We start from the raw sequence: 56,313 nt of genomic DNA, 5'->3' as shown, positions 1-56,313 counted from the left end.
CGCGATCACGAGCGTCATCCCGAGCGACACGATCACGAGCGGCGCCGCGCGATTCAGGATGTCGATCGGCGCGCCGAACAGGTGGCCGTCGAGCAGCACGATCGACAGGAAGCCCGGACGATGCGCGACGTCCAGCGCGAACAGCAGCGCGAGCGTCAGCACCGGCCACGCGAGCGGATGACGAAACAGCGTGCGCAAGCGCGTCATGACTGACCTCCCGCGATCAACCGGTAAACCTGCTCCTCGGACGCATCGGCGCCCGTCAATTCCGCGACCTTGCGCCGGTCGCGCAGCACCGCGATCCGGTGGCTCACGCGCACGACCTCGCCGATCTCCGACGAGATGAACAGGATCGCCAGCCCCTGCGCGCACAACGCCAGCACGCGCTCCATGATGTCGAACTTCGCGGCGACGTCGATGCCGCGCGTCGGCTCGTCGAGAATCAGCAGCTTCGGGTCCGTCGCGAGCCAGCGCGCGAGCAGCACCTTCTGCTGGTTGCCGCCCGACAGCAGCCCGATCGGCTGCTCCGCGTCGCGCGCCTTGATGCCGAGCCGCGCGATATACGTGTCGGCGATCTCGCGCTGGCGCGCCCGCCCGATCAGCCGCCACCAGCCGCGCCGCGCCTGCAGCGCGAGCACGATGTTCTCGCGGATCGACAGCGCGGCGACGATGCCCTCCTTCTTGCGGTCTTCCGGGCAGTACGCGATGCCGTTGCGCACCGCGTCGTGCGGCGACGCGAGCCGCTTGCGCGCGCCGTCGATCTCGATCGCGCCGGTATCCGGGCGCGCCGCGGCGAACGCCAGTTGCGCGGTTTCGGTGCGGCCCGAGCCGAGCAGCCCGGCCAGCCCGACGATCTCGCCGGGGCGCACGTCGAGATCGAGCGCGCTCATCATCCCGCGCCGGCCGACCTGCCGCATCGACAGGAACGGCGCGGCGGCCGCGGCGTCACGCTCGACCGCCGCCGCGCCCGCCTGCAGCGTATCGGACATGCGTTCGCGGCCGGTCATCTTCGCGACCAGCACGTCGACCGGCAGGTCGCGCGCGAGGTATTCGCCTTCGCGCTCGCCGTTGCGCATCACGGTGATCCGGTCGGACACCGCATAGGTCTGCTCGAGAAAATGCGTGACGAACAGGATCGCGATGCCGGACGCCTTCAGCCGCCGCAGCACGTCGAACAGCCGCGCGACCTCGCCGTCGTCGAGGCTCGAGGTCGGCTCGTCGAGAATCAGCACGCGTGCGTCGACCGACACCGCGCGCGCGATCGCGACCATCTGCTGCACGGCGATCGGATACGCGTCGAGCGAGCGCGTGACGTCGAGCGACAGGTCGAGTTCGGCGAGCGCCGCCCGCGCACGCGCGTGAATCGTGTTCCAGTCGATCGCGCCGCGCCGCATCGGCTGCCGGCCCGCGAAGATGTTCTCCGCGACCGACAGGTTCGCGCACAGGTTGACTTCCTGGTAGAGCGTCTGGATCCCGGCCGCCTCCGCCTCGCGCGGCGCGGCGAAATTCACCGGCGCGCCGCCGACGCGAATCTCGCCCGCATCGTGCGCATGCACGCCGGTGAGCACGTTGATCAGCGTCGACTTGCCCGCGCCGTTCTGGCCCATCAACGCGTGGATCTCACCCGGAAACAGCCGGAAATCGACGCGCTGCAGCGCGCTGACACCCGGAAACGACTTGTCGATGCCGATCATCTCGACCACCGGCGGACTCTGCATGCAGCCTCCCTCGAAGCGTCGCCGGACGGCGGCCGCCAGGCCGCCGCCCGTGCGGACAGGTCAGTACTTCCGGGTCGGCAGCACCTGCGCCGCGACGTTCATCGGGAACACCGTCTCGTTGGTCACGATGCGCTTGGGCACCGGCTTGCCGGCGACGACGTCCTTCACCGCGCTCATCAGTTGCGGGCCGAGCAGCGGGCTGCATTCGACGTCGACGTTGATCTTGCCCGCGACCATCGCCTGGAAGCCGCCCTTCGTCGCATCGAACGACACGACGCTCACGTCCTTGCCGGGCTTGATGCCAGCCTCTTCCATCGCCTGGATCGCGCCGAGCGCCATGTCGTCGTTGTGCGCGTAGACGACGTTGATCTGCTTGCCGTAGGTCTTCGCGAACGCTTCCATCACCTGCTTGCCGCCGGCGAGCGTGAAGTCGCCGCTCTGCGAGGCGATCACCTTGAATTTCGGATTGTTCTTGATCACTTCGAGCAGGCCCGCGCGGCGATCGTTGGCCGGCGCGGAGCCGACCGTGCCCTGCAGCTCGACGATATTGATCGGGCCTGCGTCGTTCTTGTAGCGCTCTTCCAGCCAGTGCCCCGCGCGCCGTCCTTCCTCGAGGAAGTCGGAGCCGATCATCGTCACGTACAGCGACGGGTCCTTCACGTCGACGCCGCGGTCGGTCAGGATCACGGGGATATGCGCGGCCTTCGCCTCGGTCAGCACGGGCTCCCAGCCCGATTCGACGACCGGCGAGAACGCGATCACGTCGACCTTCTGCGCGATGAACGAGCGGATCGCGCGAATCTGGTTCTCCTGCTTCTGCTGTGCGTCGGAAAACTTCAGGTTGATGCCGGCGTCCTTCGCCGCACTCTTCACCGACACGGTGTTCGCGGTGCGCCATGCGCTTTCAGCGCCGACTTGCGAGAACCCGAGCGTGATCGGCTTTTGCTGCGCGTGCGCGCCGCCTGCCAGCACCGTCGCCGCGGCGACGATCGCGCCTGCCGCCAGCTTCCTGATGAATGTCATGGTCCGTCTCCGATGATGTCGTTGTGTGCCGCGGCGCTGTTGTGTTTCTGCGTGGCGCTGGCGCGGATCGGGCTGCGCCGGCCGGCGTGTCCGGCCGGCGCGGTATACATGCCCCGCATCAGTCTAGGAACAAGTCCGATAACCTTCCAATGAAATGTTGGATTGGGCTGATATCGGAATCGGCATACGTATAAACACCTAACCGCGCTGGCCGCCCCGCGCGGGGCGGCGCACGGTTCTTGCTCCTTCGCCATGGCTGTTCGCACCCCATGCCGGACGCCCGCCCTTCACGCGAACCCAAGGAGACAAGCATGATCGCTGCACGTGAACGCGGGTCGCCGCGCACCGCCGCCGTCGCCGTCGCCGTCGCCGGCCGGCGCCCCGCGGCATGAAGCAGCACGCTTCTGGCACGGTCGCCGCACTGCGCCATGTCGACGACCGCCACCCCGGCTACACGCGCCGCCGGCTGCGCAACGGCTTCGCGTACTACGCGCAGGACGGCACGCGCATTCGCGATGCCGCGGAAATCGCCCGCATCGACGCGCTCGCGATCCCGCCCGCCTATACCGACGTGTGGATCTGCGCGGATCCGCTCGGCCATCTGCAGGCGACGGGCCGCGACGCGCGCGGGCGCAAGCAGTATCGCTATCACCCGCAGTGGCGCGCGACCCGCGATGCGAACAAGTACGCGCGGATGGCCGCGTTCGCGCGGGCGCTGCCGCGCATCCGCGCGCGCGTCACGCGCGATCTGGCGTTGCCGGGCATGCCGCGCGACAAGGTCGTCGCGACGATCGTCCGCTTGCTCGACACGACGCTCGCGCGGATCGGCAACGCGGAATACGCGCGCGAAAACGGCTCGTACGGGCTGACGACGCTGCGCAAGCGCCATTTGAAGATCCAGCCCGGCCGGGTGCGCCTGCGCTTCGCCGGCAAGAGCGGGATCGAACACGACGTGACGGTCGACGACGCGCGGGTCGCGCGGATCGTGCGGCGCTGCGCGGAGCTGCCCGGTCACGAGCTGTTCCAGTATGTGGACGACGACGGCGTACGCCATCCGGTCGGGTCGTCCGACGTGAACGACTACCTGCGCGAGGCCGGCGGCGCCGATTTCACCGCGAAGGATTACCGGACGTGGGCCGGCAGCGTGCACGCGCTGGGATTGTTGCGGCGCACGCCGCATCGCGGCGTCACGCATGCGCGCAAGCAGATCGTCGAGACCGTGCGCGCGGTGGCCGACCTGCTGCGCAACACGCCGGCCGTCTGCCGGCGCTGCTACATTCATCCGGCCGTGCTCGACGCGTTCGAGTCCGGCGCGCTCGCCACGCTCGCGGTCCGGCGTACGCCGCGCGGCCTGCGCGCGGACGAAGCGGCGTTCGTCGCGTTGCTGGTTTCCGCCAGCACGCGCGCGGCGAGATGAGCGTGCACATCGGGCCGAGGCCCGACCACGCACGACCGGCGCGGCTGCCCGCGTGTCGTTTACCACCGGGTTCCGGGCGCATGACCGATAGCCGCTCGCGCGCGTTTCTCTAAACTGGTTCGCACAACACGCCTGCCCGGTGTCGTCCGCTGCGCGCGTCACGCCACCGGCATCGAGGCATCCCCGAGATATCCGCCTTCGCTGCCCGTCGGCCCGCACGGCCCCGCTGCGCGCCTGCCGGTTGCCAAGGCAATTCCAGGAGCGTTCATTGAGTTCATCGCAAGCGCACCCCGCGAAAGCCCGGTCTTCGCGCAAGGCCCTCAAGCTGGATGACGTCACGATCGTCGACCCGGCCGTCCTCAAGCGCGCGGTTGGCGCGATGGCGTTCGGCAATGCGATGGAATGGTTCGACTTCGGCGTCTACAGCTATATCGCCGTCACGCTCGGCAAGGTGTTCTTCCCGTCCAGCAGCCCGTCCGCGCAGTTGCTCGCCACCTTCGGCACGTTCGCGGCCGCGTTCCTCGTGCGCCCGCTCGGCGGCATGGTGTTCGGCCCGCTCGGCGACCGCATCGGCCGCCAGCGCGTGCTCGCCGCCACGATGATCATGATGGCCGTCGGCACCTTCGCGATCGGCCTCATCCCGAGCTATGCGTCGATCGGCATCATGGCCCCGATCCTGCTGCTCGTCGCCCGCCTCGTGCAGGGCTTCTCGACCGGCGGCGAATACGGCGGCGCCGCCACCTTCATCGCCGAGTTCTCCACCGACAGGCGCCGCGGCTTCATGGGCAGCTTCCTCGAGTTCGGCACGCTGATCGGCTATACGCTCGGCGCGGCCACGGTCGCGCTGTTGACGGCCACGCTGTCGCAGGAAGCGCTGCTGTCGTGGGGCTGGCGCGTGCCGTTCTTCATCGCCGGCCCGCTCGGCCTCGTCGGCCTCTACGTGCGGCTCAAGCTCGAGGAAACGCCGGCATTCAAAAAGGAAGCCGAAGCACGCGAAGCGGACGAGCGCGCGCGGCCGAAGCAGCGCTTCGCGACGCTGCTGGTCGAACAGTGGAAGCCGCTGCTGCAATGCGTCGGCCTCGTGCTGATCTTCAACGTGACCGACTACATGGCGCTGTCGTATCTGCCGAGCTACCTGTCGGCGACGCTGCACGTGCGCGAATCGCTCGGGCTCTTCATGGTGCTGCTCGTGATGGTGCTGATGATGCCGATGACGCTGTACGCCGGGCATCTGTCGGACAAGATCGGCCGCAAGCCGGTGATGATGGCCGGCTGCGTGGGCCTGCTCGCGCTGTCGGTGCCGGCGCTGATGCTGATCCGCACCGGCGCCATGCTGCCGATTTTCGGCGGGATGCTGATCTACGGCATCCTGCTGTCGACGTTCACCGGCGTGATGCCGTCGGCGCTGCCCGCGCTGTTCCCGACGCGGATCCGCTACGGCGCGCTCGCGATCGGCTTCAACGTGTCGGTGTCGCTGTTCGGCGGCACGACGCCGCTCGTCACCGCATGGCTCGTCGATCGCACCGGCGACCTGATGATGCCCGCGTACTACCTGATGGGCGCGTCGTTCATCGGCATCGTGTCGGTGCTCGCGCTGCGCGAGACCGCGCGCCAGCCGCTGCCCGGTTCCGGGCCGTGCGTCGCGAGCCGCGCGGAAGCGTTGAGCCTCGTGCGCGGCGGGGCCGACGAAGCGCGTGTGCGCGATCGCAAGTTCACGCCGGTCAGCGAGCGCGCGTGACGCGGATCGATGCGACGCCGCGCGGCCTGCGCGGGCGTCGCCGTTCGCGCGATCGTCAGTTCGCCTGCAGTTGCTGCGCGTCGAACCAGTCGAGCAGCGCGCGCGTGACGAACGCGGGATTTTCCAGGTTCGAGATATGGCCGGCGTCGGGCACCAGCGTGTGCGCACAGCCGATCACGTTCGCCATCTTCACGGTTTCCGACGGCGGGCGCGCCATGTCGCCCGCGCCGCACATCAGCAGCGTGCGCGCGGCATCGAGTTCGGCGAGTGCCGCGAGCGTATCGGGCCGGCCGAAAATCAGCCGGCCGAGCGGCGCGATCGATTGCCGCAGCCGGTCGGCGGGCAGGTTCGCGAGCGCTTGGCGAAACGCGGCCGGCACCGGGCCCTCCAGATTGACGTCCGGCCGGAAGAACAGCGGCACGATCGCGTCGAGCAACGGCGGCGCGATGCGGCCCGCGGCCTCGATCGCATCGAGCATCGCGAAATAGCGGGTGCGCGTCGCATCGGGCTCGGCTTCGAGCGACGCGTCCATGATCACGAGCGAGCGCACGCGCCGCGGCTCGCGCAATGCGAGCCGCGCGCCCCACATGCCGCCGACGCTGAGCCCGACGACCGCGCACTGTTCGATGTCCAGCGCGTCCAGCAGCGCGCTCGCGTGCGCGGCGAGGTCGTCGAGCGTGTGCGTGCCTTGCGGCAGCGCGCCCGATTCGCCGTGCCCCCACAGGTCCGGCACGATCACGCGATACCGGCTCGACAGCGCATCGATCTGCGGCGCCCACATCGTGGCGTCCCACAGATAGCTGTGCCCGAGCAGCACCGGAAACCCGGTGCCATGATCGTGGTAATGCAGGGTACTGCCTTGAATGCGCTGTGCGGGCATGCTGCCTCCGGAGTGTCAGGGCTCGGCGGCAGCCCGGAAACGGGCGCCGCGATGGCGGCGTTCTGTGACGAACGCGAAGCGGCGCATCATCGCACAATTTGCAGCGGCTGCGCATGACGCCGCGCACCGCGCATTCGCCGTGCCGCGCTATCCGACGCGATACATCGGCAGCACGTTGCTGCCGGCCGTGTCGTGCTCCGACACGAGCGGATGGCATGCTTGCTCGAGCAGCCAGTTGGTCAGCACCGCGATATCGAATTCGTTGCACGCATCGGGGTTCTGCACGAGCACATAGCTGCCCGATGCAACGGTGCAATGCGGGAACAGCTCGACGAGCCGCCCCTGCTTCAACAGCCCGTCGACCAGCGGCCGCCTTCCGATCGCGATGCCGTGCCCGTCGACCGCCGCCTGGATCAGTTGATCGTACTGGCTGAAGTGCAGCGCGCCGGCCGGCCGCAGCCGCGGCACGCCGAGTTCCTTCAGCAATTGGCTCCACCCGTGCCACGGCCATTCGCCGCGCGGGTCGTCGAGATGCAGCAGCACGTGCTTGTCGAGGTCGGCCGGCTTCATCGACGCGGCGTCGCCCGCCGCCGTCATCAGGCTCGGGCTGCATACGGCCACGACACGCTCGCGAAACAGCACGTCCGTATCGTCGGTCGACGTATACGGGCCGGCATAGCGCACGGCCAGATGCAAACGTTTGCGCTTGAGATCTTCGATTTCGCTCGTGGCCGACACGCGCACGTCGATGTCCGGATAGCTTGCGCGGAACGAACCGAGGCGCGGAATCAGCCACAGCGCGGCGAACGAGACGGTGGTCGACAACGAGATGGCGCGCTGGCCGACACTCGACGACAGCTTGCCGACCACGGATTCGAGATCGGACAACGCGAACGAGATCGCGTCGTACAACTCGCGCCCCTTGTCGGTCAACGTCAGCGAACGAATGTGCCGATGAAAGAGCTCGATCCGGAGCTGCTCCTCGAGCGCCTTGACCTGGCGGCTCACGGCCGACTGCGTGACGTTCAGTTCCTGCCCCGCACGCGTGAAGCTCAAATGGCGCGCCGCGCATTCGAAGCCTCTCAGGAAATCCAGCGAAGGCAAACTTCTCAATCTCTTTGCCAATCTCACATTAGCCATACCGCCGCCTCAAAGTTGCACCCACCGACAGGCAAGTTGCCGCTCGTCTCCCTGAATCGTCTCTCCTATTTGGATTCTGAAACGATTTTATAGTGAAAGCACGGATGCATTCCATTCTTATTTTCAATCGTGACACTTGTATTTATCTATCGAATTTCGTTACATCGATATTTTCTTACACAAATATTATCGGGTAGTGATTTTGTAAATCGATATACAAGTGAATGGAAGGCTCGAAAACAGTGGACAAATTCTCGCCAAAACAGGTATTTATCGGCTAAATCAGCCGCTGTCTCGGGGATTGCTTCGTACCGGGAAAGCCGGCATCCGACGCATACAATTCAATTTCAATCAGCCGACTATTCATTATGTTTTCCGGATTGCGAAAAAACAAACCGCCCGCAACAGGCAAGCAAATGCCTTTTAAATCCGGAATTCAACGTTTATTGAACAATACTAAACACACGACATTCAAGCTTGCCATGCGAGTTCAAGAAACTGATGAGCCGATTATTTCCGGAAATGAATAACCCGCCGGCCGGCAATGCCGATCGGCGTACATCGGGTTCGCCTGTCGGCCGGAATCCGGTGGCCGCCGCGCCGCGCGAGGGCCCATTCACTATGCGTTGCCCGGCACCTCATTCGTCCGCGCGGTCACTTCGCGGCGATAGCGGTTCAGCTCCTGCGCGGTCGCGAACGTGCGTTCGAACAGAATCGACAGGTTGTGCAGGATCCGCTCGACCACCTTCTTCTCCCACTCGCCGTCGAAGCGGATCTGCTCGTCGAGCCAGCGCTCGAGCCATTCCGGATCCGGCAGGCGCGATTGCACGGTGTCGCGCGGGAACAGCGCCTGGTTCACGTGCAGGTTGGTCGGGTGCAGCGGCTTCTCGGTGCGGCGCGCCGACGCCATCAGCACGCCGATCTTCGCGAAGGCCGCACGTGCGACGTCGCCGCTGTTGTTCAGCGCCTTCTTCATGTAGCGCAGGTACGCGCCGCCATGACGCGCCTCGTCGCGCGAAATCGTTTCGTAGATCTGCTTGATGACGGGCTCGGTGTGCCAGTCGGCCGCGCAGCGGTACCAGTGGTTCAAACGGATCTCGCCGCAGAAGTGCAGCATCAGCGTCTCGAGCGGCGGCGCCGGATCGAACTGGAAACGCACCGCGTGCAGTTCCTCCTCGGTCGGCACCAGTTCCGGCTTGAAGCGGCGCAGGTATTCCATCAGCACGAGCGAATGCTTCTGCTCCTCGAAGAACCACACGCTCATGAACGCGGAAAAGTCGCTGTCGTGCTGGTTGTCGCGCAGGAACATTTCCGTCGCGGGCAGCGCCGACCATTCGGTGATCGCGTTCATCTTGATCGTCTTCGCCTGCTCGTCGGTGAGCAGCGAAGCGTCGAACCTGTCCCACTGAATGTCCTTCTCCATGTCCCAGCGGACAGCTTCGAGCGACCTGAAAAGTTCCGGATAGAGCATCGTCGTCACCGTCGTCGCCATGCAATCCGCACCGGCGCTCATGCCGACTGCGTCGACGCCGGCGCGGCGGCTTCCGCATCGGGCTCGCGATCGTCCCGATCGTCGTCCACCGAACGCGGCGCGAGCCGGCCGCACAGCAGCGCATGGTAGAACTGCCGATACGAGCGGTGGTAATACCGGATGCGCGGCGCGATCGCGCCATGCAGGTCGTGCAACCGCTCGATCGGCAGGTTCGGCATCATGTGATGCTCGACGTGATAGTTGTTGCCGTTCGTGAACCACGTCATGAACGCGTTGCTCTCGATCGTCCGCGTGTTGCGGAACGGGTCGGTGCTCGTCAGGTCGCAGCGGTAGTGCTCGGGCATCTCGACCAGCGCGTGCACGGGCGCCGCGACGAACACGAGCGGGACGACCCACACCCAGACGACGAACCACGTGTGCAGCACGAACGACAGCGCCGCGAGCAGCGCGATCGCGGCCGCCATCAGCAGGTAGTCGCGGCGGATCGCGCGCGACACGAGCGCGTTGTCGCCGAAGCGCGCACCCGGCACGACGAGCTTCACGACGTTCCTCGCGAACTGGATATAGTGCGCGGCCATCGACAGCCGCCACATCCACAGCCCGACATTGACGACGGGGCTCGCGCCGTACTGGTCGCCGTAGTCGAAGAACTCCTTGTTCTCCGGCGTGCCGAGCAGCCGGTGGTGGCGCAGGTGGCTGTCCTGGTATGCGTGGAACGACACGAGCATCGGCATGCCGAGCAGCACGCCGAACACCATGTTCAGGCGCTTGCTGCGGAACCCCTGGTAATGCAGCGCCTGGTGCTGCAGCTCGACGCCGTGCGCATACATCGCACCGATCAGCAGGATGCCGACCGCCTTCAGGATCACGAACGCCGACAGCGCGAACATCATCCCGTGCGCGACGAGCGCAACGTATACAACCAGCTTCAGCGAGAAGACCACGCCGCTCGGGCGGCTCTTCATGTCTGTAACCGGTTTCGGCCGGGCGACAAGCGATGAGGTGACGGACAAGACGCTCTCCTTGGGCCGGGCTGCCCGGCACGATGACGCGGCGACGCTGGCGCGCTGCCGGGTTGCCATTCTTCTGTGAGTCGATGTTTCGGACAAACGAATTTTCCGAACGCATTGCATGACGCCCGCGCATGAGCGCACCACATCGTGAACTAGACGACCGGTCGAATGAGACCGACCAGTCACCTCGTGGATGCGTACCGCTCATGCATAGCCTGCATAGATTCCGTTTGTCGCCGCCGATCGATCCGGCAAGAATCCTCCTCACTCGACGAACGGCGCCGCCGGCACCGTGGCGCGAGCGGCCGTGTTCCTCAAGGGGAGAACCCTCGTGACGAAGTACGCATCCACCATTCATCGCCTGATCGAATCGCTCGAGGACGTCGCGGGCGCCATGCATCGCATGACGTTCGTCGACGATGCGGGCCGCGAAGCGGGCATCACGTACCGGCACTTCGCGCAAGAGGTGTTTCGCCAGGCCGGCGCGCTGCACGAGCTCGGCGTGCGCGAGAACGATCTGGTGATGCTCGCGCTGCCCGCGTCGGTCGAGCATGCGGCCGCGATGATGGCCTGCGTGATGACGGGTGCACTGCCCTGCACCGTGCCGGTTCCCGTGCGGCGGCCGACGGCCGCGCGGCAGGTGGCGGACGTCGCGTGCGAGCTGTACCGGCCGCGCCTCGTCATCGCCGCGGATGCACAGGCCGCGGCGTGGCGAGACGACGCGTTTCCGGCGGCCGCCACGCGCGTCGTCGATCTCGCGACGCTGTCGAGCGCCGCGAATGCCGGCGCGCGCGCGCCAATCAGCGCGAAGAGCGGCCACGATCCGCATCATGTCCAGCTCACGTCGGGTTCGACGTCGCATCCGAAAGCCGCGGTGCTGAGCCACGAGAACGTGATCGCGAACGTGCTCGGCATCGGCGGGTCGGTGCGCTTCGATATCGCGGCCGGCGACGGCACCGCGTCGTGGCTGCCGCTCTATCACGACATGGGGCTGCTCACGCTGCTGTCCAATCTGCATTACCGTGCGCCGCTGCTGATGATGCAGCCGAACAGCTTCATCCGGAATCCGCTCGGCTGGCTGAAGCGCATCGCATCGGCACGCGCGACGACGACGTCCGTGCCGACATTCGCGCTGCGCTACTGCGTGCGCCGCTTCAATGCCGCCGCGATGGACGGCGTCGATCTGTCCGCGTGCCGCAACATCTTCATCGGCGGCGAACGCGTGGACGACGCGACGCTGCGCGATTTCGCCGCGACGTTCGCGCCGTACGGGCTGGCGGCGTCGGCGCTGCAGCCGTGCTACGGGATGGCCGAATCGACGCTCGCGGTATCGATGCATCGTGCATGGCACGAAGGCGCGGTCGAGGGCGCACCGTACGTGATCGCCGACACGCTCGACCGGCGCGCGCTGATCGAGCGCCGCGACGCGCAGCCGGCCGCCGCGAAGGACGGGCGCGAGACGGAGACCGAAACGGTGCTCGCGATGGGCACGCCGATCGACGGGATGGCGTTCTGCATCCTCGACGACGGCGACCATGCGCTGGGCAACCGCGCGGTCGGCGAAGTCGCGATCCGCGGCACGTCGGTGATGCTCGGCTACCTGGCCCCCGACGACGGCACGATCGCCGCGCCGCTGACGGCCGACGGCTGGTTCCGCACCGGCGACATCGGCTACGTCGCGGACGGCCAGCTGCATATCCTCGGCCGCAAGAAGGAAGTCATCATCATTCGCGGCAGCAACTATTTCCCGCACGAGATCGAGGAAGCGCTCGCGTCGCACAGCGCGCTGCGCAAGAGCACGTGCATCGCGTTCGGCCTGCCCGACCCCGAAACCGGCACCGAGCGGCTGGTCGTCGCGATCGAGGCACGGCCCGTCGACGCGACGCCGCAAACGCGCACCGAGTGCCAGCAGTTGCTCGCGTCGCGCATCGGCTTCGCCGCGCAGGATCTGTGCTTCGTCGAACCCGGCTCGCTGCCGCGCACGACGAGCGGCAAGCTGCAGCGCCTGAAATGCCGCGATCTCTATGCGAACGGCGCGTTGCCCGTGATCGCCGCATCGGCCGCCGTCGCCGAAGCCGGCCAGGGAGCGTTCGCATGACGCCCGCGTCGCTATCGCCGGTGCTCGAACTGCGCGACGTCACGCGCGTGTACGAGGGCGCGGACCACGTCGTCGCGGTGCGCGGCGCGACGATCTCGATCGCTCCGCGCGACGTCGTCGCGCTCGTCGGCCCGTCGGGCAGCGGCAAGAGCACGCTGCTGAACCTCGCAGGCTTTCTCGACGTGCCGAGCAGCGGCGAACGCTGGCTCGAAGGCCGCCGGATCGACGACGCGCCGGACACGCTCGAACGGATTCGCCGCGAACGCATCGGCTTCGTGTTCCAGCAATTCAACCTGATTCCGGTGATGTCGGCGCTCGAGAACGTCGAGCTCGGCTGCTTCGCGTGGGGCACGCCGCGCACGCGGCGCGAACGCGCGCGCGCGATGCTCGACGCGGTGGGGCTCGCCGCGCGCGAACGGCATCGCCCCGGCGAGCTGTCCGGCGGCGAGCAGCAGCGCGTCGCGCTGGCCCGCGCGCTCGCCAAGGAGCCGGCGATCGTGATCGCGGACGAGCCGACCGCGAGCCTCGACAGCGCCAACGCGCGGGCGGTCGCCGAATTGATCCTCGACACCAACCGCACGCTGGGCACCGCTTTTCTGATTGCGTCGCACGACGATCGTCTGTGTGCGCACCTGCCGCGCCGCATCGAGATGCGCGACGGCGTACCGGGAGTGAATCGTGAACTGGTCGACGTTTGCGTGGCGTAACCTCTGGCGCAACAAGCGCCGCACCGTGCTGACGATGGCGATGATCGGCGTCGCCGCGTTCGCGTCGAGCCTCGCGCTCGGCTACGTGATCGCGACCTTCGACGCGGTGCGCGAAGGGTCGATCGACAGCGGCGTCGGCCATGTGCAGGTGCTGCACCACGGCTATCTCGACCTGATCGGCGAGCGGCCGCTGCAGTACGGGCTGACCGCCGACGAGCAGGCCGCCGCCACGCAGGCGATTGCAAAGCTGCGCGGCGTCGCGACGACCGCACGCGGCATCGACTTCGACGGCCTCGTGTCGAACGGCGACCTCAGCTACGGCTTCGTCGGCGAAGGCATCGAGCCGAACCGCGAGCCGCCCGGCTTCTTCGACTATCACACGGTGCTGTCGGGCCGCTACCTGTCGCCGACGAATGCCGGCACCGAAGTCGTCGTCGGCGCGGAACTCGCGCGCAAGCTCGGCGTGCACGTCGGCTCGGTCGTGCAGTTGATGGCGTCGACCGCGCACGGCGGCATCAACGCGACCGACGCGCAGATCGTCGGCGTGATGAGCACCGGCAACAAGGACGTCGACGAGCGGATCGTCGACGTGACGTTCACGGCCGCGCAGGCGCTGCTGCGCACCGACCGCGCGTCGCGCATCGCGGTGTTCCTCGACGACACCGCCGGCACGCCGGCCGCCGCCGCGACGCTGCGCGCCGCGCTGCCGACGCTCGACGTGAAGACCTGGGACCAGCTCGTGTCGCTCTATCACCAGGTCGTCGCGCTGTACAAGAACCAGTTCTCGGTGTTCGGCGCGATCCTGTGCGTGACGATCCTGCTGTCGATGAGCAACTGGATCTTGATGAGCATCGTCGAACGCCGCCGCGAGATCTCGACGCTTCGCGCGCTCGGCGTGCCGGCCGCGACGGTGCGCGGCGTGCTGATCCAGGAAACCGCGCTGCTCGGCCTGCTCGGCGCGGCCGCCGGCATCGCGCTCGCGCTGCTGACGATGGTCGCGCTCAATCACGCGCGGATCCACCTGCCCGCGCCGCCCGGCCGCGTGAAGCCGATCCTGCTCGAATTCACGGTGTCGCCCGCCGCCGTGGCCGCCGTCGAAGCCGCGTTCGTCGTGCTCGGCGTGGCCGCGGCGCTGCTCGCGACGCTCGGTCTCGCGAAACGCAACATCCTAGAAGGACTCGCCCCATGAATCGCATTCGCCTGACGTTCGCCGCGCTCGTCGCGTGCGCGCCGCTCGCCGCGCAGGCGGCCGACACGCCGACGGCCCAGACCATGCTCGCCCGTGCCGACGCGTACCGCAGCACGGCCGCCGATACGCAGACCAACATCGAGATCACCAACGAGGTCGGCGGACAGTCCGGCGACGCGACGCGCTATCTCGTCTACACGCGCGGCAACGGCGACACGCTCGCGCTGACGCGCAGCGGCGAGAACGACGGCCAGAAGTACCTCGCGACGACGCGCGGGCACTGGTTCTACGTGCCGAACACGCGCAGCGCGGTGCGCATCAACGGGATGCAGCGGCTGCAGGGCGAAGTCGTGATCAGCGACATCACGCGCACGCACTGGGCGGACAGCTATCGCGCGACGGCCGCCCCCGGCACGACCACGATCGCCGGCAAGCCGGCCACCGAGCTCGACCTGAGCGCGACCGATCCCGACAACGTCTATCCGACGATCAAGCTGTGGGTCACGCCCGACACCGACGTGCCGGTGCGCGCGCAGTTCTTCCTCGCGAGCGGCCTGCTGTTTCGCAGCGCCGATTTCTCCGCGCCGGTCGACGCGAACGGCCGCAAGGTGATCCGCAAGATCACCTATCGCAACGAGGTCGAGAAGCAGCGCGCGAGCGTCGTCGACATCCTCGACGGTCAGCCGCGCAAGATCCCGTCGGGCTGGTTCAACCCCGACACGCTCGCCGATGGCCAGTGAGTACGACGCCGATGCCGACGCTCATCGTGACCGCCTCCGCTCATCACACGATCGCGCCCGCCGCGGCTGGCCCGGTGTCGCGCTCGCGATCCCGCTCGCGCTCGGCTGCGCGCTCGCGCATGGAGAATCGCTGATGGACCAGCTCGGCACGCTCAACGGCATCGGCTACGCACGCTCCGTCGACAGCATGGACGGCCGCGCATTGCTCGGCCGCCTGATCGGCGACTCGCCGCGCAACCAGCAGGAAGCCGGGCTGCTCGCGCGCATCGACGGCGAGAACCTGTTCGCGAATGCGCGCGTCGTCGCGAGCAACCATTCGCTCGGCGCGCAGGCAAGCCGCTTCAACGAAGCCGGCGTGCGCTACGCGTTCGACAACGGCATCACGCTCACGGCCGGCAAGCGGATCGACGCGCTCGACACGTCGCAGGCGTTCTTCCCGCTCGGCTTCTTCCAGAAACGGGCCGCGACGGCCGACATCTACGATCGCTACGGCGACGTCGAGGGCACGCCGCTCGTCGAAGCGAAATGGGCCGGCGAGCAGACCACGCTGCAGTTCATCGCCGGGGAGAACCGCACGCTGCGCAACGACGTCGACAACCGCGACGTCGAAGGCGCGACGCAGCTCCTACGCGGCGCCTACAACTGGTCGGGCGGCTCGGCCGCGCTGCTCGCGGGCCATCACGCGGGCCGTGGCGGCGCGGGCGCGACGCTGTCGTTCGACGTCGCGCGCTCGAACACCGTCTATGCGAGCGCGTGGCTCGAACGCGGCACGACGCGGCCGCTGCCGGCCTTCATCGCGAACGGTACGCCGCTCGATTCGGCGGCCGCGTACGACGCCGTCGATCGCCGCAACGACCGCCAGTACATGTGGCGCAGCGCGGTCGGCATGCAGAGCGCGCTGCCCGGCAACCTGTCGCTGATCGTCGAGTGGTCGCACGACGAAGCGCGTTACGACGCAAGCCAGTGGCGCCGGATGGTCGGCGCGGCGCAGGCGAACAACGCGCTGCTGCCCGTCGCGCCCGGCGCCGCGCTGGCCGGCCTCGGCGGCACGGCCAACTTCGTGAGCGTCGACGGCAACCTGCGCGACTACCTGTTCGCGCGGCTCGGCAAGAAGATCGGCCGCGTCGAGTATTCGCTGCGCGGCGTCTATTCGCCGCAGGACAAGGGCCTGCTCGCGATCGCGCAGATCGTCGCCGACGTGAACAAGCGCGTGAGCGTCGATGTCGCCGTGTCGCACGCGTTTTCCGACAGCAATTCCGAGTACCGGATGGTCGGTCTCGGCACCCGCATCGACGCCGCCGTGCGCGTGCGTTTCTGACTGGAACCCTGCCATGTCCACGCTTTCCGTTCCCGCTTCGACCGCCACGCCGCTCGCGCCGCCGCTACTGTTGCGCGTGGCCGACCAGGCCGCGTATCCGGTGCTGCGCCACCTCGACGCGATCGGCACGCCGCCGCACGCGGCGGCCCGGCTCGTCGAAGCCGCCGCCGTGCGGCTGCTCGACAGCGAGATGGTGATCGCGCTGCGCACCGCCGCACCGGACGTGCTGCCGGATGCGTCCGCGTCGACACCGCTGCGGCACGACGAGGCGCCGCTCACCGAAGCGCTGCTCGAACAGATCGGCCGCGAAGGATTTCATCACCTGTTCAAGCCGTTCATGCGCGCGTTCATCCGCATCATGTTCGGGCTGTTCTTCTCCGACGACCAGAACCGCCGCGCATGCGAGTGCATCGACGCCGGCCATCACTTCGCGTTCCTGATGAGCGACGGCGGCGGCCCGACGCTCGCCGCCTGGCGCACGGTCGTGCGCAGCGACGACAACGGGCTCGCGCTGACCGTCGACAAGGTGTGGGGCATCGAGGCGCACCGCGACTGCATGGCCGTCGTCGCGGCACGCGTGCCGGGCGTGATGTTCCCGGCCGCCTATCTCGTGTGGCCCGACGAGTATCGAAAACTGAAACGCACGACCTGCGGCGCGCCGTTCCTCGCGGGCAACCTGCAGCTTGCGAACGTTGGCGGCCAGGTGCGCGTCGCCGCCGAGGATCGCCTGCGCATCGGCGGCCCGACCGTGTTCAACAAATACCTGACCGTCGTGCGGCCGTACTTCGTTCGCGCGCTGATGGCGCACGTCGGCTGGCTCGAACGGACGGGCCGCATCGAGCTCGACGCCGACGCGCGCGCCGTGCACCGCTTCATCGCGGACGCCGCGCGCGCCCAGACCGACGACGCGCATTACAGCTTCGGCAAGGTGCAGCGCGTGCTCGCGATCAAGCTGCTGTCGAACGAGTTCCTGTCCGCGCTCGTGCGCGACGGCAAGGTGCAGCTGTTCGACGACCAGCGCGACCTGCTGGCGTTTTCGAAGATGGAAGGCAGTTCGTACCGTTGTTATCACGAGCTTCGCAAGAGCCTGCGCTGCGAAGCCGGCAGTTGACCCACGCGACAGGCCGATCGATCCCGATCAAACCCACTCAACTCCAGGAGCTCCTCTCATGACGACCCAGAACGTTCCGGCCGACGCGCTCGACATCCTGTCCCGCGAAGTCGCGAAGATCCTCAACGTCGAAACCGTCGACACGGACGCCGGCATCGGCGAACTCGGCATCGATTCGCTGAACATCGTCGAGCTGATCGTGTTCTGCGAACAGCTTTACGGTTCGATCGATCCGGAAGCGCTGAACATCACGCAGTACACGACGCTGCAGCAGCTCGACGCGCAATTGCGCAGCCAGCAGCACGCGGCCTGACACGGCGATGCTCGCGCCCCTCGCCCCCATGGCGGCCGCCGCCGTCCAGCCGGCCCCGGCCACTGCGCTGACCGTGCAGGCGCTCGCGTACCGGCGCGTCGCGCCGTCGCGCGACGGCGTGGCCGCGCCGCTCGACGACACGGCCCGCGCGATCGGCACGCTCGCGTGCGCCGAACGCGAGCGGCTGTGCGGCGCGGTCGGCGCGGACGACTACGTGGTCAGCTCGACGATCCTGTCGATGCTGCTGATGAACGATTCGCCGCAGCATCGCGTGTTCGCGCAGGCGCTGGCCGGCGCGAACGACTACACGCCCGACTGGATGACCTGCTCGTACGAATGCGCGGGCTGGGGCTACGTGCTGCGCCGCACGCTCGCGACCGCGGCCGAGACGGGGCCGCGCACGCTGCTGCTGCAGATCGTCGACATCGACGTGCACGGCTATACGTACTGGCACGGCAATCCCGCGTGGGGACGCTCGGGCTTCGGCATCTGCACGCTGCTCGTCGACGTCGGCCGCGAACCGGCGGCGTCGGTGATCGCCGACGCCGCCCCGCCGGCCAGCGCGGTCGTGCGGCTCGGCCGCGACATCCGCACGTTCTGCGCGGCGCGCCCCGGGCTGCACGCGGCGCTGCCGTTCTTCCCGGCCACGTCGCGCCGCGCGCTGCTCGCGTCGGTCGGCAAGACGCCGCTGCTGCCGGACGGCCACGGCGTGTTCGGGCATGCGTTCGGCAGCGACCCGTGGCTGTCGGTGCTGCTCGCTAACCGCGACGGCGACACGCCGCGCCGCGCGGCCGTCTGCTCGCTCGCGCTGAACGGCTATTACGCGATCGCGGACGTCGCGTTCGCGCCGGACGCGACGTTCTCTCTCGACGGCGAGGCATGACATGGTGCGTCCCGTTCATTTCACCTACCGGATCGAGCGCGACGCGCGGCAGCCGGTCGCGGTCGCGGCCAGCGCGTACCGGATGCCGCTCGGCACGCCGGCCGACTATGCGCGCGCCGCGCTCGCGGAAGCGGCCGGCGACGCGTACGATGCGGGCAATGCGTACGACGCGGCCGGCGGCGAGCGCCGCGTGCTGCTCGACCACGTGCAGTATTTCGGATTCCTCGCGGAAATCACCGCGCGGATCCGCGACGCCGTGCATCCGGACGCCCGCGTGTTCATCGAAGTGTGCGCGCCGTATTTCGGCGCGCTGCCGGCCGAACTGCTCGCGCCGCACGTGCTGCTCGGCGTGCACCTGTACGACGAAGCGTTGCGCGACGCCGCGCGCGGCGCACCGGTCGTGTGGATCGGCGATCGCATTCTGCGCGATGCGGAATTCGCCGGCGACAACCGCGTGTGCTGCGCGATCTGGCCCGCGCGGCTCGCCGACGCGTTCGACGCGCAACTGCGCGGCGCGTGGCCGTCGTTCGCGATCCGGCTCGAACCGCATCCGGGCGCGTCGCGCGCCGCCGCCCCGCTCACCGATTCCGCCCATCATTCCGGCGCCGCCGCGCGGCCGGGGAGACCCTGACATGAATGACACGCTTACCGTGATGCAGGACACGGCCGATATCCGCTGGTCGATGCCCGTCGACGCGCTGATGTCGAACGACTACGCGCTGCGCGAAGAGGCGCTGAACCGGCTGTACGAGAAGGCGAAGGCCGCGCAGTGGGACGTCGCGACCGACGTCGACTGGCGCCACGACCTCGATCCGGCCAACCCGCTCGGCATGCCCGACCCGACGCTCCTGATCTACGGCACCGAGCTGTGGGGCAAGCTCGCCGACGCCGACAAGCGCGAGGTGCGCCATCACGCGCAGGGCTGGCTGCTGTCGCAGATCCTGCACGGCGAGCAGGCCGCGCTGATCTGCGCGTCGAAGCTCGCGTCGGCCGAGAGCGGCCTGAGCGCGCGGCTGTGCGCGGCCGCGCAGATGATGGACGAAGCACGCCACGTCGAGGCGTACGCGAAGCTCGTCAACGAGAAGCTCGACGTCAGCTACCCGATGAGCCGCTCGCTGAAGGGGCTGCTGCACGACACGATCACGAGCAGCGCGCTCGACATGACGAACCTCGGGATGCAGGTGCTCGTCGAAGGCATCGCGCTGTCGATCTTCCAGAGCGTCGTCGCGTACAGCACCGACCCGTTCATCAAGGACTTGTTCCTGCGGATCCAGCGCGACGAAGCGCGCCACTTCGCGGTCGGCCGGATCACGCTGTGCCGCGTGTACGCGGAAATGAGTTCGCACGAACTGCGCGAACGCGAGGAGTTCATCTGCGAAGGCGCGGCCGTGCTGTACGAACACCTGTGCGCGGACGACATCTGGGAACCGATGGGGCTGTCCAAGCGCGAATGCAGCGCGATGGTGCGCGAATCGCCGGTGTCGAGCTCGATCCGCCGCTCGATCTTCCGGCGCCTCGTGCCGACGATCCGCGAAATGGGCCTGCTCACGCCGACCGTGCAGGCGACCTTCGAAAAGCTCGACGTCCTCGACTACGCGGCGATGCCGCTCAACTGACATGACGATGCCCTCTTCCCACGCATCCCGCGACGCCGGCTTCTGGATCGGCATCGACGCGGTGGCCTACGAGCTGCCGGGCCCGCCCGTCGACATCGAGGCCTGGGCCGCCGAGCGCGACTATCCGGCCCAGCGGGCGGCCGCGATCGCGCAGTCGGGCAGCCGCTATTTCCACATGGCGCTCGACACGAGCGAGACCGATCTCGCGATCGCGGCGGTCGGCCGGCTGCTCGACACCGCGCGCGTGCATCCGTCCGACGTCGGCGCGATCGTGCACGTGCATACGCAGCAATTCAGCGTGCCGCCGGCGCCGCGCAGCCTGCCGCACGAAGTGGCCGCGCAGTTCGGCATCGAGCCGCTGTGGCTCGGCTCCGTCGCGCAACTGAACTGCGTGTCGGTCGCGGCCGGCATCGAAACCGTGCGCGCGCTGATGCGCCGCCATCCGCGGCTCGACGCGGCGCTCGTCGTGTCGTCCGACCGCGTGTACGGCGAGGACTACCGGATGCGGCAGATGACGGGCGTGCAGTGCGACGGCGCGGCCGCGATGCTGATCGCGCGCAACAGCACGAAGAACCGGCTCGGCGGCATCGCGATCGAAACGCACGCGAAATGGCATCGCGGGTCGGACACGGTCGCCGCGAACGAGGCCGACCTGATCATGATGGAGTGGCCGTACACGCGCCGTGCGATCGACGCGGCCGTCGCGCTCGAGCCGCATGCGCTCGACGCGTACGACCTCGTGCTGCCGCACAACGCCGACCTGCCCGGCTGGAACGCGCTATGCCGCGCGATGCGCGTGCCGGCCGAGCGGCTCTATGCGGACAACATCCATGCGCGCGGCCACGCGTGCTGTTCGGATTTCCCGATCAACCTGGCCGACGTCGGGCTCGATGCGCTCGCGCACGGCAAGCGCGTGCTCGGCGTGATGCAGTCGAACTGCGGCGCGTATGCGGCCGCCACACTTCATCCGGTGGGCCGCCATGACGCCTGAACGCCCGCTTCCGCCCGCCGCCGATCACGCGTGGATCGCCGACCTGCGTACGCCGTGCTACGTGTACGAGCCGGAGGTCGCGATCGCGCGCTACCGGTCGCTGAAGGCGCGGCTCGGCACGCGGCTGATCGTGTCGCTGAAGGCGAACCCGAACCAGGACATGCTCGCGCGCTGCGCGCATGCGTACGAGGACGGCGTCGAACTCGCGAGCCGCGGCGAACTCGATGCGGTAATCGGCCGGATCAGGACGCCGCGCTACCTGAACAATCCGTCGATGGACGAGATGTTCATGCGTGCGGGGCTCGCGTCGCGCTGCCATTTCGTGCTCGACAACCCGGACGCGGTCGCGCGTTTCGTGCCGCTCGCGCGCGAAGCGGCGGCCGGCGGCAGCACGCCGGGCGCCGTGCTGCTGCGCGTGAACGCCGGCGCGCTGGCCGGCGTTCATGCGCGGGCGCAGTGGCACGACCACTTCGGGATGACGCCGAACGAGGCGCACGACGCGGTGCGCACGCTCGCGGCCGCCGGCTTGCCCGTGGCCGGGCTGCACGTGTTCTCCGGCCCGCATTCGTTCATCCGCCAGGACCCGGCGCAGCCCGACACGCTCGTGCTGCCCGAACTGCTCGCGGCGCTCGCCCGCGATCTCGCGCCGGCCAACGGCGCGCCGCTCGGCTCGTTGAGCCTCGGCGGCGGTTTTGCCGACGATCATCCGGGCGATGCCGCGTTCGAGCGCTATGCCGCCGCGCTCGCGCCGCTGGCCGGCCAGTATTCGCTCGCCCATGAATCCGGCCGCGCGATCTTCGCCGATGCGGGCGTGTTCGCGACGCGCGTCGTCGCGGTGAAGGCGTGGCAGGACCGCACGATCGCCGTCTGCGACGGCGGGCTGTCCCATGCGTTCCTGCTCGCGCAGACCGAATCGGTGATGCGCCGCCTGGCCGCGCCGTCGCTCGTGCGCCGCTCACCCGCGCCGCCGTCGCGCGGTGTGCCGACGCTCTACGTCGGCAGCACCTGCAGCCGCGCGGACGTGATCGGCCGCGACGACACGGGCGCGCCGCCGCAAGTCGGCGACATCGCGGTGTTCGCACGCTGCGGCGCGTATCACCGCACGTACTCGATGGCGCATTTCCTGTCCCACGAAGCCGCGCACGTGTACGTGCGGCCTGCCTGAACCAGAGGAGCCGATCATGAACGCATTGATCAGCATCGCCGACCTGCTCGAACATGGCGCCGCGCGCTGGCCGCATCGTCCGGCGTATGCCGACGGCGGCCGCACGCTGACGTACGACCAGCTCGCCCGCGCCGTCCGGCGCGCCGCCGCCGTACTCGCGGCGCGCGGCGTGCAGCCCGGCGAGCGCGTCGCGATCTACGCGCCGAAGCGCATCGAAACCGTGGTCGCGATGCTCGCGGCCAACGCGCTCGGCGCGATCTTCGTGCCGGTCAACCCGCAGTTGAAGGAAGCGCAGATCGAACACATCGTCGCCGACAGCGGCGCAGCGCTGTTCGTGACCGGTGCGCAGCGGCTCAAGCGCCTGCCGGCGCTCGCCGCGCTCGTCGGCACGCGCACGCTGCTGATCGAGGAACTGGCCGATGCGATCGATTCGCCCGGCACCGACACGCCGGCGTCGGCAGCGGCCCCCGCCGGCCGCCCGGTCGACGACGATCCGGCCGCGCTGCTCTACACGTCCGGCTCGACCGGCAAGCCGAAAGGCGTCGTCGTATCGCACCGCAACCTGGTGTCGGGCGCGTTCAGCGTCGCCGCGTACCAGCAGCTCGCCGACGACGACGTCGTGCTCGGCGTGTTGCCGCTCAGCTTCGATGCGGGCCTGAGCCAGCTGACGACCGCGCTGGCGTCCGGCGCGTGCTACACGCCGCTCGACTTCCTGCAGCCGGCCGAAGTGCCGCGCCATTGCGACGCGTTCGGCGTCACGTCGATCACCGGCGTGCCGCCGCTGTGGATGCAGCTCGCATCGGCCGGCTGGAGCGACGCCGCGCGCACGCGGATCCGCCGCTTCGCGAACACCGGCGGCCATCTCGCGACGCCGCTGCTGCACCGTCTGCAGGCGCTGTTCACGCACGCGTCGCCGTACCTGATGTACGGGCTGACCGAAGCATTCCGCTCGACCTACCTGCCGCCCGCGGATGCGGCGCTGCGCCCGACGTCGATCGGCAAGGCCGTGCCGAACGCGGAAATCCTCGTGCTGCGCGCGGATGGCAGCGAATGCGCGGCCGACGAGCCCGGCGAACTCGTGCATCGCGGCGCATTCGTCACGCTCGGCTACTGGAACCGGCCCGAGCTGACCGCGCAGCGCTTTCGCCCGCTGCCGCGCCGGCACGGCGAAATCCCGCGCCCGGACGTCGCCGTATGGTCCGGCGACATCGTGCGGCGCGACGCGGACGGCTACCTGTACTTCGTCGCGCGCGGCGACGACATGATCAAGACGTCCGGCTATCGCGTGAGCCCCACCGAGGTCGAGGACGTGCTGTTCGCGCTGCCGCACATCCGCGAGGCCGCGGTATTCAGCGTTCCGCATCCGGCGCTCGGCGAGGCGATCGCCGCATGCGTCGTGTCGACGCTCGACGCCGACGCGTGCCGCATCGACATCGCCCGCGCGTGCCGCGACGCGTTGCCCACCTACATGAACCCGCTCGTCGTCGAGCCGCTGCCGGCGTTGCCGCGCAACCCGAACGGCAAGATCGACCGACCGGCGCTGAAAGCGCAGTATCGCGACGCGTTCGCGCGCCCGAACCTCGAGGAGACCGCCGCATGACCCCGTCGACGCTCGATGAACCCTGTGTCGGCGCGCCGCGCGTCGCCGCGCCCGGCACGCTCGCGTTGTCCGGCGGCGTCGTGGTGCTGCCGCCCGCCGTCGTGTTCAGCGCGATCCAGGCGCAGGAGCGCCATCCCGGCTACCGCCATCTGCTGCTGCCGCAGGCGCGCTTTGCGCGGCCGCGCGGCATGGGCGCGCTGACGCCCGACGAAGGCACGCGCCTCGCGCCGGGCGGCCGGCCCGCGCTGCGCGTCGCGCCGCCGGGGCGCAGCCTCGCCGATCTCGCCGCCGATGCGGCGCTCGACCTGCGCGACCAGCTCGGCTCCGGCGCGCTCGCGCGCACGACGCATCTGATCGTCGCCAGTTGCGCGCTCAACGAAGGCATCGGCGACTCGGTCGTCGGCCGCATGCAGTACGAACTCGGGCTGCAGCGCGTGACGCCGTTCGCGCTCGGCCAGAACGGCACGCTCGGCTGGTATTCGGCGCTGATGCTGCTCGACGGGCTGCTGCTCGACGAAGGCGACCAGGCGCTCGTGATCCTCAGTGACAAGTGGCTCTACCCGTTCTTCCGCCAGTTCGGCGATCTGGTCGGTTACGGCGACGCGGCCGCCGCGCTGCTCGTGTCGCGCGCGGGGCCGGCGCCGGAACCGGCCGCGTGGGGTGGCGTGCGCGCCGTCGCGATGGAGTTCGGGCCATCGGTCGCCGATCCGTGGGCCGATGCGCCGGCCGCGCTGCGCGACACGCTCGCGCCGGTCGCCGCCCGCGCGATCCGCCGCGCGCTCGACCAGGCCAACCTGCGCGCGAACCAGATCGACTGGTGCGTGCCGCCCGGCTTCGATCCCGGCTTCGCGGCGCGCGTGGCCGACGCCGCATCGATCCCGGTGGGCGCGCGCATCCAGCACGACGGGGCCGGCCATCTGTCGTCGGCCGAATCGGCTGCCGCGCTGATCCGGCTCGCGGGCGCGCTCGATGAAGGCGAACGCCGCACGGTGCTCGTCTGGGACGCGGCGCTGCATGGCGCGGCGGCGGCGGCCGTCGTCGATCTGGCCGGCGGCCTCGACGCCGCGCTCGATATCGAAGGAGACGCATGATGAGCGCATACAAAGTCAGCCTGCGCGAGTTGCGCTTCTTTCTGTGGGAACTGTTCGAGGCCGATCGGCACTTTCTCGAACACGGGCCGTACAGCGCGCACGATCGTGCGTCCGTCGACGCGCTGCTCGAACGCGCGCGCGACTTCGCGCTCGACCTCGGGCGCAGCTACCAGCAGGCGGACGTCGAGGGCTGCACGCTGCTCGACGACGGCCAGGTACGGATTCCTTCGCATTTCCATGCGCTGTGGGCGCGTTTTCGCGACGAGTGGTCGAACACGCTGTTCGGCACCGCGCACGGGCTGCCGCCGATCGTCACGCAGATGATCTACGAGATGTTCATGGGCGCGAATCCGTCGTTCATGACGTACGGCGGCTTCACGCGCCCCGCGGTCAAGCTGCTGCAGATGCACGGCACGCCGCATCAGAAGGCGCTGATCGCGCCGCTCGAAGCGTACCGCTGGGACGCGTGCTTCTGCGCGACCGAACCGCAGGCGGGCACCGACCTCACCGCGGTCGCGCTGCGCGCGACGCCGCTCGAACGCGATATCTACGCGATCGACGGCGAAAAGGTCTACATCTCGGCCGGCATGCACGAGCTGACGGAAAACACGCTGTATTTCGTGCTCGGGCGCATCGATACCGCATCGCCGGATTCATTCTCGCTGTCGTGCCTCGTCGTGCCGCGCTTCTGGCCCGACGAAGAGACCGGCGAGCTGCGGCCGAACCATGTCGACTGCATCGGCCTGCCGCGCAAGATGGGGCTCAAGGGCTGCGCGAACACGCATCTCGTGTTCGGCGCGAACGGCACGACGAAAGGCTGGCTGCTCGGCGGCCGGCGCAACGTCGGCCTGCTGCAGTTGATGCCGCTGATGAATCAGGCGCGGATGAGCACCGGGATGTTCGGCGTCGGCGTCGCGTCGAGCGCGTACCTGCACGCGGTCGAGTATGCGGGCCGCCGGCTGCAGGGGCGGCCGATCGAGCGCGCGTCGAACACGAACGCCGCGCGCGTCGCGATCGTCGAGCACGCGGACGTGCAGCGCATGCTGGTCGACATGAAAAGCCGCGTCGACGGTTGCCGCGGCCTGCTCGGCAAGCTCGCCGCGACCGCGACGCGCGCGGCGATGCTCGAAGCGACGCCCGACGCCGACCCGGCCGAGATCGAGCGCCACCGCAAGCTGCAACTGCTGCTGACGCCGATCTGCAAGGCGTTCATCTCCGACCAGGCATGGCGCATCTGCGAGACGGCGATCCAGGTGCATGGCGGGCTCGGCTATACCGACGCGAGCCCGGTCGAGCAGAATGCGCGCGACGTGAAGATCCTGTCGATCTGGGAAGGCACGAACTACATCCAGGCGCAGGACCTCGTGCGCGACAAGCTCGGCTTCGGCCGCCATTCGCGGCTGATCCAGTACTACCGCGACGAACTCGATGCATTCCTCGCCCAGCAGCATCACGCCGGCACGCAAGCGGAGCTGCGGCCGCTGTTCGACGCGCTGCGCGCGGGCGCCGACCGGATCGCCGCCGCGCTCGACGACATCGCGCGCGACGTGCAGGACGGCCACACGCATCGCAGCAGCCAGTTCTACACGCGCTTTCTGGAGATGTTCGGCGTGGTCACGTCGGCGTGGGTGCTGCTCGAATCGGCGACGATCGCCGCGCGCCGGCTCGATGCGCCGGAAACGGCCGACATGCCGGCCGAGCTCGCGTTCTATCGCGGCAAGCTGAAAAGCGCGCGCTACTACTTCGCGAACGTGCTGCCCGTCGTCGACCAGCACGCGGCCGTGATCGCCGCGATGGCGCACGCGGCGATCAGCGTCAGCAGCGACGAACTCGCCGCGGCGGAATGACATGGACACGACTCTCGATTCCGGCATCCCCGCCGCCCCGACCGCCGATGCGCCGCGCAACCTGCTCGGCCGCCCGACGACGCGCCATCGCGGCACCGACATCGACGGCGCGACGCTCGACCCCGAAGCGCTGCGCGTGCGCGATCTCGACCTGAACGCGCTGATCGGCGCGACGACGTTCGAAGGCGCGCTCGCGCATCTGTGGTTCGACGTCGCGCCCGGCCGCGCCGACCATCGCGCGCACGAGGCCGCGATCGCCGCGCGGCTCGCGGCGTTCGCCGACGCGCTGGCGCCGGGCTCGGTCGCCCAGTCGGTCGCGGCCGACCTCGGTGCGGCGGGCGTCGCGCCGGTGTTCGCGGCCGCGTCCGGCCTGCTGCGCGGCCTCGACGACGTGCTCGAACGCATGCGCGGCCCGGCGCCGGACGACGCCGATCTCGACACGATGCTGCTGTGCGCGGCCGCCGCGCCGTTCCTGCTGCACGCGGCGATCGAGGGCCGGCCGTTCGCCGCCGGCCCGCGCGCCGGCTACGGCACGGCGCTCGACGCCGCGCGGACGCAAGCGCAACGCATGCTCGCGCTGACCGGCGCGACGCGCCACGACGCGCCGGCGCAAGCCGCGATGGACATGCTGCTCGTCGCGTGGCACGCCGGCTTCGGCTACATCACGCCGACCGTGCTCGCGCCGCGCGTCGCGATCGGCACCGGCGTCACGCTGACGCAGGCGATCGCGTCCGGCTTCCTCGCGAGCGGGCCGTCGCACGTCGGCGCCGCGCTCGAAGCGATGCAGTGGCTCGCGGCGCTCGCGCGATCGGTGCCCGGCGGCGCCGGCGCACCGTCGGCGGCGCTCGACGCAGCCGGGCGCGCGGCGATCGATGCGGCGCTCGACGCGAAACGCACGCTGTACGGCTTCGGCCATCCGCTGTTCGTCGCCGATCCGCGTCCGCCGCACATGCGCGGCCGGTTCGCGGCCTGCGGCTTCGGCGGCGGCTACGTGACGCTGTTCGACGCGTGCTGCGCACAGGCCGACGCGCGCCGCGCGCTGCGGCCGAACATCGATTTCCTGACTGCCGCGACGCTGCTCGAACTCGGCGTCGCCGCGCCGCCGTGGGGCGTCGGCGTCGGGCTCGGCGCGCGCATCGCGGCGATGGCCGCGCATGCGGTGGAACGGCGCCGCCGCCCGGCGTTCGGCGTCAACAGCGCGACCGCGCGACGGCTGCTGGCCGCCGTGCCGGTCGGCTGGTTGTGAACCCTCACCCTTTCGCACAAGGAACGTCATGCTGCTCAAGAACCTGCGCCCGGCGAACGACTACGATCGCTTCGCCACCGAAACGCTCGAACCGTGGGACCTGCTGTTCATCAGCCGCATCCGCCAGCTCGCGCGCGGGATGACGCCCGGCACGATCGCCGACATCGGCACGGCCACCGGCGTCGTGCCGGTGCGGCTCGCGACCGATCCGGCGATGCGCGGCTGGCGCTACGTCGGCATCGACCTCGATCCGGCAATGCTCGACGAAGGCCGCCCGCGCATTCGCGAACTCGGGCTCGACGACACGATCGAGATGCGCGTCGGCGACGCGCTCGCGCTGCCGTTCGACGCCGGCACGCTGACGATGGCGGTCGGCCGCGCGACGCTGCACCATCTGCCCGACAAGGCGTTGAGCCTCACCGAGATGTACCGCGTGCTGGAGCCGGGCGGCATCGCGCTCGTGCACGACATGCGCCGCGACGCGCCGCAGCACCTGCTCGACCGCTTCACCGAGATGCGCGCGGCCGCCGACTATCCGCCGACCCACGTCGAGGAAAAGATCACGCTCGACGAGGCGCATGCGCTGGTGGCAGAAGCCGGTCTGACGCAGGTTGCGTCGATCTACAGCCCGAGCGCGGGGCTCGGCGCGCTCGGCTTCGAAATCCTGCTGAAGAAACCGGCGCTGGCCTGAGCGATGACCGATCTCGCCTTCCTCGCCGCACATGCCGCCGTGCGGCTCGGCGCCGACGACGTGCACTGCGCGCCGGTCGCGCCCGGCGCGACGCTGCCGCTGTGCGTGAGCCCGCGCAGCGCCGAACTCGCGACGTCGCCGGAGACGTTCGTCGCGTGGTACCGCTCGCGGCTCGACACGATCGACACGCTGCTCGATGCGTGCGGCGCGCTGCTGTGGCGCGGCTTCGCGGTGCCCGACACCGCCGCGTTCGGCCGCCTCGGCGCGCTCTACCCCGCACACGCGAACGGCTACACGGCCGGCGCCGCGCCGCGCCGGCAGATCGACGGCCAGGTCTACGAGTCGACCCGCATGCCGCCGCCGTTCAAGATCGGGCTGCACCAGGAGATGGCCTACATGCCCGCATTCCCGCGCCTCGTCGCGTTCTACTGCCGGCAGCCGGCCGACGCGGGCGGCGAAACGCCGATCTGCGACATGCGCCGCGTGACCGCGCGCGTGCCGGCCGCGCTGCGCGCGCGGTTTGCGGAACGCGGCGTGATGTACCTGCGCAATTTCGCGGCGCCGGGCGACCGCGCGGACGGCCTCGCCGCCAATCCGAACCTGCCGTTCGCCGCGTACCACCGGCCGTGGGACGACGCATTCGGCACGACGGCGCGCGACGAAGTCGAACGGCTGTGCGCGGAACGCGGCGTCGGCTGCCGCTGGCTCGACGACGGCAGCGTGACCGTATCGCACGTCGGCAGCGCGCTGCGCACGCATCCGCGCACCGGCGAGACGGTGTGGTTCAACCAGGCGAGCGCGCAGCACCCGAACCCGCGCTCGATGGGCGCGCTCAGCTATCGCTACCTGCAGCGCATGTACGGCACGCGCGCCGCGTTTCCGTACGAGATCCGCTACGGCGACGGCTCGCCGATGCCGTTCGACGATCTGGTGGCGATCTACGACGCGCTCGACGAAGAGGAACGGGCGTTCCCGTGGCAGGCCGGCGACGTGCTCGTCGTCGACAACATGCTGGTCGCGCACGGCCGCAACCCGTACCGCGGCGTGCGCGACACGCAGGTCATGCTGTTCGACTGAGGATGCCGACGATGAGCGTTTCGTTTCTTGCGTCCGTGCGCGCGATGTTCGGCCCGCCCGCCGCGTTCGACCGGCCGCGGCGCGCGGGCACGCCGCCGCTGCCCGACGCGCATGCGCCGGGCGCGGCGCTCGGCGCGCGCGCGATCGACGTCGCGGCCGGCGATTTCCGCTTCTCCGCGCGCCACGTGCGGTTCCGGCTCGGCGCGATCACCGCGATCGTCGGGCCGAACGGCTCCGGCAAGACCACGCTGCTCGAAACGCTGCTCGGCTTCCGGCGCGGCGGCAGCGACGTGCGCGTGCTCGACGTGCCGGCCGAACGCTTCATGCGCGATTCGCGCTCGCTGCAGCGGATCGGCGCGCAATTGCAGAAGGTCGAGTATCCCGATCACCTGCGCGTGTCGGAGATCGTCGCGCTGCACCGCGCGATGTACGCGCACACCGATGCGGCGATCGCCGACGCGCTCGGCATCGCCGAACTGCTCGACAAGCCGTGCCGCGCGCTGTCGAAGGGGCAGCGCCAGCGCGTGGACCTCTACGTTGCGCTCGCGCACCGGCCCGAGCTGGCCGTGCTCGACGAACCGTTCACGGGCCTCGACCGCCGCTACGCGGGCGTCGTGATCGACCTGCTGCGCCACCGCGCAAGCGGCACGAGCATCGCGATGATCTGCCATTCCGAGGAGGAACTGAGCGTGGTCGACGATCTCGTGTGGGTGCGCGACGGCGGCGTGCGCTACCAGGGCGACCAGGACACGCTGCGCGCCGAGCTCGTCGGCGATGCGCGCGCGGTCCTGCATTGCCGCGACGAGGCCGATGCGCGCGCGCTGCGCAAGCGGCTCGCGGCGCTACCCGGCGTGACCGGCGTGCGCGTGTCGGCCGCGCACGTGGTCGAGGCGTTCGGCGATGCGACGCTGCATCCGAACGTGCACCGGATCGTCGGCGAACGGGGCATCCAGCATCTCGCGCTCGCGCCGAGCACGCCGGGCGACCTGCTGCGCCTGTGCACCGAGGGCCCGAGCCATGACTAAGGTGTTCCTGATCCTCGTGCGCAACGAGCTGCTCGGCTATCTGCGCAGCCGCTCGTCGCTGTTCTGGACGCTCGTGTTCCCCGTGTTCCTGCTGAGCGTGATGCTGTTCGCGTTCGGCGGCTCCGGTTCGCTCGGCACGGCCGACATCGCGTTCGAGTTGCCCGGCGGCGCGACGCCGTACAACCAGGCGTGCCAGGCGCAGATCGTCGCCAGCCTGTCGCACAGCGACACGGTGAGGGCGACCTTCGGCGGCCGCGGCGCGCCGGCCGAGCGCGTGACCGTCGTGCTCGGCGCCGACGAGCGCACGCCGGCGACGATCCGCTACGACTTCAACGGCTCGCTCGCGGTCAAGGCGGCATCGAGAGTCGTCGAGATCGCGCTCGCGCGCTGCGCCGCGCAGCGGCTCGGGCTGCCGGCCGCGCAGGCGCGCTTCGAGAACGCGGCGCCCACGCGCCGCCCGTTCGACTACGGCGCGTTCTTCGCGACCGGCATCCTGGTGATGGCGTTCATGGCGATCGGCCTGAACTCGACGACCACCGCGATCGCCGCGCTGCGCGAGCGCAATACGTTCAAGCTGTACGTGTGCTTCCCGGTGTCGCGCGGCGTGTTCCTCGCCGCGCTGATCGTCGCGCGGATGGCGATGATGGCGCTGTCGGCGCTCGTGCTGCTGACGGTCGCGCGCGTCGCGTTCGGCATCGCGCTGCCGATCGCGACGCCGGACGGGCTGCGCGCGTTGCCGATCGTGCTGCTCGGCGCGGCGATGGTGCTGAGCATCGGCGTGCTGCTCGCCAGCCGCACGCGCTCGCTCGCGGCCGCCGAGCTCGCGTGCAACGTCACCTACTACCCGCTGCTGTTCTTCAGCGACCTGACGATCCCGATGCACGACGCGCCCGCGTGGCTGAAGGCCGGGCTCGCGTTCCTGCCGACCAACCAGTTCGCGGTCGCGCTGCGCGGCGCGCTCGTCGACGGCGCGCCGTACGCGCAGCTCGCGCCGCAACTGCTCGGCATGACCGCGTGCACCGCGCTGTTCCTGTTCGCCGCCGCGCGGCTGTTCCGCTGGCACGACGCGTGACGCGTCGCCCCGCTGTTTCGACGAAGGAGAGACACAGATGAAATCGACCCATCCCATAACCGGCTACCTGCTGCACGCGAGCAACTTCCTGCCGGCGATCGTGTTCCTGTTCTACGGCCGGCTCGGCCCCGAACAGCCGGACCTGCGCTGGACCCACGCGTTCCTGATCGGCGGCGTGCTCGCGCTCGTGCACGGCGCGTGGCTGATGCGCCGCGCGGAGCGCAACAGCATCGCGCTCGGCGTCGACCTGTTCCTCGTGATCGGTGCGGTGCTCGCGCTGGTTTCGCCGACAGGTAGCCGTCTGTGGGGCGAGGACCTCGGGCCGGCCGCGATGCTCGTCTGCGTGCTGGTGGTCGGCATCGTGCATACCGCGTGGTCGGACGGCGGCTTCGTCGACGGCACGCTCGTCGATCGCGCGCGGGCGCGTTCGCTGTCGCTCGTGCTGCTCGCCGTCACCGTCGTCGCGCTAGCGGTGTCGATCGCGATGCGCCACAGCCCGCTGTGGGGCGGCGTCGTGCCGCTGATCGCGCTGGTCGTCGTACGCGGCCGGCTGCGCAAGCAGCTCGCGCGGGCAAGCTGACGATGAACGCGCTGCCCGCACACGCGGCACACGCCGCGCCGCGGCACGCGCTCGCCGCGGCGCTCGGCGACGGCTGGCTCGAAGGCGCCGCATGCGAGCCGTATGCGACCGACGTCCTGCATCACGGCGGTGTGCCGCTCGGTGTCGCGCGGCCGGCATCGACCGCCGACGTGCGCGCGCTCGTTCGCGCCGCCGTCGCGCACCGGATCGCGCTCGTCGCCCAAGGTGCGCGCACGGGCCTCGTCGGCGCGGCCGTGCCCGATCGCAGCGGCACGCAATGCGTGGTGTCGTTCGAGCGGATGCGCGCCGTTCGCGCGTTCGATCCGGCCAATCGCAGCATCACGGTCGAGGCCGGCGTGCGGCTGTCCGACATCAATCGCGTCGCGGGCGACGCCGGGCTCTGCGTGCCGATCGATCTCGGCAGCGATCCGGCGGCCGGCGGCCTCGTCGGCGCGAACACGGGCGGCAGCCGCCTGATCAAGTACGGCGACGTGCGCCGTCACGTGCTCGGCGTCGAAGTCGTGCTGGCGGATGAAGCCGGCACCGTGATCGACACGCTCGCGCCGCTGCGCAAGCGCAACGCGGGCTTCGACGTCGCGCAATGCTTCATCGGCGCGAATGGCGCGAACGGGCTCGTCACCGCCGTATCGTTCGCGCTCGCGCCGCTCGAACGGTCGTCGTGCGCGGTGTTCGTCGCGTTCGCGTCGTACGACGCGGCGCTCGCCGGCCTGCTCGCGTTCGAACGCGCATTCGGCGAGATGCTGTCGGCGTTCGAATTCATGTCGGCGGCGGCGGTCGGTTGCGTCGCCGCCGCGTTTCCCGCATTGCGCGCGCCGTTCGAGGCCGGCACGGCTGCCTGCTACGCGCTCGTCGAGATCGCGACCGGCATGCCGGGCCTCGATGCGCTGCTGGAGGAGCGCGCCGTCGCGACGCTCGACGCGCTCGCAAGCGATCGCGCGGTGCTGGACGCGGCGTGCGCGCCGGCGGAACGGTTCTGGCGGATTCGCGACGCGCTGCCGGCCGCGGTCGCGCAGGACGGCGTGCCGCTGTCGTTCGACGTGTCGTTTCCGCGCGGCGCGCTGGCCGGATTCGTCGCCGACGCCGAGCGGTGGCTCGCCGCCGCGCATCCGGCGCTGCGCTGTCATGCGTTCGGACATTTCGGCGACGGCGGTTGCCATCTCGTCGTGTCGATCCCGCATGCCGACGCGCATCGCTACGGGCCGCTGCAGCAGGTGGCGCTGCGCGGCGCGCTGTACGACCGCGTCGTGCAGGCAGGCGGCTGCTTCAGCGCCGAGCATGGCGTCGGGCCGGTCAATATCGCGTACTACCGCAAGCACGTGCCGGCCGCGCAACGGCAACTCGCCGGCGCCGTCCAGCGCGCGATCGACCCGCTCGGCCTGGTCGGGCGCGTCCGTTACTGATGCACCGCTTCGACACCCCACGGAGAATTCGCATGATGTCGCCATGCCCGCCCTGCCCAACCGTCGCCGCCGAGCCGGACGACGATCCGTCGTCCGCGGGCATTCCCGCGCTGCCCGACTCGGGTGCGGTGGTCAACGTACGTGGCGTCGCGTATGTCATTGAATTGCCGCCGCGTGACCATGCGCGGCCGGCGCTGTGGCGCGAGCTTGCGCACTGGCGCAACGATCGGTCGGGCGATGACGCATCGGACGGCGATGCCGAGCGCGATGCACCACCGGGTTAGGTGAGCGTTCGCGTCGCTCCGTGCGGTCGTGACGAGCGGCCGCACACGGTCGTCGTCGATGTCGATACAAGCGGAACTGCTGCCACCGGCGCCGATGCCGATGACCCACACCGCTTCACGCAGCGCGCCGAACACGGCCGCGTCGGCAGGCGGCTCACCCCGCCCGCGCCACCCGGAAGACCGACATCGCGACCTGCATCGACCCGGCCTGCTGCTCAAGCGCCGTCGCGGCGGCACTGGCCTGTTCGACCAGCGCCGCGTTCTGCTGCGTCATCTGATCCATCTGCGTGACGGCCTGGCCGACCTGGTCGATGCCCGCGCTCTGCTCGACGGTGGCCGTCGTGATCTCGGTCATGATCGTCGCCACGCGTCGCACCGACGACACGATCTCGTCCATCGCGCGCCCTGCCTGCGTCACGAGCGCGTTGCCGTCGCGCACGTCGTCGATCGACGCGCCGATCAACTGCCGGATCTCCCGCGCGGCGCTCGCGCTGCGTTGCGCCAGCGTGCGCACCTCGCCCGCGACGACCGCGAAGCCGCGCCCGTGTTCGCCCGCGCGAGCCGACTCGACCGCCGCGTTGAGCGCGAGGATATTGGTCTGGAAGGCGATCCCGTCGATCATCCCGGTGATCTCCGCGATCTTCTGCGAGCTCGCGTTGATCACGCCCATCATGTCGACCGCGCGGCCGACCAGTTCGCCGCCGTGCTGCGCGAGGTCCGCCGCGCTTGCCGCGAGCGTGCTCGCCTGCTGCGCATTGTCCGCGTTCTGGCGCACCGTCGACGTCAACTGCTCCATGCTCGCGGCCGTTTCCTCGAGCGACGCCGACTGCTGCTCGGTACGGCTCGACAGGTCGAGGTTGCCGGCCGCGATCTCGCGTGCGGCCGTATGGATCGCATCGCTGCTGTCGCGCATGCCGGTGACGGTCGCCGCGAGCCCCGCCTGCATCCGCTTCATCGCCGCGAACAGCTGGCCGATTTCGTTTCGGCCGGCATCGGGCACCGTCACGGTCAGGTCGTTCGACGCGATGCGGTCGAGCAGCGCGGCCGCGTTCGCGAGCGGCCGCGACACGATCGCGCGCAGCGCGAAGTGCGTCGCGACGATCAGCGCGAGCGCCAGCGCGACGCCAATCCCGACCATCGCGATGATACGCGTATAGGCAGCGTTGTCGGCGTCGATCGAGTCTTGCGCGAGCTGGTTGGCGATGCGCTGGAATTTCTCGACGTTCGCCGAATACACCTGACCGGCGAGCGTGATCTCCTTGTCGTTGATCGCCGCATACGCGGCGGTGTCGCCGTTGCGTAGCGCGTCGGCCGCACGCGCGAGCACGCTCGCGAGATGCGTCGACGACTCGACGAGCGCCTGCTTCAGGTCCGCGCCGAGGTTGCCGACCGGTGCGGCATCCTTGAACGCCTGCGTTTCCTTCGCGGAAAGATCGAACGTGCGTTGCGCGCTTTGCAGCGCCGAGTCGCGCTGCGCCGGATCGTCGTGCTCCTTCAGCGCCGAATACGCACGGACGAGCGCCGAGCGGGTACGCGTGCTGTCCTTGTAAGCGTCGTTGACGAGCGACGTCTGCGTCGCGATTTCGTGCAGGCGCTTCGCGTTCGTGTACGCGCTGCCGAGCGCGACAATCCCGACGATGCCGCCGACGACGATCATCGCGGCGAACGCGGCGAGCACGGCAAGCAGACTGCTTTTCACTTTCAGATCACGCATGGCGAATCGACTCCCGAAGTTATCCCTTATCGGTTAACGACGGCGGCTGCTCCAACTTGAGTCGATCGACCGGTAGTTCGCGGCGCGGGCGAGTGCGCGAGTGCGGTTGCATTCCGTTCGCGAAACGGGCGGCACGCGATCGATGCCGCCCGTTGCGCCGCACACCGAATCAGTTCGTCCCGTCGTACGTGACGATCTCGACCCAGTTTGCGCCCTTGCCGACCGGATACTTGCCGATTGCGTCGAGATGCCCGGTAACGCGATCGATTCGGTACACGGCCAACGTCGGCGACAGTTGCCCGGCCGCGAGCAGATACCTGCCCGACGGATCGATCGCAAAGCCGCGCGGCTGCGGTTCGGTCGCGAACGTGCCGATCCGCGCGAGCGTGCCCGACTTCGCATCGACGCGATACGCGGGGAGCGTGCTCGACGTGCGCTCCGATGCGTACAGGAAGCGCCCGTCCGGCGTCAGATGCAGGTCGGCGCCCCACGGCTTGTCGCCGTGAAAATCGGGCGGCAGGATCGACACGGTCTGGATCGCCCGCGCATCGGCGCCGCCGTGCGACAGCGCGAGCACGTGCAGCTTGCCGTCGAGTTCGTCGATCAGGTAGGCGAACCGCCCGTTCGACGAGAACACGAAATGGCGTGGACCGGATTTCTCCGGCAGCCGATACGCAGGCTCGCCCGTGTCGGTCAGCGTGCCGGTCGACGCATCGAACGGCAAGCGCAGCCACGCGTCGGCGCCGAGCACCGACGCGAACGCATAGCGGCCGTCCGGCGACGGGCGGATCGCATGCGCCATCGGGCCGGTCTTCACCGTCTGCTGCACGTCGCCGGCCACGCCGTCCGCGCCGATCCGGTTCACCGCGAGCAGGTTGCCGCCATACGACGCCGAGAATAGGTAACGGCCCGACGCATCGGTCGACACGTACGCCATGCTGTCCGCGAGCGGCGCGCGGCCCAGCTCGCTCAGCCGCCCGTCGAGCGGATTGATCGCGAAGCTGACGACGCGATACGGCGTCGAACGCAATGCCGCGTACAGGCGCCGATGATCGGGCGACAGCGCCATCGGCATCACGGCGCCGCCGACCGGCACGGTTTCGATCGCGGTCAGCGCACCGGTCGCCGTATCGACGCCGAACACCGAGATGTCGCGGCTGTCGCTGTTCGACACGTACGCATACGTCGCCGCGTGTGCCAACGAAGCCACCATCGTCAACGCGGCCGCCGCCACGGCGCGCCGCAGGAGAGTCGTTTTCATGGAAGTGACGTGAAGTGAAGAAAGTGAACCGCGGATGCGACCGCGGCGCCGGACCACCTCGGTCGTCCGGCGCCGCGACGGGCGAAGCGTGCGATCAGAACACGGCGTGCCCGCTGATCACGCTCGGCAGCCACGTCGAGAAGAACGGCATGTACGTGACGATATTGATCGCGCTGAAGATCGCGAGGTAGTACGGCCACGCCATCTTCGTCGTCTCGCCGATTGACACGTTGCCGATCGCGCAGCCGACGAACTGCACCGAGCCGATCGGCGGGTGCACGAGGCCGAGCGAGCAGTTCAGCAGCAACATGATGCCGAACTGCACCGGCCCGACCCCGCACGCCATCGCGATCGGCAGGAACAGCGGCGTCGTGATCAGGATGTGCGCGGCCATGTCGACGAACGTGCCGAGGAACACCTGGATGATGTTGATGTACAGCAGCATCAGCCAGGGCGCGGCGGTCGACTGCTTCAGCAGCCCTTCGATCGCATCCGGAATCTCCAGGTACGACATCTGGAAGCGCAGCATGTTGGACACCGCGATCAGCAGCAGCACGACGCCCGTCGTGCGCGCCGCATGCGACAGCGCGCGGCGCAGTTTCTCGGCCGTCAGCGTGCGGTAGACCACCGCGGTCAGCACGAGCGAATACACGACGGCGATCGCGGCCGCTTCGGTCGCGGTGGCGATGCCCTTCGCGACGCACACGAGGATGATCGCGATCACCATCAGCCCGGGCACCGCGCCGACGAAGCTGCGCAGCACCGCATACCAGCCGGGAAACCGCGGCAGCGCGGACGAGCCGTCCTCGCGGCGCGGATAGCCGTGACGCACGGCCTGCCAGTATGCGGCGGCGAGCACGAAGCCCATCACCCACAACACCGGCAACAGTCCCGAGAACAGCAGGTCGCCGATCGACACGCCGCTCACCGGCTGGCCGTGCAGCATCCCGGTGATGCCCTGCGCGGCGAACGCGTAGATGATCATGTTGGTCGACGTCGGCATCAGCGCGCCGGCGAGCGACGCATGCGTCGTCACGTTGACCGCGTACGCCGCGCTGTAGCCTTCGCGCTTCATCAGCGGAATCACCACGCCGCCCATCGCCGACGTATCGGCGGTCGGCGAGCCCGACACGCCGCCGAACAGCGTGCACGCGACGACGTTCGCCATCCCGAGGCCGCCGCGGAAGTGGCCGACGGTCGCCTGCGCGAAGCGCAGGATCCGGTCCGCGATGCCGCCGTGCAGCATCAGTTCGCCGGAGAAGATGAAGAACGGCACCGCGAGGAACGAGAACGCGTTCATCCCCGAGATCATCGCCTGCATCGCGGTCGCGATCGGCAGGCCTTCGACCATGTAGGTCAGTACGCACGCAATGCCGAGCGCGAACGACACGGGCACGCCGAGGACGAGAAAAATCAGAAAACTGACGGACAGGATCGCGAGTTCCATGGCGTTATTGTCCCGACGAAGAACGACGAAGCGCGAGCAGGTGCTCGAGCGAGAAGAGGATGATCGCAACCGCCGCGGGCATCGTGATCAGGTAGCGCACGCCTTCGGGCAACCCGATGATCGGGATGCGGTCGCCCATCGTCTCGGCGGCCATGCTGCCGCAGCCGATCACGATCATGATCGCGAACGCGATCAGGCTCAGGTGCTGAATCGCGATGACGACCGTGCGCGCCTTCGGCGACAGCCGGCGCACCAGCGAATCGAGGCCGATATGCCCGCCGTCGCGCACCTTCATCGCCGCGCCGAACATCGCGATCACGATCACGAGCAACAGCGCGATCGGTTCGACGAAATCCGGCGCGTTGTCGAACACGTAGCGCATCACGACCGCGTAGAACACCAGCACCGTGAGCACCGCGAGGCACGCCGACGCGATTCCCGCCAGCACGCGGAACAGCACGTCGTTCACGCAGCGCAACAGCGGCGCGGCGTGCGGCCGCGCGGGCCCCGCGCCGTCCGGGGCGGCAGCCGGCGCGCCCGCGGCCGCCGCGCCGTTCAGGGAAGTGCGACGCGTCACTTGGTGGCCTCGATCTCGTCGACGATCTGCTTCATCTGCGGCGTCTTCTCATACTTGGTCCACAGCGGCTGCATCGCCTTCACGAACGCCGCGCGGTCGACCTGCGCGGCCGGCACGATCTTCGCGCCGCCTTTCGTCACCAGTTGCTGCGCGGACGCCTCGCGCGCGGTCCACAGCTTCTGGTAGTACGGTACCGAATCGGCCGCCGCCTTCCTGATCGCCGCCTGCTCCTGCGGCGACAGCGTGTCCCAGACCTTCTTCGAGAACACCAGCACTTCGGGCGTCATCGCGTGCTGCGTCTCCGAGTAATCGGGCGCCACTTCGTAGTGCTTGGTTTCCTCGTACGACGGCAGGTTGTTTTCCGCCGCGTCGACGAGGCCCGTCTTCAGCCCCGTGTACACCTCGGCGAACGGCATCGGCGTCGGCGTGCCGCCCATCGCCTTGATCTCGTCGACCATCAGGTCGGACGGTTGCACGCGCACCTTCAGCCCCTTCATGTCGGCCGGCGTGCGCACCGGGCGCTTCGCGTAGATCGAGCGCGCGCCGCTCTCGTAAAACGTCAGCGCGATCATCCCCTTCGCGGTGAACGCGTCGAGGATCTTCTGGCCGGCCGGGCCGTACATCGCCTTGCGGAAATGGTCGACGTCGCGGAACAGGAACGGAAACGACGGGATCAGCGATTCCGGCACGATCTCGTTGAACGACGCGCCGTTCACGCGCGCCATGTCGATCGCGCCGATCCGCACCTGGTCGACCGTGTCCTTCTCCGAACCGAGCGCGCTGTTGCCGAACACCTTGATCGAATCCTTGCCGCCCGTCTGCTTCGACAATGCCTCGCCCATGAACTTCACGGCCATGTTGGTCGGGAAGTTGTCGCCGTGCACGTCCGCCGAGCGGAACACGCGCGCGTGCGCGGACATCGCGAAGCCGGCCATCAGCGCAACGGCCAGGGCGGTACGGGAGCCGGTGAATCGGTGCTTCATGGTGAGTCTCCTTGATGGTCGATCGTTGTTGTGCGGCGATCCGTCGGCACGCGCCTGCGTCGCCGGGACGCTTCGTCGGACCGCGGAGTCATACGTCGTATGATGTGTTGAGCGAATGTACGTCGGTTAATCGTTTAACTCACTCGGTGCATACCCCTATAACCTTTACCATCACGGGTCTTTTGCAGAAATCGGGGAACTGTATTTCCAGTATCTCAATTGTTTCGAGAAACGTTTTCCGGGGGCGAATCAGCAGGCGGTCGGACGCTGGCGCCGCAGCCTCCCCGCGTCCGACGGCCTTCTTTCGCTTCGCATCTCCACGTTATAGGATGACTGATCACGCGACGCATTCGATCGATCCGGCCGGCGCGCCTACGGCAGCGAGGCGCTCGTCGGGCTCCCTGGAATGGATCGGCCGAATCCGTACGCGGTCCACGCGGGAGCGGCGCTATGACACGCGAGCGAGCCGTCGCCGTCGCGCGCCACCCGGCCGGCAGGTACGCGCGATGCTCGCCCGGACAGCGTGCCACGCGAAAGGAGCCTGTGATGTCGACCACGAAGCCATCAGCGACACCCGACCCGGCTACCCCGCCGAACGCCGGCGACGAAGGCCCGGCGGACGCGCCGGGCGTCGGCGAGGACACGTGCCGCGTGTGCCGCGGCACCGGCCGGGTGGAAGGCCAGCCGTGCACCGTCTGCGGCGGGACCGGCAAGATACTGCAGGGAATCGGCGGCGGATAGAGCCCGACGCGGCCGCGCCGGCGCGCATCGGTCGCTCAGGTCTGCATGACCAGCGACGTCAGCTGCGCGGCGCGGGCCACGTCGGTTTTCGTGTAGATCGACTTGATCTGCGCGCGGACCGTGCCGATCGACACGCCGCGCAGCGCCGCGCATTCCTGCGGCGAGCGCCCGTCGCAGCACAGCAGCACGGCGAGATCGGCCTCGGCCGACGACAGCCCGTAGAACACCCGCAAGCGCTGCGCGCGCGCGGCCGGCGAGCGCAGGTCGGCGGCCGTCATCAGCGCCGCGACGCCGGGCCGCTCACGCGCGAGGCGCGACTGTTCGGGAACGGGAATCAGCGCGAGCGGCAGCGGCTCGCCCGTCGCGCGCCGCAGCAACAGCCCGCCGCGCGCAAACGCATGTCGCCATTGCGCATCGTCGACGCAGCCTTCCGGCGCGAAGCGCCCGTTCACGATCCGCAGCGCCGGTTCCGCGGCGATCAGCTGATCGGCCGCGCGGTTCGTATAACGCAACTCGCGTCGCGCGCCGAGCAGGAACACCGGCACCGGCACCGCGTCGAGCGCCGATTCCGCGGCGGCCACGCGCGCCTCGAGCTCGCCGATGCGTGCGTGGATCCGCAGCGCGCGGCTGATGTGCGCGCCCATGATTTCGATGGTGCGGCGCTGGTCGTCGGACAGCCCCTGCGCGTCGGGCCCGCTCTGTACGCTGAGGAACGCGCCGGCACCCTCGCCGCGGTGGATGTACAGGCCCGAGATGCTGCCGAGCCCGAACGGTTGCAGGAATTCCCGATAGAACACGCCATGTGTGCGCTGCCGCACCGACAGGTGCTTGACGTCCTCGAACCAGCGCCCTGCCGGCCAGTCGGCGGCAACCGGCACGACCGGGTCGTACAGGTAGAACTCGGTGTTGTAGCTGCGATGGCACGCGGCCACCCATGACGAATCGTCGCCGGCCGCCCGCTCGATCGCGGGCACCCGCGCCGCATCGTCGAACGACAGCAGCGTCGCCATGCGTACGCCGACCGACAAACGCAGCCCGTCCAGTACTGCTTCCCATCGTTGATCGCCCAACGCCGCGGCGTAGACGTCATCGATCCATGCCGATGGAATCAACCCGTTCGTCTGCATCTGACCACCCCGCGCCGTGCGTTTATGTCGAACGCCGTTCGCGAATCTTACTCAATCGGTCTGATTGTTCAAATCGGCGATGCGGGTCTGGTCGAAATACCACGCTGGTTACTGCTTCTTGTCAAACGAAATCGTTATTTTTCGACAGGGCGCAAAAATCCGTGTTGACGCAGGCGGCGCGGGATGGCGGGCGGCGCCCGGGTGAAACGACGCAGCCCACGCGATGGAACACGTTTCGCCGCCCGGCCCGACCATGTACTTACTTCATCGCCGCGAAGCGTGCTTCCATCGCGTCGATCTTCGCGAGCACGGCTTCGCTCAGCTTTCTGACGTGACGCGGCACGTTGGGCGTCGACAGCAGTTCCTCGATACGCCCGCGCCAGTAGCGCGGATGCCTGACGCGACCCGGGCCCGACATCGACACGTCGCCGACGTTCGGCTCGCTGTCCAGCAGCGCCACCATTCTCTGGATGTGAGAGAGCTCTCGTTCCACATAGTCTCGTGCGAGCATAGTGATTGAAATTCCCCGAAATGCGACATCAGGCCTTCCGCCATCCACGCGAGATCGCCCGCGGCGCCAACCACGCACGAAACACGTTGCGCATCGGCGTACGCGGCAACCGTGTCGATCGACCGTGCGGACGCTCACGGCGATCGACGCGAAACGGCAGGCCTGCTCGATTGTTCTGGTGATATCCGGTCTCCGGTGCCTTGTTGACCATCGTAGGCGTACCGCTCGGCGCCGGCATCCCCAAAAGTGGGGATGCCGGCCGATATGGGCCGGGAACGGCTTCCGGAAATGACGGGGTGGAAAAACGGCGGAAGACGGCGCGTGCGTCACGGCGCGACGGATCGTTTCCCGGCAACACGATGGCGCGCGTTGCGGCGAATCGCGCGGGTTTCACATCTGACGAATGGAGCGCCGGCAAGTGCCGACCAGCAGTTGCGCCGCGATCTCCGGCGACAACGCCTATCTCGCGGCGACGTCCGATGGTGTGTTCACCGAAGCAACCTGGGAACACCGGTTCGTCGCTGCCCCGTCAACCCGGTTCGTATTCGAAGACGGTTGCCGGGCGCGAAGGATGGAAGATCGCCGCAAAGCGGCTCGTTCCGTCGGCCCGGCCACTCCGGATCAACCGGCAGCGGCGCCGCGATTCAGCCCGAAGATGAAATCGGCTTCGACCGCCGCGCCCTTCGGCAACTGCAGCACGCCGACCGACGAGCGCGTATGGACACCGGCGTCGCCGAGCACCACGTACAACACGTCCGACGCGCCGTCGGCCACTTCGCTTTGCATCGTGAAGCCCGGTGCGCTTCGCACGTACACGGTCATGCGCGGCACCGTCGCGATCGCATCGAGCGTGCCGCACCGGTTGCGGATCAGCGACAGCGCACGCAGCGCCGAGATACCGGCCGCGCGGCGGCCGTCGTCCAGCGAAACGGATTCGCCCACGATACCGACGAAATGCACGACTTCCCCGATTCGCGGAATCTGGCCGGCAATGTAGGCCGTCCTGCCATCGACCAGAACCGGCGTGTACTTTCCGCCAATGCGGATCGTTTCGTCCGGATCGAATCCGAAATCGGCGGCGACCTGTTTCAGTCTGTCATCCCTGTTCATCAGTGAATTCCCCAATCCTTCTGAAAAGAGATAAAGAATAATTGAGTCTCCGAAGCTTGTCCCGCATGAGAGGATCGGACGCAAACGATCCAATCGAACCACTTCTCAGGTGTTCGAAGCAGTCGCGCATTGCCATATCGACAATGGAATCCGTAGTCGGCGCAATTTTCTTCATCATTCGGGCTGAAACCGCTATCATGTATGGACACAACCTGAAGAGTGATATATGGCAACTTACAAGGAACTGAAAGCCCAAATGGATGCTTTGGCCGAAAAAGCCGAAGCAGCGCGCGTCGCGGAATTCCAGGCGATCGTCGACGACATCCGCACCAAAGTCGCGGAATACGGCATTACCGAAAAAGACATTTTCGGTACGCGCCGCGGTCGGCCGTCCAAACAGGCGGGCGCCCCCGTGCAGGCGAAGTATCGCGATCCGAAGACCGGGGCGACCTGGTCGGGCCGCGGTCGCGCGCCCGCATGGATCAAGGATGCGAAGAATCGCAATCGATTCCTGATCCAGGAATAAGATTCCCGCCCTGTGCCGGCGCGCGATTGAACGCGCTGTCCGGCGATTGCGGCATTGATTGGGGCATCGATACCGGCGGTATTCCCAGGCCGCACCGGTAGACGAGGTTTTGCCCGATCGGCGTGTCGCGCACCGGTCTATCGACCGCGCGTGCCGCACGCCAATCCTTTTCTTCAGCGTTCGTAATAGACGGCAAGCCAGACGGTTGGCACTTCGTCATGCGTCCACGCGACACGATGGCGGCAATGCGGCTCGATCAGCACGTAATCTCCGGCGTGCATGTCGAGCCGCGTTGCATTTTCTTCGAATTCGAGCACGGCCGCACCGGACAGCAGCACGACCCATTCGGCCCGCGCGTCGTCATACCAGAATCCGTCCGGGCTCGCGTGCCCCATCGATACGATTCGCTCGACATTCACGCGCGCGCCCGTCACGAGCATGTCGATTCGCTCGTCGCCGCCGCGCCGCCCTTCGACGCTGAATAAATTACCGGTTTGAAGTGGCATGGCTTCGCCTCGTCGTTGACTGTCGGGTAAAGGATGCGGGTTTAAAGGCGCCGGGCAATGTCCGCTGCACGCTGACGTCGCCCGGGTTTGCACGAATGTCGTTAAAAGCCGCGTCAAAAAGATGAAGAATGACGGCGATTTCACCGGCACTCATTCGTTGCAGCGATAAAGCACGCACCGGCATTCTTTTAGCGACGTGCATGTCACCACGGGCCATTTCGGTTAAAGCGGGCCGACATCCGGCCGGCCCGCGCAGCGTCGGGCCTGGGCTGTTCACGCGAATAACGGGCTTGCGAACGTGCGTCGATTGACGCATTTTCCGTTCGCCGCCCGGCATGAGCAAGCATCGGCCCGACATTCATTCTTTATTTCGATTCGCGGTTGCGTTTGTTCGATCAGCGACGATATTGTCCGGGCCGTCGATATCGATATGGGCGCCAACGAAGTGCCGGCCCTCGCGGCGCCCGGCATCGATTGGCGCGTCGCGCATCCGGGCACGCGTCTTCGCCGGTCGTTTGAAATCCCGCCCGGCGGCTCGCGTCAGACCATCCCCCTCAACCACCCCAGCAACGCCGCCTGCGCACTCCCGTCCGCCACCGGCGCCGGCGTCAACAGGTAGTAATCCGATCCATCCTCGACAAATCCCATCGGGGCAACCAGTACACCGCTTTCGATATCGTCGCGCACCAGGTGCCACGGCCCGATCGCCACCCCCAGCCCCGCGACGGCCGCCTGCAAACTGAAGTAGAAGTGATCGAACCGCTGCCCGCGCCGGCCCGCGGCCGGCTGATTCGCGGCCACCGCCCATGCATTCCACGCGTCCGGCCGCGTCCGCGCATGCAGCAGCACTGCGTCATGCTTCAGCGCACGGGCGCCGCGACGCGACGCAAACCACGCGCCGACCTTGTCCGGCCGGCAAACCGGCCCCACCCGTTCGGCGAACAGATGCTCGGCGTGATACGCCGCCGGCCACGCGAAATCGTTGCGACGAATCGCCATGTCGATACCGCCGTCGAACGAGAACGGCCCGCCTGCGGCGGCCAGATGGATGTCGATGCCTGCATGCCGCGCCTGGAAATCCGGCCAGCGCGGGATCAGCCAGCGCATCAGCAGCGTCGGCTCGCACGACAGGACCGACCGCCGCGTACGGGCGGCCTCGGCGCGCAACGTGTGGGCGGCGTGACGCATCAGCCCCAGGCCATCGTGGACGGCCTGGGCGAGCGTGCGGCCCGCCTCGGTCAGGAACACGCGACGACTGCGCCGCTCGAACAGCGCCACGCCCAGATCGTCCTCGAGCAGACGCACCGCGCGGCTGACCGCGCCGTGGGTCAGGCACAGCTCGTCGGCCGCGCGGGTGAAATTCTCGTGGCGCGCCGCCGCCTCGAAACAACGCAGCGCCATCAGCGACGGCAAGCCGGTACGGATCGATTGTGATTCAGACTCACCATTCCGGTCAGAAAGCATCGTTTTTCCCGATGAAGCATGGTGGGTAGGATTGTGCCACCAAGACATCGATCGCGGGAGCGACGCCATGACCGAGTTGATAGTCGTAGTCACCATTACGCTGCTGGCCGTCATCAGCCCCGGCCCGGACTTCGCGATGGTCACGCGCAACAGCCTGATGCTGTCGCGTCGTGCCGGCGTGCTCACCGCATGCGGGATCGGGCTCGGCGTGATCGTCCACGTGAGCTACACGCTGCTGGGCGTCGGGCTCCTGATCCGTCAGTCGCTGTGGCTCTTCAATGCCGTCAAGCTGATCGGCGCGATCTATCTGATCTACCTCGGCGCAAGAATGCTCATGACGAAAGCCGGCGATGCGCAAGCCGACGCCGCCGTCGCGCCGCTGTCCGATCTCGCCGCGCTGCGCACGGGCTTCCTGACCAATGCGCTGAACCCCAAAACCACGGTATTCATCGTCAGCCTGTTCATGCAGGCCGTCCGGCCCGACACGCCGTTGACCGTGCAGATCGGCTACGGCGCATTCATCGCGGGCGCGCACGCCGGCTGGTTCAGCCTCGTGGCGATCTGTTTCTCGGCCGCGCGTGTTCGCGATCGCCTGCTGTCGCTGCGGCACTGGATCGACCGCACGTTCGGATGCCTGCTGGTGGGCTTCGGCGTCGCGCTCGCCATCGCACGTGGCGCGCGCTGACGCTCGCCCCTCGGCGCATACGCGGCGCCGATTGCCCGACGCGCGTATGCACGGCGCTCGTATGCACGACGCCCGTATGCACGGCGCCGGCAACCTCAGAACGTACGCGCGATCGCCCGTGCTTCGTCGATCGCCCGGCTCCGATCGACCTTCCCGTCCGGGCCGAACAGCGTGCGTTCGACGACGATCCCGGTGATGTCCGTCACGCCCACGAACTTGAGCCACGTTTCCATGTAAGGGCGCTGCAGATCGAACTCGGCGGCCGGCGTAAACGACCCCGGCGACTGATAGGCAAGCCCGCGCGCGTAGACTACCGCCGCCTTTTTCCCGGCCAGCTTGCCGGTAAAACCCGTTTCGTCGAACGTGAACAACACGTCCTTCTGCGAGATCACGTCGATCAGATGCTTGAGCTTGTACGGAATGCTGAAATTCCACAGCGGCACGCCGAACAAAAACCTGTCCGCTTCGTGGAACGGCGCCGCGAGCCGTTCGATCTGCCGCCACGCGGCCGCCTGCTCCGGCGCCAACGCCGTGCCGCTCAATCCCGCATATTTCGCGGCGAGCGCGGCCCCGTCGAATTCGGGCATCGGCAGATCCCAGATGTCGAGCTTCCGGATCTCGTGATCGGGATGAGCCTGCCGGTAGGTATCGAGAAATGCATCGCACACCTCGATGGATGCCGAATAGGCCTTGTTGGGTGAGCCTTCGATATAGAGCACGCGTGTCATGGAGCCGGTCCTTGTCAGGAGTGACGGCGGCGCGCCCCATGCGCGCTCGCCCACCGTGCTTCGCAGCCTAGCGGGTGAGCCTATAATCTGGAAACGATATTAATTGATCGAATTAACCCGGATGGGTGATGAATGAATCCTCCCCTCGATACGGCGCTCCTTCATACGTTCGTCGCGGTCGCCGACGTGCGCAGCTTCACCGGCGCCGGGCGCCGGCTGAATCTCAGCCAGTCCGCGGTCAGCGCGCAGATCGTTCGCCTCGAAGAACAGGTCGGCCAGGCGCTGCTCGTGCGCAATACGCGCAGCGTCACGCTGACCGGGCATGGCGAAACGCTGCTCGGCTACGCGCGCGCGATGCTCAACCTGAGCGAGGAAGCGCGGGCAAGGCTCGGAACGGATCGAGCGGCCGACGTCAAGCTGAGGATCGGCGTATCGGAGGACTTCGCGGGCGGCTGGCTGCCCGACCTGATGCGCCGCCATGGCGCCGCCCGGCGCGGCCTGCGGCTGGATCTCGCCGTCGATATCGGCGACAGCCTGTTTCGCCGGCACGCACGCGGCGAATTCGATGTCGTGATCGGGAGCCGCTGCTCGCACGCGGGCCACGGCACGACGTTGTGGCAAGAGCCGCTCGCCTGGGCATTCGCGCGCCACGAGCCGCTTCCGGAAGGCGACGTGCCGCTCGCGTGCTTCCCCGATCCGTGCCCATACCGCGGCGCCGCGATCAAGGCGCTCGCGCTGGCCGGCATGCGCTACCGGATCGCGTGCGAAAGCCCGAGCGTGGCCGGCGTGCTGGCGTTCGCACGGGCCGGCATCGCGATCGCGCCGATGCCGCGCAGCGCGATCGACGACACGCTGCGGGAACTGGGGCCGCCCGAGGGCTTGCCGCGGCTGCCCGATATGGAATTCGTGATGATGCACGACCCGCGGATGCCGGCGGCCGTCGAATTCGCCGCGACGATTCTGGACGAGACGGCGGCCCGTACGGGCGCCGGCAAGCGCCGCCATCGTCACGGTGTCACGCCTGCATGAACGCCCACGGGCCGCGGCGCCGGCACATGCGGAAGGCCGCGCGTCGTGCGTGGCGCGGCCGCGGTGCTACCGCGCGGGACGCAACGCGAAACCCGTCAGCGCGCCGGCGACACAGAGCACGCCTACGTACAGTTCCGGCGCGTGCGGATTCGTCTTCAGCATCAACGACACGAACACCGGCGTGAGGCCGCCAAACAGCGCATACGCGACGTTGTACGAAAACGAGATGCCGGAAAAGCGTACGGCCGGCGGAAACGCGCGCACCATCGCGACCGGAATGGCCGCCACCGCGCCGACGAAGAAGCCGCACGCCGCGTAAAGCGGCAGCAGCAGCGACGCATCGACGGCGAGCCGCGCGGCCATCAACCAGAACGATGCACCCAGCAACAGGCAGCCGACGAAGATCGTGCGCGCCGCGCCGATTCGCCCCGCGATCGACCCGGCGACGACGCATCCGATCGTCAGGCAGAACGTCGCGGCCGAATTGGCCTGCAGCGCGAGCGCGGGCGTGATATGGAAGCGCTTGGCGACGAGCGTCGGCGTCATCAGGATCACGACGACGATCGCCGCGGTGAGCGTCCAGGTGAGAATCATCGACGCGATCACCGCGCGGCCGTGGTCGCGCAGTACCGTCTTCAACGGCGCCTCGGCGACGAGCGCCCGGTTCCGCTTCATTTCGACGAATACGGGCGTTTCGTCGAGCCAGCGCCGCAACAGCGCCGACAGCACGCCGAACAACCCGCCGACGACGAACGGCAGCCGCCACGCATACGCGTCGATCGCGGCCGGCGAATAGTGATGGTTGATCGCGGACGCGATCAGCGAGCCGAGCAGGATGCCGAGCGTCAGGCCGCCCGTGAGCAGCCCGCACGCGTAGCCGACATGGCGCGGCGGCACGTGCTCGGACACGAACACCCACGCGCCGGGCACTTCGCCGCCCACCGCCGCACCCTGCAACAGCCGGCACACCAGCAGCAGCACGGGCGCGGCGATCCCGATGGACGCGTAGGTCGGCAGCAGGCCCATCGCGAGCGTCGGCAGCGCCATCAGCATCACGCTCAGCGTGAACATCCGCTTGCGGCCGACGAGATCGCCGAAGTGAGCCAGCACCACGCCGCCGAGCGGCCGCGCGAGATAGCCGGCGGCAAAAATGCCGAAGGTCTGCAGCTGGCGCAGCCAGTCGGGAATCGCCGGCGGAAAGAACAGCTGGCCGATGACGGCCGCGAAGAACACGTAAATCACGAAATCGTAGAACTCGAGCGCGCCGCCCAGCGCCGCGAGCACGAGCGTTCGGTGATCGCTGCCGGTCAGCGGGCGGTTCGGTACGGCCGGAAGCGAAAGCGGATGGGTGGAATTCATCTTCTGAAAAAGGTCCGGAGGAAGGGGAAGCGGGAGACGCCGACGGTGTGCTACTGGCTAACAACACCTGAGCAGTAGCGGTCATTCCATTGCGTGGCGATGATTCGGCGCACCGTTCGAGACCGGTCGCCGCCCCATCGGGAATAGTTGGCGCGACTCGCGTGTTCTATACCAATGGGTGGGCCCGTTGGCCCGGCCCGTCACATGCGGATACCGCATGCATGACACGTCGACGGTTTCCCATCTGGAGCAATCATGCGGTTTGCGGTTCTCGGCGCCGGCGCGGTCGGCTGCTACTTCGGCGGCATGCTCGCGCTGCACGGCCATGATGTCGTGTTCATTGGCCGGCCGCTTCACGTCGACGCGATCCGCGCCCACGGCCTGCGCCTGCATACGCGCACGTTCGACCAGCGCGTGCCGGTCGACGCATCGATCCAGACCGACGCGGCCCGATCGGCCGAGGTCGTCCTCGTCTGCGTGAAGTCCGGCGATACGGCCGACGTGGCACGCGCGTTGCGCGACGTGCTGGCCCCGCACGCGATCGTGGTCAGTCTGCAGAACGGCGTGGACAACGCCGCGCTGCTGCGCGCCGAGCTCGACCGCCCCGTCATTTCGGCTGCCGTCTACGTGGCGAGCGAGATGGCCGGCCCGGGCTATTTACTGCACCACGGCCGCGGCGATCTCGCGATCGAGGCGTCGCCGTCCAGCGAACGGCTCGCGCACGTGCTGCGCGAAGCGGGCATTCCGACCCGGATCGACGACGACGTGCGCGCGACGCTCTGGCGCAAGTTCATGCTGAATTGCGCGTACAACGCAATTTCCGCGATCGTGCATCTGCCGCTCGGCGAGATGCCCCATCGCGACGCGCTGCGCGCGACGATGGGCGCGACCGTCGCCGAGTGTCTCGCCGTGGCGGCCGCCGAAGGCGTCCATTTCACCGAGGGGCCGGCGGAGATCGTCGCGCAAATCGAAGCGACGATTCCCGCCGGCCAGTATTCGTCCACCGCGCAGGATCTCGCGCGTGGCAAACCGTGCGAGATCGACCACCTGAATGGCGCGATCGTGCGGCGCGGGCTGGCCGCGGGCATCGATACACCGGTCAACCGGACGCTCCATCTGCTCGTGAAGATGCTCGAAGCGAAGGCCGCCGCCCGCGCGTGACGGGCGGCGGTCGATGCAAACGCGCTTGCGCCGTGCAGGTTCGCCGCACCGCTCCCCGGTCTGCCCGCTTCGTCACCGGGTCGCGGCGTTTGCCGTTGCGCAGCGCCGGATACCGCCGGTCATCCCCGTTCGGCGAACAATCGCTCGAGCGCGGCGGCGATGCCTGCACCGTACGCCGGGTCCGCCCGCGAGCAGTTGTCGATGTGACGCTGCCGCACCGCCGGCGACACGCCGGCAATCTGCCGCGCGGTGGTGTCGAACAAACGCTGCCGCTGCCGTGCGTCCATCAGCCGGAACAAATCGCCGGGCTGCTGGTAATGGTCGTCATCGACGCGATGATCCCAGTGCGCGGCCGCGCCGTCGAGTTCGAGCGGCGGTTCGTCCAGTTGCGGCCGGTCCGACCACGCGCCGCTGCTGTTGGGCCAGTATGCAGGCGCGCCGCCGAGATTACCGTCGGTGCGCATCGCACCGTCGCGGTGGTAGCTGTGGAACGGGCACTTCGGCGCGTTCACCGGAATATGCGCGAAGTTCACGCCGAGCCGGTATCGCTGCGCATCGCCGTAGGAAAAGAGGCGCGCCTGCAACATCCGGTCGGGCGAATAGCCGATGCCCGGCACGACGTTCGCGGGCGAGAACGCGGCCTGCTCCGTCTCGGCGAAGAAATTGTCCGGATTGCGGTTCAGTTCGAATTCGCCGACTTCGATCAGCGGAAATTCGGCCTTCGGCCATACCTTGGTCAGGTCGAACGGGTTGAACCGGAACGCTTTCGCCTGCGCATCGGTCATCACCTGAATGTACAGCGTCCAGCGCGGGAAATTGCCGGCCTCGATGCTGTCGTACAGATCGCGCTGATGGGTTTCGCGGTCCTTCGCGATCAGCGCCTCGGCCTGCGCGTCGGTCAGGTTCTCGATGCCTTGCTGCGAGCGGTAGTGGAATTTCACCCACGTCCGTTCGTTCGACGCATTGATCATGCTGTAGGTATGGCTGCCGAAGCCGTGCATGTGCCGGTACGAGCGCGGAATGCCGCGCTCGCTCATGACGATCGTCACCTGGTGCAGCGCTTCGGGAAGCAACGTCCAGAAATCCCAGTTGTTTTCCGCGCTGCGCATGCCCGTGCGCGGGTCGCGCTTGACGGCATGATTGAGATCGGGAAAGCGCAGCGGATCGCGAAAGAAGAACACCGGCGTATTGTTGCCGACGATATCCCAATTCCCTTCCTCGGTGTAGAACTTCAGCGCGAAGCCGCGGATGTCGCGCTCCGCATCGGCCGCGCCGCGCTCGCCGGCCACCGTCGAGAAGCGGACGAACATCGGCGTCTGCTTGCCGATCCCGGAGAACAGTTTCGCCTTCGTATACCGGGAAATGTCGTGCGTCACGGTGAAGGTGCCGTATGCGCCGGCGCCCTTCGCATGCATCCGGCGCTCCGGGATCACTTCGCGATCGAAGTGCGCGAGCTTCTCGATCAGCCAGACGTCCTGCAGCAACGCGGGGCCGCGCGGGCCGGCCGTCTGGATGTTCACGTTGTTGCTGACTGGTGCGCCGTTCGCATGCGCAAGTTCGCGCGGAACCCGATTCTCTGACATGTCCAGTTTCCCCCAACCGTCTGCGGTTTCGATTCGTCGGTCGCGCGCATCCCGCCACGGGTTCAGGTATCGCGCGTCGTGAGGACGGCCGTCGGCCGATCCATGCATCGATTAGAAACGGGCGATGTATCAGGGATTTGTCTGGCGTGTATCCGTTTGTACGCGCCGCGCCGTCACGCCTGTTCGTACCATGCCGGCACGCACCCGCAATGCGGTGAAGCCGTAGCGGCATCGTCGCGCGCCGCACGGGATCGCCTCATCGCGACATCGCGGTGCCGACAACCTCGGCGTGCCCCTTCGTGTTGCTTACGATCGTTCATCGGCGGCGATCCGCTCGCCGAGCGCGCCGAGGTCCGTCTCGCCGGACGCCGCGATCAGCGCGTAGGCCAGGCTGGCCCGGCGCCAGGTCACGACATCCATGTTGCCGACCTGCCGACGGCCGGGCGCGGTATCGGGTCGTTCGTCCTTCATCACGCACAGCGCGACGGGCAGGCCCTTCTCGGGCAGATAGACGATCTGCACGAGCGGCTTGCGGTTGAAGTTCAGGCGCTGGATGCGCTTGAACGTCAGACCGGCCGCGCGCAAGTCAGGAATCCGGATCGGCAGCCCGTCGACACGGTGAACGCTGTCGACCGTACGCGCGACGGCAGCGAGATTCGATGCGTCGGACGCCACCGTATCGCGCGTGTAAAGCTGCTGGTAGTTCACGGCCGCCGTGATCCATGGCGACATCGTCGCCTGCGCGGCCACGGATTCGCGCTGTGCCGCGACATCGCGCACAGCCGTATCCGGGGCGTAGCGCAGGATGGCGCCGCAACTGAACGCGCCGGCGACGAAGGCCACCGCGAGCCACGGCACCATCGCGCGCATGGGTGAGCGCTCGGGCGGCGAGGCCGGCACCGCGGCGCGCCGATCGTCTGCGTTCGCGAACGGCGCCGCCGGCGCGGCATGCGCGTGCGCGAGCCCGTCGACCTCGCGGACGAGGCGCGGCGGCACGGGCGGCACCGGCTGTCGCTCGAACGCACGCCGATACGGCAACACCGACGCTTCGAACAACGCAACGCGCGCGGCGATCTCTGCCGACGTTTCGATCGCCCTGTCGACTTCGGCGCGTTCATGCGGCGCAAGTTCGCCATCCACGTATGCCATGAGCAGGATGTCGTCCATTTTCATGCCCCCTGGTCTTCGGCATTCGCCGCGCGCGTTGCACGCGGTGCGCCTTGCTCGCCGAACAGCGCACCGATCGCCTGGCGTGCACGCGACAACCGGCTCATGACCGTGCCGAGCGGTACGTCGAGTACGTTGGCCGCTTCCCTGTACGTGAAACCCTCGACGCCGACCAGCAACATGACGACGCGCTGCGCTTCCGGCAACTGCTGCACCGCCCGGACGATCTGTGCATCGAGCGCCTGCTGCTCGAAGGTTGACGCCGCGGGATCGGCCACGGTTTCCAGCAGTTCATCGTCCCAGTCCATGCCCGCGCGCCGCCGCACGCTGCGCGCGCGAAGCTCGTTGAGCCACGTGGACTGGACGATGGAGAACATCCAGCTGAGCGGCGCGGTTTCCGGCTGCAACTGATGGGCGCGTTCGAGTGCGCGCACGCACGCACACTGCACGAGATCCTCGGCATCGTGCCGATCGCCGGCGAGGCGCAGCGCGAAAATCCACAGCCGCGGCAGCATTGCGGGGAGCATCGCGGACAGTTCGGCGGCGGTCATCGACGTCGAGCCCCCCGCGGTTTCGCCGGGCCGGCGTTGATCGACTGCAGTATCTGACGTGTGTGCATGGGTGTTGGCGAAATTGACCGGGCAGCGCCCCTCCAGCCCGTAAACAGCTGGACGGCCCGGATATTCCATCTGCATCGCGATGTATCCATGCCGCGCACGTACGCAATACGATACAAATCGGTCGGCACGCGGCCGACACGGGCTCGCCCACGCGCGGGTTTTTCCAGGAGAATGGCGCCGCAACGGCGAGCACCCTTTCGCGTGATCGTCCAGGACAACTTCCACGGAGAGACTACCGATGTACCGACATGCACTCGCCACGCTGGTCCTCACCGGCATCGCGATCTCGAATGCAGCGTGCGCGCAGACCATCAAGCCGATCAAGGCGTCGGCCTCCGACCTGGCCGGCGCCATCTTCGCGCGCGGCGACGCGGCGAAGCAGGATGCCGCTCCCGGGCACGACGCGGATGCCGTGACGTTCACGTCCACCGACACGGCCTTCCAGACCGGCGTGTACCGATCCGGGCCCTCGCACGAGGAAATCGCCGGTCCGCAAGGGCTGCCGTACAACGAATTCCTGTACTTCCTGTCCGGCAGCGTGAAACTGACGTCGTCCGACGGTTCGGTGATGGTCGTGAAGACCGGCGAAGCGGTCACGCTGCCGAAGGGATGGACCGGGCATTTCGACACGCCCGGCTATACCAAGCTCTACGCCACGTACAACCCCGACGACGCGAAACCCTCACCCTCCGCCTCGCAACCTCCGGCAGCGGCGCGATAGCGCACGGGGCTCAGCACGCCGCCGGCGCCATCCGCTTCCGGTGTTCGACGATGGAAAGTACCAGCGCCGCCAATCCGCATGCGGCGATGAGCGTGAGCAGCATCGTCCGGCCCAGGTTGACCAGCACCAGGCTGCCGAGCGCCGGGAAGCCGAACACGCCGACGAAATAGGACGCGACGAACCACGTGAGCACCGCGTGCCGGTGCCGCGTGTGCGCGCTGTTGACGGCTTGCGCCTGCACGATCGGATAGATCAGGCCGTAGCCGGTGCCGAGCAGCACGGCGCTGGCCGAGTGAAGCAGCGCGTTGTGCGGCACCGCGAACGTCACCGCGACGCTCAGGATCATGAAGCCGAGGAGGATCTGCGTGGTCGCGTCGACGCGCATCCGGATCACGAGCGCGCCGAGCAGCCAGCGAATGATGACGACCGTCGCCGAATACAGGCCGAAGAACGTTCCGGCCTTCACGCCGGTTTCCGTCGCCATCGACATCTGGAACGTCATCAGCCCCGAGAACACGCTCGAGCCGAGCGCGATGATGGCGATCGGATAGATCGCGTTCGTGCGGGCGATCGCCGCCATCTCGCGAACCCACCGGTCGCGCGCCGGCCGTGCGGCCGGCGGCGACGCCGGCGACAGGCGGCCGAAATACTCAAGCATCAGCGCGGCCATCGCGCACAAGCCGCCGACGGTGCAAAACACGGTGCCGGTCGTCCAGTGCCAGTTGCGTATCGCGAGCGCCGCAACCGCCGGCCCGCCGCCGACGCCGGCCATCTGGAACGACCCGAACCGCAGGAACCAGCGCTCGC

55 protein-coding genes and 1 pseudogene (2 of these 56 cut by a window edge) are annotated in these 56,313 nt (G+C 68.5%); 32 read left to right on the top strand and 24 right to left on the bottom strand.

All coding sequences use genetic code 11. The features are described from left to right. The 3 genes in view from QZM15_RS20465 to QZM15_RS20455 are tightly spaced (at most 60 nt apart) and all read right to left on the bottom strand, a layout consistent with a single transcriptional unit that may run on beyond the window. Positions 1-207 carry the beginning of an ABC transporter permease gene (locus QZM15_RS20465; RefSeq protein ID WP_059583798.1) on the bottom strand. 837 nt of this gene lie to the left of the window's left edge, so 207 of the gene's 1,044 nt are visible here — the first part of the coding sequence; it begins with the start codon at positions 205-207; its stop codon lies off the left edge, out of view. After that, on the bottom strand, positions 204-1,718 hold the full coding sequence (locus QZM15_RS20460; RefSeq protein WP_059637831.1) for a sugar ABC transporter ATP-binding protein: 1,515 nt from the start codon (positions 1,716-1,718) through the stop codon (positions 204-206). Before QZM15_RS20460 ends, QZM15_RS20465 begins: the two co-directional genes overlap by 4 nt. Before the next feature lie 60 nt (positions 1,719-1,778). Further along, positions 1,779-2,741 carry an ABC transporter substrate-binding protein gene (locus QZM15_RS20455; RefSeq protein ID WP_104013120.1) on the bottom strand — a complete coding sequence of 321 codons (963 nt, stop codon included), beginning with the start codon at positions 2,739-2,741 and terminating at the stop codon, positions 1,779-1,781. Positions 2,742-3,129: 388 nt separating this feature from the next. On the opposite strand from QZM15_RS20455, the gene QZM15_RS20450 reads away from it, so the two are divergent. Together QZM15_RS20450 and proP are read left to right on the top strand one after the other, a co-directional pair. After that, entirely contained in the window at positions 3,130-4,158 is a 1,029-nt protein-coding gene (locus QZM15_RS20450) for a DNA topoisomerase IB (RefSeq protein ID WP_060313993.1), read from the top strand. Positions 4,159-4,426: 268 nt separating this feature from the next. Further along, positions 4,427-5,896, top strand: a complete 1,470-nt coding sequence (gene proP, locus QZM15_RS20445) for a glycine betaine/L-proline transporter ProP (RefSeq protein WP_302107143.1) — start codon at positions 4,427-4,429, stop codon at positions 5,894-5,896. A 55-nt stretch (positions 5,897-5,951) separates the two neighbouring features. Here the strand turns inward: proP and QZM15_RS20440 are convergent, their stop codons facing one another. The 4 genes from QZM15_RS20440 to QZM15_RS20425 form a co-directional block, all read right to left on the bottom strand. Next, positions 5,952-6,776 (bottom strand): alpha/beta fold hydrolase, encoded by an 825-nt coding sequence (locus QZM15_RS20440; RefSeq protein ID WP_060010738.1) that lies wholly within the window; start codon positions 6,774-6,776, stop codon positions 5,952-5,954. Positions 6,777-6,923: 147 nt separating this feature from the next. Continuing rightward, a complete protein-coding gene (locus QZM15_RS20435; protein ID WP_059583808.1) occupies positions 6,924-7,916 on the bottom strand; it encodes a LysR substrate-binding domain-containing protein in 993 nt (330 codons plus the stop codon). Positions 7,917-8,535: 619 nt separating this feature from the next. Next, positions 8,536-9,387 carry a ferritin-like domain-containing protein gene (locus tag QZM15_RS20430; RefSeq protein ID WP_302107158.1) on the bottom strand — a complete coding sequence of 284 codons (852 nt, stop codon included), beginning with the start codon at positions 9,385-9,387 and terminating at the stop codon, positions 8,536-8,538. Positions 9,388-9,425: 38 nt separating this feature from the next. After that, the gene (locus QZM15_RS20425; protein ID WP_302107142.1) at positions 9,426-10,373 is read right to left on the bottom strand and encodes a fatty acid desaturase; all 948 of its coding nucleotides are present in this window, start codon (positions 10,371-10,373) and stop codon (positions 9,426-9,428) included. Between the two features lie 379 nt (positions 10,374-10,752). Between QZM15_RS20425 and QZM15_RS20420 the strand changes: the two genes are divergently transcribed. From QZM15_RS20420 to QZM15_RS20310, 23 genes are read left to right on the top strand one after another with little or no spacing between them, the layout of a single operon-like run. Then, positions 10,753-12,519 (top strand): fatty acyl-AMP ligase, encoded by a 1,767-nt coding sequence (locus QZM15_RS20420; RefSeq protein WP_302107141.1) that lies wholly within the window; start codon positions 10,753-10,755, stop codon positions 12,517-12,519. Continuing rightward, positions 12,516-13,226, top strand: a complete 711-nt coding sequence (locus QZM15_RS20415; protein ID WP_124861350.1) for an ABC transporter ATP-binding protein — start codon at positions 12,516-12,518, stop codon at positions 13,224-13,226. The genes QZM15_RS20420 and QZM15_RS20415 overlap by 4 nt, the downstream gene beginning before the upstream one ends. Then, complete coding sequence (locus QZM15_RS20410) at positions 13,198-14,415, top strand: ABC transporter permease (protein ID WP_226289349.1); 1,218 nt, start codon at positions 13,198-13,200, stop codon at positions 14,413-14,415. Before QZM15_RS20415 ends, QZM15_RS20410 begins: the two co-directional genes overlap by 29 nt. Beyond that, the gene (locus tag QZM15_RS20405) at positions 14,412-15,155 is read left to right on the top strand and encodes an outer membrane lipoprotein-sorting protein (protein WP_124861355.1); all 744 of its coding nucleotides are present in this window, start codon (positions 14,412-14,414) and stop codon (positions 15,153-15,155) included. Before QZM15_RS20410 ends, QZM15_RS20405 begins: the two co-directional genes overlap by 4 nt. Beyond that, positions 15,145-16,473: a hypothetical protein gene (locus QZM15_RS20400; protein WP_302107140.1), complete on the top strand. Its 1,329-nt coding sequence runs from the start codon at positions 15,145-15,147 to the stop codon at positions 16,471-16,473. Before QZM15_RS20405 ends, QZM15_RS20400 begins: the two co-directional genes overlap by 11 nt. Positions 16,474-16,486: 13 nt before the next feature. Continuing rightward, positions 16,487-17,584, top strand: a complete 1,098-nt coding sequence (locus QZM15_RS20395) for a hypothetical protein (protein ID WP_302107139.1) — start codon at positions 16,487-16,489, stop codon at positions 17,582-17,584. 58 nt (positions 17,585-17,642) lie between these two features. Next, positions 17,643-17,897 carry an acyl carrier protein gene (locus QZM15_RS20390; RefSeq protein ID WP_006481176.1) on the top strand — a complete coding sequence of 85 codons (255 nt, stop codon included), beginning with the start codon at positions 17,643-17,645 and terminating at the stop codon, positions 17,895-17,897. 7 nt (positions 17,898-17,904) lie between these two features. Continuing rightward, entirely contained in the window at positions 17,905-18,780 is an 876-nt protein-coding gene (locus QZM15_RS20385; protein WP_059579144.1) for a hypothetical protein, read from the top strand. A 1-nt stretch (position 18,781) separates the two neighbouring features. After that, positions 18,782-19,411 (top strand): hypothetical protein, encoded by a 630-nt coding sequence (locus tag QZM15_RS20380; protein WP_060009051.1) that lies wholly within the window; start codon positions 18,782-18,784, stop codon positions 19,409-19,411. 1 nt (position 19,412) lies between these two features. After that, positions 19,413-20,396, top strand: a complete 984-nt coding sequence (locus tag QZM15_RS20375; RefSeq protein WP_059579151.1) for a ferritin-like domain-containing protein — start codon at positions 19,413-19,415, stop codon at positions 20,394-20,396. Between the two features lies 1 nt (position 20,397). Next, positions 20,398-21,387 (top strand): 3-oxoacyl-ACP synthase, encoded by a 990-nt coding sequence (locus tag QZM15_RS20370; RefSeq protein WP_059579154.1) that lies wholly within the window; start codon positions 20,398-20,400, stop codon positions 21,385-21,387. Beyond that, complete coding sequence (locus QZM15_RS20365; RefSeq protein WP_060009055.1) at positions 21,377-22,552, top strand: PLP-dependent decarboxylase; 1,176 nt, start codon at positions 21,377-21,379, stop codon at positions 22,550-22,552. Before QZM15_RS20370 ends, QZM15_RS20365 begins: the two co-directional genes overlap by 11 nt. A gap of 16 nt (positions 22,553-22,568) precedes the next feature. After that, complete coding sequence (locus QZM15_RS20360; RefSeq protein ID WP_302107138.1) at positions 22,569-24,152, top strand: acyl-CoA ligase (AMP-forming), exosortase A system-associated; 1,584 nt, start codon at positions 22,569-22,571, stop codon at positions 24,150-24,152. Further along, positions 24,149-25,243, top strand: coding sequence for a hypothetical protein (locus QZM15_RS20355; protein ID WP_060009058.1), 1,095 nt, complete (start codon positions 24,149-24,151; stop codon positions 25,241-25,243). Before QZM15_RS20360 ends, QZM15_RS20355 begins: the two co-directional genes overlap by 4 nt. Next, positions 25,243-27,090: an acyl-CoA dehydrogenase gene (locus QZM15_RS20350; RefSeq protein WP_059579165.1), complete on the top strand. Its 1,848-nt coding sequence runs from the start codon at positions 25,243-25,245 to the stop codon at positions 27,088-27,090. The genes QZM15_RS20355 and QZM15_RS20350 overlap by 1 nt, the downstream gene beginning before the upstream one ends. A 1-nt stretch (position 27,091) precedes the next feature. After that, complete coding sequence (locus QZM15_RS20345) at positions 27,092-28,336, top strand: citrate/2-methylcitrate synthase (RefSeq protein WP_302107137.1); 1,245 nt, start codon at positions 27,092-27,094, stop codon at positions 28,334-28,336. 28 nt (positions 28,337-28,364) lie between these two features. Next, positions 28,365-29,027, top strand: a complete 663-nt coding sequence (locus QZM15_RS20340) for a class I SAM-dependent methyltransferase (RefSeq protein ID WP_059579171.1) — start codon at positions 28,365-28,367, stop codon at positions 29,025-29,027. 3 nt (positions 29,028-29,030) lie between these two features. After that, positions 29,031-30,104, top strand: coding sequence for a TauD/TfdA family dioxygenase (locus QZM15_RS20335; RefSeq protein ID WP_060009071.1), 1,074 nt, complete (start codon positions 29,031-29,033; stop codon positions 30,102-30,104). 11 nt (positions 30,105-30,115) lie between these two features. Beyond that, positions 30,116-31,129 (top strand): ATP-binding cassette domain-containing protein, encoded by a 1,014-nt coding sequence (locus QZM15_RS20330; RefSeq protein ID WP_059579610.1) that lies wholly within the window; start codon positions 30,116-30,118, stop codon positions 31,127-31,129. Further along, the gene (locus QZM15_RS20325; protein ID WP_302107136.1) at positions 31,122-32,201 is read left to right on the top strand and encodes an ABC transporter permease; all 1,080 of its coding nucleotides are present in this window, start codon (positions 31,122-31,124) and stop codon (positions 32,199-32,201) included. Before QZM15_RS20330 ends, QZM15_RS20325 begins: the two co-directional genes overlap by 8 nt. Before the next feature lie 37 nt (positions 32,202-32,238). Next, complete coding sequence (locus tag QZM15_RS20320; RefSeq protein ID WP_302107135.1) at positions 32,239-32,781, top strand: permease; 543 nt, start codon at positions 32,239-32,241, stop codon at positions 32,779-32,781. A gap of 2 nt (positions 32,782-32,783) precedes the next feature. Continuing rightward, entirely contained in the window at positions 32,784-34,202 is a 1,419-nt protein-coding gene (locus tag QZM15_RS20315) for an FAD-binding oxidoreductase (RefSeq protein ID WP_302107134.1), read from the top strand. A gap of 32 nt (positions 34,203-34,234) precedes the next feature. Continuing rightward, positions 34,235-34,486 carry a hypothetical protein gene (locus QZM15_RS20310; protein ID WP_059579186.1) on the top strand — a complete coding sequence of 84 codons (252 nt, stop codon included), beginning with the start codon at positions 34,235-34,237 and terminating at the stop codon, positions 34,484-34,486. A gap of 154 nt (positions 34,487-34,640) precedes the next feature. On the opposite strand, the gene QZM15_RS20305 is transcribed toward QZM15_RS20310, so the two are convergent. The 5 genes from QZM15_RS20305 to QZM15_RS20285 all read right to left on the bottom strand — a co-directional run bounded on the left by QZM15_RS20305 (position 34,641) and on the right by QZM15_RS20285 (position 40,468). Further along, on the bottom strand, positions 34,641-36,200 hold the full coding sequence (locus QZM15_RS20305; protein WP_302107133.1) for a methyl-accepting chemotaxis protein: 1,560 nt from the start codon (positions 36,198-36,200) through the stop codon (positions 34,641-34,643). A gap of 169 nt (positions 36,201-36,369) precedes the next feature. After that, positions 36,370-37,461 (bottom strand): beta-propeller fold lactonase family protein, encoded by a 1,092-nt coding sequence (locus QZM15_RS20300; protein WP_302107132.1) that lies wholly within the window; start codon positions 37,459-37,461, stop codon positions 36,370-36,372. Positions 37,462-37,555: 94 nt separating this feature from the next. Next, the gene (locus tag QZM15_RS20295) at positions 37,556-38,908 is read right to left on the bottom strand and encodes a TRAP transporter large permease (RefSeq protein WP_059579193.1); all 1,353 of its coding nucleotides are present in this window, start codon (positions 38,906-38,908) and stop codon (positions 37,556-37,558) included. A 4-nt stretch (positions 38,909-38,912) separates the two neighbouring features. Further along, a complete protein-coding gene (locus QZM15_RS20290) occupies positions 38,913-39,485 on the bottom strand; it encodes a TRAP transporter small permease (protein WP_302107131.1) in 573 nt (190 codons plus the stop codon). Next, positions 39,482-40,468 carry a TRAP transporter substrate-binding protein gene (locus tag QZM15_RS20285; protein WP_059639013.1) on the bottom strand — a complete coding sequence of 329 codons (987 nt, stop codon included), beginning with the start codon at positions 40,466-40,468 and terminating at the stop codon, positions 39,482-39,484. The genes QZM15_RS20290 and QZM15_RS20285 overlap by 4 nt, the downstream gene beginning before the upstream one ends. A 546-nt stretch (positions 40,469-41,014) precedes the next feature. Here QZM15_RS20285 and QZM15_RS20280 point away from each other — a divergent pair. After that, the gene (locus QZM15_RS20280; protein ID WP_081103868.1) at positions 41,015-41,209 is read left to right on the top strand and encodes a hypothetical protein; all 195 of its coding nucleotides are present in this window, start codon (positions 41,015-41,017) and stop codon (positions 41,207-41,209) included. A 35-nt stretch (positions 41,210-41,244) separates the two neighbouring features. Here QZM15_RS20280 and QZM15_RS20275 read toward each other — a convergent pair whose 3' ends face one another. Both QZM15_RS20275 and QZM15_RS20270 read right to left on the bottom strand, forming a co-directional pair. Beyond that, positions 41,245-42,336, bottom strand: coding sequence for a helix-turn-helix transcriptional regulator (locus tag QZM15_RS20275; protein WP_059579201.1), 1,092 nt, complete (start codon positions 42,334-42,336; stop codon positions 41,245-41,247). A gap of 259 nt (positions 42,337-42,595) precedes the next feature. Further along, positions 42,596-42,847, bottom strand: a complete 252-nt coding sequence (locus tag QZM15_RS20270; RefSeq protein ID WP_059579205.1) for a hypothetical protein — start codon at positions 42,845-42,847, stop codon at positions 42,596-42,598. Between the two features lie 409 nt (positions 42,848-43,256). Between QZM15_RS20270 and QZM15_RS34015 the strand changes: the two are divergent. After that, positions 43,257-43,431: pseudogene (locus QZM15_RS34015) on the top strand (diaminohydroxyphosphoribosylaminopyrimidine deaminase); the annotation flags it as partial. Between the two features lie 37 nt (positions 43,432-43,468). Here QZM15_RS34015 and QZM15_RS20265 read toward each other — a convergent pair. After that, positions 43,469-43,957, bottom strand: a complete 489-nt coding sequence (locus tag QZM15_RS20265) for a RidA family protein (protein WP_302107157.1) — start codon at positions 43,955-43,957, stop codon at positions 43,469-43,471. Between the two features lie 226 nt (positions 43,958-44,183). On the opposite strand from QZM15_RS20265, the gene QZM15_RS20260 reads away from it, so the two are divergent. Continuing rightward, complete coding sequence (locus QZM15_RS20260) at positions 44,184-44,483, top strand: H-NS family nucleoid-associated regulatory protein (RefSeq protein ID WP_059579211.1); 300 nt, start codon at positions 44,184-44,186, stop codon at positions 44,481-44,483. A gap of 173 nt (positions 44,484-44,656) precedes the next feature. Here QZM15_RS20260 and QZM15_RS20255 read toward each other — a convergent pair whose 3' ends face one another. From QZM15_RS20255 to QZM15_RS20245, 3 genes are all read right to left on the bottom strand, one after another. Then, positions 44,657-44,989, bottom strand: a complete 333-nt coding sequence (locus QZM15_RS20255) for a cupin domain-containing protein (RefSeq protein WP_059579214.1) — start codon at positions 44,987-44,989, stop codon at positions 44,657-44,659. Further along, complete coding sequence (locus QZM15_RS20250) at positions 44,970-45,326, bottom strand: hypothetical protein (RefSeq protein WP_302107130.1); 357 nt, start codon at positions 45,324-45,326, stop codon at positions 44,970-44,972. Before QZM15_RS20250 ends, QZM15_RS20255 begins: the two co-directional genes overlap by 20 nt. A 203-nt stretch (positions 45,327-45,529) precedes the next feature. Then, positions 45,530-46,453 (bottom strand): LysR family transcriptional regulator, encoded by a 924-nt coding sequence (locus tag QZM15_RS20245; RefSeq protein WP_275905529.1) that lies wholly within the window; start codon positions 46,451-46,453, stop codon positions 45,530-45,532. A gap of 67 nt (positions 46,454-46,520) precedes the next feature. On the opposite strand from QZM15_RS20245, the gene QZM15_RS20240 reads away from it, so the two are divergent. Continuing rightward, complete coding sequence (locus QZM15_RS20240; RefSeq protein WP_302107129.1) at positions 46,521-47,138, top strand: LysE family translocator; 618 nt, start codon at positions 46,521-46,523, stop codon at positions 47,136-47,138. Positions 47,139-47,233: 95 nt separating this feature from the next. On the opposite strand, the gene QZM15_RS20235 is transcribed toward QZM15_RS20240, so the two are convergent. Continuing rightward, positions 47,234-47,866: an FMN-dependent NADH-azoreductase gene (locus QZM15_RS20235; RefSeq protein WP_302107128.1), complete on the bottom strand. Its 633-nt coding sequence runs from the start codon at positions 47,864-47,866 to the stop codon at positions 47,234-47,236. Between the two features lie 132 nt (positions 47,867-47,998). On the opposite strand from QZM15_RS20235, the gene QZM15_RS20230 reads away from it, so the two are divergent. Then, positions 47,999-48,895 (top strand): LysR substrate-binding domain-containing protein, encoded by an 897-nt coding sequence (locus QZM15_RS20230; protein WP_059579224.1) that lies wholly within the window; start codon positions 47,999-48,001, stop codon positions 48,893-48,895. 66 nt (positions 48,896-48,961) lie between these two features. Here the strand turns inward: QZM15_RS20230 and QZM15_RS20225 are convergent, their stop codons facing one another. Further along, entirely contained in the window at positions 48,962-50,254 is a 1,293-nt protein-coding gene (locus tag QZM15_RS20225) for an MFS transporter (RefSeq protein WP_302107127.1), read from the bottom strand. 255 nt (positions 50,255-50,509) lie between these two features. Here QZM15_RS20225 and QZM15_RS20220 point away from each other — a divergent pair, with 255 nt between their 5' ends. Continuing rightward, positions 50,510-51,415, top strand: a complete 906-nt coding sequence (locus QZM15_RS20220; protein WP_302107126.1) for a ketopantoate reductase family protein — start codon at positions 50,510-50,512, stop codon at positions 51,413-51,415. Between the two features lie 119 nt (positions 51,416-51,534). On the opposite strand, the gene QZM15_RS20215 is transcribed toward QZM15_RS20220, so the two are convergent. The 3 genes from QZM15_RS20215 to QZM15_RS20205 form a co-directional block, all read right to left on the bottom strand. Then, a complete protein-coding gene (locus QZM15_RS20215) occupies positions 51,535-52,998 on the bottom strand; it encodes a catalase (protein ID WP_275905481.1) in 1,464 nt (487 codons plus the stop codon). A gap of 306 nt (positions 52,999-53,304) precedes the next feature. Next, positions 53,305-54,147 carry an anti-sigma factor gene (locus QZM15_RS20210; protein WP_226224388.1) on the bottom strand — a complete coding sequence of 281 codons (843 nt, stop codon included), beginning with the start codon at positions 54,145-54,147 and terminating at the stop codon, positions 53,305-53,307. Positions 54,148-54,167: 20 nt separating this feature from the next. Next, on the bottom strand, positions 54,168-54,716 hold the full coding sequence (locus QZM15_RS20205; protein ID WP_059639001.1) for an RNA polymerase sigma factor: 549 nt from the start codon (positions 54,714-54,716) through the stop codon (positions 54,168-54,170). A 307-nt stretch (positions 54,717-55,023) separates the two neighbouring features. Here QZM15_RS20205 and QZM15_RS20200 point away from each other — a divergent pair, with 307 nt between their 5' ends. After that, entirely contained in the window at positions 55,024-55,506 is a 483-nt protein-coding gene (locus QZM15_RS20200) for a cupin domain-containing protein (protein WP_302107125.1), read from the top strand. A gap of 10 nt (positions 55,507-55,516) precedes the next feature. On the opposite strand, the gene QZM15_RS20195 is transcribed toward QZM15_RS20200, so the two are convergent. Continuing rightward, positions 55,517-56,313 carry the 3' portion of an MFS transporter gene (locus QZM15_RS20195; protein ID WP_302107124.1) on the bottom strand. Its footprint extends 418 nt past the window's final position, so 797 of the gene's 1,215 nt are visible here — the last part of the coding sequence; its start codon lies beyond the right edge, outside the window; the stop codon is at positions 55,517-55,519.

Source organism: Burkholderia sp. AU44665, from assembly GCF_030504405.1.
GTDB lineage: Bacteria > Pseudomonadota > Gammaproteobacteria > Burkholderiales > Burkholderiaceae > Burkholderia > Burkholderia semiarida.
The sequence above is the reverse complement of the archived record's forward strand: the minus strand, read 5'-3'. Positions and strand labels throughout refer to the sequence as shown.

Excerpts from the sequence above, each read along its gene's own strand:
- QZM15_RS20405 (WP_124861355.1), top strand. The coding sequence starts at position 14,412 with ATGAATCGCATTCGCCTGACGTTCGCCGCGCTCGTCGCGTGCGCGCCG.
- QZM15_RS20305 (WP_302107133.1), bottom strand. The coding sequence starts at position 36,200 with ATGCGTGATCTGAAAGTGAAAAGCAGTCTGCTTGCCGTGCTCGCCGCG.
- QZM15_RS20260 (WP_059579211.1), top strand. The coding sequence starts at position 44,184 with ATGGCAACTTACAAGGAACTGAAAGCCCAAATGGATGCTTTGGCCGAA.
- QZM15_RS20255 (WP_059579214.1), bottom strand. The coding sequence starts at position 44,989 with ATGCCACTTCAAACCGGTAATTTATTCAGCGTCGAAGGGCGGCGCGGC.
- QZM15_RS20340 (WP_059579171.1), top strand. The coding sequence starts at position 28,365 with ATGCTGCTCAAGAACCTGCGCCCGGCGAACGACTACGATCGCTTCGCC.
- QZM15_RS20235 (WP_302107128.1), bottom strand. The coding sequence starts at position 47,866 with ATGACACGCGTGCTCTATATCGAAGGCTCACCCAACAAGGCCTATTCG.
- QZM15_RS20395 (WP_302107139.1), top strand. The coding sequence starts at position 16,487 with ATGTCCACGCTTTCCGTTCCCGCTTCGACCGCCACGCCGCTCGCGCCG.
- QZM15_RS20315 (WP_302107134.1), top strand. The coding sequence starts at position 32,784 with ATGAACGCGCTGCCCGCACACGCGGCACACGCCGCGCCGCGGCACGCG.
- QZM15_RS20310 (WP_059579186.1), top strand. The coding sequence starts at position 34,235 with ATGATGTCGCCATGCCCGCCCTGCCCAACCGTCGCCGCCGAGCCGGAC.
- QZM15_RS20360 (WP_302107138.1), top strand. The coding sequence starts at position 22,569 with ATGAACGCATTGATCAGCATCGCCGACCTGCTCGAACATGGCGCCGCG.
- QZM15_RS20370 (WP_059579154.1), top strand. The coding sequence starts at position 20,398 with ATGACGATGCCCTCTTCCCACGCATCCCGCGACGCCGGCTTCTGGATC.
- QZM15_RS20400 (WP_302107140.1), top strand. The coding sequence starts at position 15,145 with ATGGCCAGTGAGTACGACGCCGATGCCGACGCTCATCGTGACCGCCTC.
- QZM15_RS20365 (WP_060009055.1), top strand. The coding sequence starts at position 21,377 with ATGACGCCTGAACGCCCGCTTCCGCCCGCCGCCGATCACGCGTGGATC.
- QZM15_RS20230 (WP_059579224.1), top strand. The coding sequence starts at position 47,999 with ATGAATCCTCCCCTCGATACGGCGCTCCTTCATACGTTCGTCGCGGTC.
- QZM15_RS20205 (WP_059639001.1), bottom strand. The coding sequence starts at position 54,716 with ATGACCGCCGCCGAACTGTCCGCGATGCTCCCCGCAATGCTGCCGCGG.
- QZM15_RS20415 (WP_124861350.1), top strand. The coding sequence starts at position 12,516 with ATGACGCCCGCGTCGCTATCGCCGGTGCTCGAACTGCGCGACGTCACG.
- QZM15_RS20350 (WP_059579165.1), top strand. The coding sequence starts at position 25,243 with ATGAGCGCATACAAAGTCAGCCTGCGCGAGTTGCGCTTCTTTCTGTGG.
- QZM15_RS20335 (WP_060009071.1), top strand. The coding sequence starts at position 29,031 with ATGACCGATCTCGCCTTCCTCGCCGCACATGCCGCCGTGCGGCTCGGC.
- QZM15_RS20245 (WP_275905529.1), bottom strand. The coding sequence starts at position 46,453 with ATGCTTTCTGACCGGAATGGTGAGTCTGAATCACAATCGATCCGTACC.
- QZM15_RS20220 (WP_302107126.1), top strand. The coding sequence starts at position 50,510 with ATGCGGTTTGCGGTTCTCGGCGCCGGCGCGGTCGGCTGCTACTTCGGC.
- QZM15_RS20380 (WP_060009051.1), top strand. The coding sequence starts at position 18,782 with ATGGTGCGTCCCGTTCATTTCACCTACCGGATCGAGCGCGACGCGCGG.
- QZM15_RS20440 (WP_060010738.1), bottom strand. The coding sequence starts at position 6,776 with ATGCCCGCACAGCGCATTCAAGGCAGTACCCTGCATTACCACGATCAT.
- QZM15_RS20375 (WP_059579151.1), top strand. The coding sequence starts at position 19,413 with ATGAATGACACGCTTACCGTGATGCAGGACACGGCCGATATCCGCTGG.
- QZM15_RS20280 (WP_081103868.1), top strand. The coding sequence starts at position 41,015 with ATGTCGACCACGAAGCCATCAGCGACACCCGACCCGGCTACCCCGCCG.
- QZM15_RS20320 (WP_302107135.1), top strand. The coding sequence starts at position 32,239 with ATGAAATCGACCCATCCCATAACCGGCTACCTGCTGCACGCGAGCAAC.
- QZM15_RS20215 (WP_275905481.1), bottom strand. The coding sequence starts at position 52,998 with ATGTCAGAGAATCGGGTTCCGCGCGAACTTGCGCATGCGAACGGCGCA.
- QZM15_RS20285 (WP_059639013.1), bottom strand. The coding sequence starts at position 40,468 with ATGAAGCACCGATTCACCGGCTCCCGTACCGCCCTGGCCGTTGCGCTG.
- QZM15_RS20225 (WP_302107127.1), bottom strand. The coding sequence starts at position 50,254 with ATGAATTCCACCCATCCGCTTTCGCTTCCGGCCGTACCGAACCGCCCG.
- QZM15_RS20455 (WP_104013120.1), bottom strand. The coding sequence starts at position 2,741 with ATGACATTCATCAGGAAGCTGGCGGCAGGCGCGATCGTCGCCGCGGCG.
- QZM15_RS20270 (WP_059579205.1), bottom strand. The coding sequence starts at position 42,847 with ATGCTCGCACGAGACTATGTGGAACGAGAGCTCTCTCACATCCAGAGA.
- QZM15_RS20300 (WP_302107132.1), bottom strand. The coding sequence starts at position 37,461 with ATGAAAACGACTCTCCTGCGGCGCGCCGTGGCGGCGGCCGCGTTGACG.
- QZM15_RS20200 (WP_302107125.1), top strand. The coding sequence starts at position 55,024 with ATGTACCGACATGCACTCGCCACGCTGGTCCTCACCGGCATCGCGATC.
- QZM15_RS20450 (WP_060313993.1), top strand. The coding sequence starts at position 3,130 with ATGAAGCAGCACGCTTCTGGCACGGTCGCCGCACTGCGCCATGTCGAC.
- QZM15_RS20430 (WP_302107158.1), bottom strand. The coding sequence starts at position 9,387 with ATGCTCTATCCGGAACTTTTCAGGTCGCTCGAAGCTGTCCGCTGGGAC.
- QZM15_RS20240 (WP_302107129.1), top strand. The coding sequence starts at position 46,521 with ATGACCGAGTTGATAGTCGTAGTCACCATTACGCTGCTGGCCGTCATC.
- QZM15_RS20330 (WP_059579610.1), top strand. The coding sequence starts at position 30,116 with ATGAGCGTTTCGTTTCTTGCGTCCGTGCGCGCGATGTTCGGCCCGCCC.
- QZM15_RS20355 (WP_060009058.1), top strand. The coding sequence starts at position 24,149 with ATGACCCCGTCGACGCTCGATGAACCCTGTGTCGGCGCGCCGCGCGTC.
- QZM15_RS20425 (WP_302107142.1), bottom strand. The coding sequence starts at position 10,373 with ATGAAGAGCCGCCCGAGCGGCGTGGTCTTCTCGCTGAAGCTGGTTGTA.
- QZM15_RS20325 (WP_302107136.1), top strand. The coding sequence starts at position 31,122 with ATGACTAAGGTGTTCCTGATCCTCGTGCGCAACGAGCTGCTCGGCTAT.
- QZM15_RS20210 (WP_226224388.1), bottom strand. The coding sequence starts at position 54,147 with ATGGCATACGTGGATGGCGAACTTGCGCCGCATGAACGCGCCGAAGTC.
- QZM15_RS20460 (WP_059637831.1), bottom strand. The coding sequence starts at position 1,718 with ATGCAGAGTCCGCCGGTGGTCGAGATGATCGGCATCGACAAGTCGTTT.
- QZM15_RS20265 (WP_302107157.1), bottom strand. The coding sequence starts at position 43,957 with ATGAACAGGGATGACAGACTGAAACAGGTCGCCGCCGATTTCGGATTC.
- QZM15_RS20390 (WP_006481176.1), top strand. The coding sequence starts at position 17,643 with ATGACGACCCAGAACGTTCCGGCCGACGCGCTCGACATCCTGTCCCGC.
- QZM15_RS20275 (WP_059579201.1), bottom strand. The coding sequence starts at position 42,336 with ATGCAGACGAACGGGTTGATTCCATCGGCATGGATCGATGACGTCTAC.
- QZM15_RS20250 (WP_302107130.1), bottom strand. The coding sequence starts at position 45,326 with ATGCCGGGCGGCGAACGGAAAATGCGTCAATCGACGCACGTTCGCAAG.
- QZM15_RS20345 (WP_302107137.1), top strand. The coding sequence starts at position 27,092 with ATGGACACGACTCTCGATTCCGGCATCCCCGCCGCCCCGACCGCCGAT.
- QZM15_RS20435 (WP_059583808.1), bottom strand. The coding sequence starts at position 7,916 with ATGGCTAATGTGAGATTGGCAAAGAGATTGAGAAGTTTGCCTTCGCTG.
- QZM15_RS20295 (WP_059579193.1), bottom strand. The coding sequence starts at position 38,908 with ATGGAACTCGCGATCCTGTCCGTCAGTTTTCTGATTTTTCTCGTCCTC.
- QZM15_RS20385 (WP_059579144.1), top strand. The coding sequence starts at position 17,905 with ATGCTCGCGCCCCTCGCCCCCATGGCGGCCGCCGCCGTCCAGCCGGCC.